The organism is Corynebacterium sp. UMB4614, assembly GCF_030217065.1.
GTDB lineage: Bacteria > Actinomycetota > Actinomycetes > Mycobacteriales > Mycobacteriaceae > Corynebacterium.
The window spans coordinates 1-57,671 of record NZ_JASONC010000009.1 but is presented as its reverse complement, the minus strand read 5'-3'; the positions used below and the strand labels follow the sequence as shown (position 1 = coordinate 57,671).

48 protein-coding genes and 1 pseudogene (1 of these 49 running past the window's edge) are annotated in these 57,671 nt (G+C 65.3%); 13 read left to right on the top strand and 36 right to left on the bottom strand.

Going from position 1 to position 57,671, the window contains the following annotated elements:
* The 8 genes from dnaJ to QP413_RS05505 form a co-directional block, all read right to left on the bottom strand.
* Positions 1–860 carry the 5' portion of a molecular chaperone DnaJ gene (dnaJ, locus tag QP413_RS05540; RefSeq protein ID WP_012360583.1) on the bottom strand. The gene continues 283 nt to the left of window position 1, outside the view, so 860 of the gene's 1,143 nt are visible here — the first part of the coding sequence; it begins with the start codon at positions 858–860; the stop codon falls past the left edge of the window.
* A 46-nt stretch (positions 861–906) separates the two neighbouring features.
* Positions 907–1,977, bottom strand: coding sequence for a heat-inducible transcriptional repressor HrcA (gene hrcA, locus QP413_RS05535; RefSeq protein WP_187440787.1), 1,071 nt, complete (start codon positions 1,975–1,977; stop codon positions 907–909).
* A gap of 50 nt (positions 1,978–2,027) precedes the next feature.
* Complete coding sequence (gene hemW, locus QP413_RS05530) at positions 2,028–3,293, bottom strand: radical SAM family heme chaperone HemW (protein WP_284781017.1); 1,266 nt, start codon at positions 3,291–3,293, stop codon at positions 2,028–2,030.
* Between the two features lie 6 nt (positions 3,294–3,299).
* Positions 3,300–4,046, bottom strand: coding sequence for a hypothetical protein (locus tag QP413_RS05525; protein WP_284781016.1), 747 nt, complete (start codon positions 4,044–4,046; stop codon positions 3,300–3,302).
* Positions 4,047–4,217: 171 nt separating this feature from the next.
* Entirely contained in the window at positions 4,218–6,053 is a 1,836-nt protein-coding gene (locus tag QP413_RS05520; protein WP_284781033.1) for a long-chain fatty acid--CoA ligase, read from the bottom strand.
* A 236-nt stretch (positions 6,054–6,289) separates the two neighbouring features.
* Positions 6,290–6,577: a hypothetical protein gene (locus QP413_RS05515; RefSeq protein ID WP_012360588.1), complete on the bottom strand. Its 288-nt coding sequence runs from the start codon at positions 6,575–6,577 to the stop codon at positions 6,290–6,292.
* Positions 6,578–6,612: 35 nt separating this feature from the next.
* A complete protein-coding gene (locus tag QP413_RS05510; protein ID WP_284781014.1) occupies positions 6,613–8,775 on the bottom strand; it encodes a M3 family metallopeptidase in 2,163 nt (720 codons plus the stop codon).
* Positions 8,776–8,842: 67 nt separating this feature from the next.
* The gene (locus QP413_RS05505; protein ID WP_284781012.1) at positions 8,843–9,811 is read right to left on the bottom strand and encodes an ABC transporter substrate-binding protein; all 969 of its coding nucleotides are present in this window, start codon (positions 9,809–9,811) and stop codon (positions 8,843–8,845) included.
* Between the two features lie 175 nt (positions 9,812–9,986).
* On the opposite strand from QP413_RS05505, the gene QP413_RS05500 reads away from it, so the two are divergent.
* Entirely contained in the window at positions 9,987–11,270 is a 1,284-nt protein-coding gene (locus tag QP413_RS05500) for a MalY/PatB family protein (RefSeq protein WP_284781011.1), read from the top strand.
* 71 nt (positions 11,271–11,341) lie between these two features.
* Positions 11,342–13,237 (top strand): ABC transporter ATP-binding protein, encoded by a 1,896-nt coding sequence (locus QP413_RS05495; RefSeq protein WP_284781010.1) that lies wholly within the window; start codon positions 11,342–11,344, stop codon positions 13,235–13,237.
* A gap of 136 nt (positions 13,238–13,373) precedes the next feature.
* Here the strand turns inward: QP413_RS05495 and QP413_RS05490 are convergent, their stop codons facing one another.
* The gene (locus QP413_RS05490) at positions 13,374–13,547 is read right to left on the bottom strand and encodes a CsbD family protein (RefSeq protein WP_012360593.1); all 174 of its coding nucleotides are present in this window, start codon (positions 13,545–13,547) and stop codon (positions 13,374–13,376) included.
* Between the two features lie 77 nt (positions 13,548–13,624).
* On the bottom strand, positions 13,625–14,476 hold the full coding sequence (locus QP413_RS05485; protein WP_070757628.1) for a 3-hydroxybutyryl-CoA dehydrogenase: 852 nt from the start codon (positions 14,474–14,476) through the stop codon (positions 13,625–13,627).
* Positions 14,477–14,625: 149 nt separating this feature from the next.
* Between QP413_RS05485 and QP413_RS05480 the strand changes: the two genes are divergently transcribed.
* Positions 14,626–17,217, top strand: a complete 2,592-nt coding sequence (locus tag QP413_RS05480) for a DEAD/DEAH box helicase (protein ID WP_284781007.1) — start codon at positions 14,626–14,628, stop codon at positions 17,215–17,217.
* Positions 17,218–17,295: 78 nt separating this feature from the next.
* Here the strand turns inward: QP413_RS05480 and QP413_RS05475 are convergent, their stop codons facing one another.
* The 3 genes from QP413_RS05475 to QP413_RS05465 all read right to left on the bottom strand — a co-directional run bounded on the left by QP413_RS05475 (position 17,296) and on the right by QP413_RS05465 (position 19,810).
* Entirely contained in the window at positions 17,296–18,192 is an 897-nt protein-coding gene (locus QP413_RS05475; RefSeq protein WP_284781005.1) for a hypothetical protein, read from the bottom strand.
* Between the two features lie 65 nt (positions 18,193–18,257).
* The gene (locus QP413_RS05470) at positions 18,258–19,028 is read right to left on the bottom strand and encodes a hypothetical protein (RefSeq protein WP_284781003.1); all 771 of its coding nucleotides are present in this window, start codon (positions 19,026–19,028) and stop codon (positions 18,258–18,260) included.
* A 152-nt stretch (positions 19,029–19,180) separates the two neighbouring features.
* Complete coding sequence (locus QP413_RS05465; protein WP_284781002.1) at positions 19,181–19,810, bottom strand: phosphoprotein phosphatase; 630 nt, start codon at positions 19,808–19,810, stop codon at positions 19,181–19,183.
* Between the two features lie 148 nt (positions 19,811–19,958).
* Between QP413_RS05465 and QP413_RS05460 the strand changes: the two genes are divergently transcribed.
* The 3 genes and pseudogenes from QP413_RS05460 (at position 19,959) to QP413_RS05450 (ending at position 22,227) form a co-directional block, all read left to right on the top strand.
* Positions 19,959–20,996, top strand: a complete 1,038-nt coding sequence (locus QP413_RS05460) for a bile acid:sodium symporter family protein (protein ID WP_284781000.1) — start codon at positions 19,959–19,961, stop codon at positions 20,994–20,996.
* Positions 20,997–21,120: 124 nt separating this feature from the next.
* Positions 21,121–21,276: pseudogene (locus QP413_RS05455) on the top strand (bile acid:sodium symporter family protein); the annotation flags it as partial.
* A gap of 21 nt (positions 21,277–21,297) precedes the next feature.
* Entirely contained in the window at positions 21,298–22,227 is a 930-nt protein-coding gene (locus QP413_RS05450; RefSeq protein WP_246817964.1) for an NADP-dependent oxidoreductase, read from the top strand.
* Positions 22,228–22,554: 327 nt separating this feature from the next.
* On the opposite strand, the gene lepA is transcribed toward QP413_RS05450, so the two are convergent.
* The gene (gene lepA, locus QP413_RS05445; protein ID WP_284780998.1) at positions 22,555–24,408 is read right to left on the bottom strand and encodes a translation elongation factor 4; all 1,854 of its coding nucleotides are present in this window, start codon (positions 24,406–24,408) and stop codon (positions 22,555–22,557) included.
* A gap of 152 nt (positions 24,409–24,560) precedes the next feature.
* Here lepA and QP413_RS05440 point away from each other — a divergent pair, with 152 nt between their 5' ends.
* The 3 genes from QP413_RS05440 to QP413_RS05430 all read left to right on the top strand — a co-directional run bounded on the left by QP413_RS05440 (position 24,561) and on the right by QP413_RS05430 (position 26,756).
* Positions 24,561–25,130, top strand: a complete 570-nt coding sequence (locus QP413_RS05440) for a type II toxin-antitoxin system PemK/MazF family toxin (protein WP_284780997.1) — start codon at positions 24,561–24,563, stop codon at positions 25,128–25,130.
* 176 nt (positions 25,131–25,306) lie between these two features.
* A complete protein-coding gene (gene rpsT / locus QP413_RS05435) occupies positions 25,307–25,570 on the top strand; it encodes a 30S ribosomal protein S20 (RefSeq protein WP_012360603.1) in 264 nt (87 codons plus the stop codon).
* A gap of 157 nt (positions 25,571–25,727) precedes the next feature.
* Positions 25,728–26,756 carry an ADP-ribosylglycohydrolase family protein gene (locus QP413_RS05430; protein WP_284780995.1) on the top strand — a complete coding sequence of 343 codons (1,029 nt, stop codon included), beginning with the start codon at positions 25,728–25,730 and terminating at the stop codon, positions 26,754–26,756.
* Positions 26,757–26,817: 61 nt separating this feature from the next.
* On the opposite strand, the gene holA is transcribed toward QP413_RS05430, so the two are convergent.
* The 13 genes from holA to QP413_RS05365 form a co-directional block, all read right to left on the bottom strand.
* Positions 26,818–27,822 (bottom strand): DNA polymerase III subunit delta, encoded by a 1,005-nt coding sequence (holA, locus tag QP413_RS05425; RefSeq protein ID WP_284780993.1) that lies wholly within the window; start codon positions 27,820–27,822, stop codon positions 26,818–26,820.
* 6 nt (positions 27,823–27,828) lie between these two features.
* Entirely contained in the window at positions 27,829–30,036 is a 2,208-nt protein-coding gene (locus tag QP413_RS05420; RefSeq protein WP_284780991.1) for a ComEC/Rec2 family competence protein, read from the bottom strand.
* A complete protein-coding gene (locus tag QP413_RS05415; protein ID WP_284780989.1) occupies positions 30,033–31,004 on the bottom strand; it encodes a ComEA family DNA-binding protein in 972 nt (323 codons plus the stop codon). The genes QP413_RS05420 and QP413_RS05415 overlap by 4 nt, the downstream gene beginning before the upstream one ends.
* A gap of 50 nt (positions 31,005–31,054) precedes the next feature.
* Positions 31,055–32,029 carry a DegV family protein gene (locus QP413_RS05410; protein WP_284780988.1) on the bottom strand — a complete coding sequence of 325 codons (975 nt, stop codon included), beginning with the start codon at positions 32,027–32,029 and terminating at the stop codon, positions 31,055–31,057.
* Positions 32,026–32,799: a histidine phosphatase family protein gene (locus QP413_RS05405; RefSeq protein ID WP_284780987.1), complete on the bottom strand. Its 774-nt coding sequence runs from the start codon at positions 32,797–32,799 to the stop codon at positions 32,026–32,028. The genes QP413_RS05410 and QP413_RS05405 overlap by 4 nt, the downstream gene beginning before the upstream one ends.
* Positions 32,800–32,839: 40 nt before the next feature.
* The gene (gene rsfS, locus QP413_RS05400; RefSeq protein ID WP_070761587.1) at positions 32,840–33,313 is read right to left on the bottom strand and encodes a ribosome silencing factor; all 474 of its coding nucleotides are present in this window, start codon (positions 33,311–33,313) and stop codon (positions 32,840–32,842) included.
* 116 nt (positions 33,314–33,429) lie between these two features.
* A complete protein-coding gene (gene nadD, locus QP413_RS05395) occupies positions 33,430–34,080 on the bottom strand; it encodes a nicotinate-nucleotide adenylyltransferase (protein ID WP_070757599.1) in 651 nt (216 codons plus the stop codon).
* Positions 34,081–34,131: 51 nt separating this feature from the next.
* Positions 34,132–35,421 (bottom strand): glutamate-5-semialdehyde dehydrogenase, encoded by a 1,290-nt coding sequence (locus QP413_RS05390; RefSeq protein WP_284780985.1) that lies wholly within the window; start codon positions 35,419–35,421, stop codon positions 34,132–34,134.
* Positions 35,422–35,484: 63 nt separating this feature from the next.
* Positions 35,485–36,633, bottom strand: a complete 1,149-nt coding sequence (gene proB / locus QP413_RS05385; protein ID WP_336620845.1) for a glutamate 5-kinase — start codon at positions 36,631–36,633, stop codon at positions 35,485–35,487.
* Positions 36,634–36,773: 140 nt separating this feature from the next.
* Positions 36,774–38,288: a GTPase ObgE gene (gene obgE, locus QP413_RS05380; protein WP_284780983.1), complete on the bottom strand. Its 1,515-nt coding sequence runs from the start codon at positions 38,286–38,288 to the stop codon at positions 36,774–36,776.
* A gap of 125 nt (positions 38,289–38,413) precedes the next feature.
* Entirely contained in the window at positions 38,414–38,680 is a 267-nt protein-coding gene (gene rpmA / locus QP413_RS05375) for a 50S ribosomal protein L27 (RefSeq protein WP_012360615.1), read from the bottom strand.
* A 63-nt stretch (positions 38,681–38,743) separates the two neighbouring features.
* Positions 38,744–39,046 (bottom strand): 50S ribosomal protein L21, encoded by a 303-nt coding sequence (rplU, locus tag QP413_RS05370; protein ID WP_012360616.1) that lies wholly within the window; start codon positions 39,044–39,046, stop codon positions 38,744–38,746.
* Positions 39,047–39,418: 372 nt separating this feature from the next.
* The gene (locus tag QP413_RS05365; RefSeq protein WP_284780982.1) at positions 39,419–42,811 is read right to left on the bottom strand and encodes a translation initiation factor IF-2 N-terminal domain-containing protein; all 3,393 of its coding nucleotides are present in this window, start codon (positions 42,809–42,811) and stop codon (positions 39,419–39,421) included.
* A 327-nt stretch (positions 42,812–43,138) separates the two neighbouring features.
* Between QP413_RS05365 and QP413_RS05360 the strand changes: the two genes are divergently transcribed.
* Positions 43,139–43,924, top strand: coding sequence for a hypothetical protein (locus tag QP413_RS05360; RefSeq protein ID WP_284757978.1), 786 nt, complete (start codon positions 43,139–43,141; stop codon positions 43,922–43,924).
* Between the two features lie 80 nt (positions 43,925–44,004).
* Here QP413_RS05360 and ndk read toward each other — a convergent pair whose 3' ends face one another.
* Positions 44,005–44,415 carry a nucleoside-diphosphate kinase gene (ndk, locus tag QP413_RS05355; RefSeq protein WP_070757592.1) on the bottom strand — a complete coding sequence of 137 codons (411 nt, stop codon included), beginning with the start codon at positions 44,413–44,415 and terminating at the stop codon, positions 44,005–44,007.
* A gap of 128 nt (positions 44,416–44,543) precedes the next feature.
* On the opposite strand from ndk, the gene QP413_RS05350 reads away from it, so the two are divergent.
* Both QP413_RS05350 and QP413_RS05345 read left to right on the top strand, forming a co-directional pair.
* Entirely contained in the window at positions 44,544–45,140 is a 597-nt protein-coding gene (locus QP413_RS05350; RefSeq protein ID WP_284780981.1) for an AMP-binding protein, read from the top strand.
* A complete protein-coding gene (locus QP413_RS05345) occupies positions 45,022–45,672 on the top strand; it encodes an AMP-binding protein (protein WP_284780980.1) in 651 nt (216 codons plus the stop codon). The genes QP413_RS05350 and QP413_RS05345 overlap by 119 nt, the downstream gene beginning before the upstream one ends.
* Positions 45,673–45,775: 103 nt before the next feature.
* Here the strand turns inward: QP413_RS05345 and QP413_RS05340 are convergent, their stop codons facing one another.
* From QP413_RS05340 to QP413_RS05325, 4 genes are all read right to left on the bottom strand, one after another.
* The gene (locus QP413_RS05340; RefSeq protein ID WP_070757584.1) at positions 45,776–46,204 is read right to left on the bottom strand and encodes a DUF4233 domain-containing protein; all 429 of its coding nucleotides are present in this window, start codon (positions 46,202–46,204) and stop codon (positions 45,776–45,778) included.
* Positions 46,205–46,236: 32 nt separating this feature from the next.
* Positions 46,237–47,874 (bottom strand): folylpolyglutamate synthase/dihydrofolate synthase family protein, encoded by a 1,638-nt coding sequence (locus tag QP413_RS05335; RefSeq protein ID WP_284780979.1) that lies wholly within the window; start codon positions 47,872–47,874, stop codon positions 46,237–46,239.
* On the bottom strand, positions 47,871–50,657 hold the full coding sequence (locus tag QP413_RS05330) for a valine--tRNA ligase (protein WP_284780978.1): 2,787 nt from the start codon (positions 50,655–50,657) through the stop codon (positions 47,871–47,873). Before QP413_RS05330 ends, QP413_RS05335 begins: the two co-directional genes overlap by 4 nt.
* Before the next feature lie 123 nt (positions 50,658–50,780).
* Positions 50,781–51,785, bottom strand: a complete 1,005-nt coding sequence (locus QP413_RS05325; protein WP_284780977.1) for a malate dehydrogenase — start codon at positions 51,783–51,785, stop codon at positions 50,781–50,783.
* A 132-nt stretch (positions 51,786–51,917) separates the two neighbouring features.
* Here QP413_RS05325 and QP413_RS05320 point away from each other — a divergent pair, with 132 nt between their 5' ends.
* Positions 51,918–52,688, top strand: a complete 771-nt coding sequence (locus tag QP413_RS05320; RefSeq protein WP_284780976.1) for a hypothetical protein — start codon at positions 51,918–51,920, stop codon at positions 52,686–52,688.
* A gap of 107 nt (positions 52,689–52,795) precedes the next feature.
* Here QP413_RS05320 and clpX read toward each other — a convergent pair whose 3' ends face one another.
* The 4 genes from clpX to tig all read right to left on the bottom strand — a co-directional run bounded on the left by clpX (position 52,796) and on the right by tig (position 57,272).
* Positions 52,796–54,070 (bottom strand): ATP-dependent Clp protease ATP-binding subunit ClpX, encoded by a 1,275-nt coding sequence (gene clpX, locus QP413_RS05315; protein WP_284780975.1) that lies wholly within the window; start codon positions 54,068–54,070, stop codon positions 52,796–52,798.
* 168 nt (positions 54,071–54,238) lie between these two features.
* Positions 54,239–54,859, bottom strand: coding sequence for an ATP-dependent Clp protease proteolytic subunit (locus QP413_RS05310; protein ID WP_284780974.1), 621 nt, complete (start codon positions 54,857–54,859; stop codon positions 54,239–54,241).
* Between the two features lie 3 nt (positions 54,860–54,862).
* On the bottom strand, positions 54,863–55,435 hold the full coding sequence (locus QP413_RS05305; protein WP_187441097.1) for an ATP-dependent Clp protease proteolytic subunit: 573 nt from the start codon (positions 55,433–55,435) through the stop codon (positions 54,863–54,865).
* 262 nt (positions 55,436–55,697) lie between these two features.
* Positions 55,698–57,272 (bottom strand): trigger factor, encoded by a 1,575-nt coding sequence (gene tig / locus QP413_RS05300; protein ID WP_284780973.1) that lies wholly within the window; start codon positions 57,270–57,272, stop codon positions 55,698–55,700.
* Positions 57,273–57,671 lie beyond the last annotated feature (399 nt).

Sequence of the window (57,671 nt, the reverse complement as noted above, 5' to 3'; positions counted from 1 at the left end):
TCCAGCGAGGTCTTCGTCCCCAGCGCGGCGTCCACTGCCGGGACGGAGATGGTGACGTGCAGGTTATCGCCCTCGCGGATAAACATCGGGTGCTCCTCGGCCTGGACCTCGATGTAGAGGTCACCGGCCGGGCCGCCGCCCGGGCCGACCTCGCCCTCACCGGTCATGCGGATGCGCATGCCGTCGGAAATACCGGCCGGGATATTCACCGCGATGTCCCGGCGAGCGCGCACCCGGCCATCGCCCTGGCAGTTCTCGCACGGATCCTCAATAATCTCGCCGGTACCGCCGCAGCGGTGGCACGGGCGGGCGACCTGCACGCGGCCCAAGATGGAGTTCTGAACCTCCATGACCTGGCCCTGCCCGTGACAGGTGGGGCAGCCCACCGCCTCGGACTTGGACTGAGACCCCGTCCCCTCGCAGGGCTCGCACAGCACTGCGGTGTCCACGGTGACCTCGTGCTTGATGCCGGAGTAGATCTCCTCCAGGCTCAGCGAGATGCGCAGCAGCGCATCGTTGCCGCGGCGCACACGGGGGACGCGCTGGCCCGCTCCCCCGCCGCCACCGCCGAAGAAGGCGTCGAAGATATCGCCCAGTCCGCCGGTGCCGAATCCACCGCCGCCGCCCGGCTGGCCGAAGCCCGGCTCCTCTGGGTCGCCACCGGCGTCCACAATCTGGCGCTTCTGCGGGTCAAGGAGAACCTCTTGGGCAAGGGTTGCCTCCCGGAACTTCTCCGCCGCGTCCTCGGACGGGTTGACGTCCGGGTGGTACTTGCGGGCGACCTTGCGATAAGCCTTCTTGATCTCCGAATCGGTGGCGTTATGGTCCACGCCAAGAATGCCGTAATAGTCACGGGCCACGGTGAGTTTTATCCCCTTTGCTCGCTATCGAAACCAAACTTGCAGTCTACTCCCCGGCCAGAATCCGGGATACATAGTGCGCCACTGCGGTCACCTTAGACATCGTGCCGGGGTAGTCCAAGTGGGTTGGGCCCAGCACACCGAGCCCGCCCATGACCGCGTTTTCCGCGCCGTAACCGGTGGAGATCACCGAGGCGCTGCGCAGCTCTTCGTCCTCGTTTTCCTCGCCGATGCTGACCTGGATACCCATGTCGCGGACCCCAGAGAGGAGTTTGAGAACGACGACCTGTTCTTCCAACGCTTCGAGCACCGGGGTTAATTCCCCCACCCGGGCGATATTCGGGGTCCCAGCGAGGATGAGCCGGTCGTTGGGGCGCTCCACCATGGTCTCCATCAGCACGGTCGCCACCGCGATCAGGGCCGGCCGCAGCTCCGCGGGCACCGTCTTCGACCGGGCCTCCTGGGCTAGGGAGGCGATCTTCGCGCAGGCCTCCTCCAGGGTCAGCCCGACGACGCTGTGGTTCACCAAGTCGCGGACGCGCGGCAGGTCGGACTCGGCGAGCGGTTCCGCGAGGTCGACGTTGCGCTGGTCGACCCGCCCGGTGTCTGTGATGAGGACGACGAGCAGGCGGTGGGTGGAAAGGTGCACGAGCTCGCAGTGCTTCACCCGGCCGATGCGCATATCCGGCAGCTGGACGACCGCCACCTGGCGGGTCAGCTGAGCCAGCAACTGAACGCTGCGGCGCAGGACGTCCTCGAGGTCCACCCCGTGCTCCAGGAAGTCCAGGATCGCCCGACGCTCCGGCATGCTCATCGGCTTGACCGCGTGGATGCCGTCCACGAAGTGGCGGTAGCCCTTCGCGGTGGGGATGCGCCCAGAGCTGGCATGCTGCTGGGTGATGTAGCCATCCTGCTCGAGGGCGGCCATGTCGTTGCGGATCGTCGCCGAAGACACGCCCAGCTGGTGCCGGTCGAGGAGCATCTTGGAACCCACCGGCTCCTGCAGGGAGATGTAGTCCGATACGATGGCGCGCAACACCTCGCTGCGGCGTTGCTGGGTCGACAGCGACGCACGGTTCTTCGGCACGCGATTAGTCACGGAAAAGCTCACCACCATCTGTTCTGCTTCTCCCCCAGCCTAGGCGAAAGGCTGGGTTCACTCCATGATCACTCCATGGCGAGCAGTAGGTCGGTCACGATGCCGTCCACCAGGTAGCGGCCCTGCTCCGTGACCCGCAGACGTTGTGCGCGCGCATCGACCTCGAGCAGGCCCAGGTGCTGGTAGCGCTCGATTTCCGCCTCGGTTCCCGCCAGCCCAGCAAGTGCGACCCCCTCTCGCAGTCGCAGGCCCAGCATCAGGTGCTCGGTAGTCAGGTCTGCTTGACTCAGTGGTTCGAAGGTCACCGCGGGCAGGTCATGGCGCTGAATGAGGGCCTCCCAGTAGCGCGCAGGGTACTTGGCGTTGACCAGGCGCGTGATGCCAGAGAAATCCTCCGCGCCCGTGCGCTCCGCTGCTTCAACCGGTAGGTACTGCGCCGCCGCATCCTCACGCAGCCGCACGCAACCGTGGGCCCCTGGGCCCGCGCCCCACCACTGACCATCCCGCCAGTAGATGAGGTTGTGCTCGCACTCCCCGCCCGGCTTGGCCCAGTTGGAGACCTCATACCACTGGAAACCCGCCTCGACGAGACGCTCGTCAATCATGCGGTAACGGTCGGCGTAGACGTCCTCATCGGGTGCCGGCAGCTCCCCGCGCCGGACCTTGCGGGCCATCGCGGTGCCGTCCTCGACGATGAGGGAATAAGCGGAAACATGGTCCACGTCCGCCTCGATGACGGCATCCAAGCTGCGGGCCAGATCCTCGTCGCGCTCGGTGGGCGTGCCGTAGATCAGGTCCAGGTTCACGTGCTCAAAGCCCGCGGCCTTGGCTTCCGCCACCGCCTGTTCCGGGCGGCCAGGCGTGTGCTGGCGCTCCAGGAGCTTCAGGACGTGTCCAGCCGCCGACTGCATGCCAAGGGAGATCCGGTTGAAGCCTGCCTCGCGGAGGCGGGTGAAAAATTCCGGGCTCGTGGACTCCGGGTTGGCCTCTGTGGTGACCTCCGCGTCCGGGGCCAGGCCAACGGTGCGGCGCACCGCGTTGAGGGCGCGCACCAGCCCCTCAGCACCCAGCATGGAAGGGGTGCCGCCGCCGAAGAAGACGGTGCTCACCCCGGGGTCGGATTCCCCCTCGTAGAGCCCCCGCCGGTCCCAGGCCGCTGCCGCCAGCTCGAGTTCCACCTCGAGCGCGTCGAGATAGCCGGCCGGGGTGCGCCCCTGCGCGGACCCCATGCTGGCGGGATCGGCGGCCAGCTCCGCGGGGGTATAGGTGTTGAAGTCGCAATAACCGCAGCGCGAAGCGCAGAACGGCACGTGGATATACAGCCCGCTGGTCATGCCCAGCTACACTACCCGGCCGCGCCGCTTCGTCAGCTTTGCGATGAGCTGCTCGATGCGAGCCCGCTCGGCGAGGAACTGCGGTGGGGCCTCCCCGCGCATGGCTTGTGCCACGGCTGGCTGCTTGGCCACACCCTCCTGCCAGTGCGCCACGATCCCCCGGGTGCGCTTCTCGGCCTCGTTGAAGACCTGCGGCAGGAGAACGGCCTGCGCGTTGATGGCCAGGTCGGTCTGCTGGACGACCCACTCGGAGAGCTCCGCCAGCTCGCCGATGATTTCCTCGTTGCGCTCGCGCAGCCACAGCCGCCAGCGGGCGGTCGTTGCCATCTGCGGCCGGGCTCCGTCGTCAGCGCCCTGCGATGAGGACGTCACCCCCGTCGCGGCCTGATTGCTCTCGTGCGGCGGTGTGGGTGCGCCTTTGCGCAGGAAGGACAGGGTGCGTCCGGGGTGGTGGAAAGTATTGGACATCTCTCCGCTGCGCACTCCGGATACGAACGCCTGGCGTAGGCCGTTGAGCTCCGCGAGCCCCGGGCGGACCTCCTTGCGGCCCTGGCGGACGACAGAGGTGAATTCAAGCAAGCAGTCCTCGACCAGCTCGCCGTCCCAATCCGCGATGGCCTGGGCGATGTGCTCGATGTGCTCGGCGATTTCATCGCCGATGTCGTAGATATTCTGGGTGAGGTCGCGCACGCGCAGCGACGCATCGTAGTGCACGTGACCTCCCTTTTTTACTTCGTCCACGACATCCGACACTTCGCCTTCCCAGCTTCCGTTTCCCTGTAGGGCGGCGCATAAAAGGCTGTACCCGCATCACATTATGTGAGTGATGCGGGTACGTCCGGGAGGCTTGGCCGTGTCCGGGGATTTATGTGAGCTTTCGGCCCCTGGCGCCACCCAGTGGGACGGCGTCACGGGGACGGGCAGCTACTTCTCGGAGTAGATCCAGGCAATATCGTCGGCGAAATTCTTCTCCACCATGAAACGCTTGAGCTTCATTGACGGAGTCACCTCGCCACGCTCCTCCTCGAAGTCGCGGTGGACGATGCGGAACTTCTTGATGCCCTCCGCGTGGGAGACCGACTGATTGGCCTCGTTGATCGCGTCCTGAATCTCGCCGCGCAGGTTCGGGTTCTTCGCCAGATCACGGATCGAGGTGCCGGCGGAGATGCCGTTGCGGGCCTTCCAGCTCTCCACTGCGGCCTCATCCAGGGAGATCAGGGCGCCGATGAACTTCTGATCATCACCCACGACCATGGCCTGGGAGATCAGCGGGGCGGAACGCAGGATGTCCTCCAGCGGACCCGGGGAGACATTCTTACCGCCAGCGGTGACGAGGATTTCCTTCTTGCGGCCGGTGATGCGCAGGTGGCCGGTCGGCAGCAGGGCGCCCAGGTCACCGGTGGCGTAGAAACCATCCTCGTCGAAGGCCTCCTTGGTGGCCTCCTCGTTGTTCCAGTAGCCGCCGAAGATGACGTCGCCCTTGAGCAGGATCTCACCGTCCTCGGCGATGCGGACGGTGTTACCGCCAACGGGGCGGCCCACGGTGCCGATGATGTTATCCGGCTCGAAGTTCACGGTGATGGCGGCGGTGGATTCGGTCAGCCCGTAGCCCTCGTAGATGTACACGCCGACGCCGCGGAAGAAGTGCATGAGCTCCGTGTTGAGTGCCGAGCCGCCAGAGATGGCGTACTCCAGCTCCCCACCCATGGCCTCACGAACCTTGGAGTAGATCAGCTTGTCGAAGATGGCGTGGCTGGTCTTCAGGGCAAGGTTCGGGCCCTGTGGGGTGTCCAGCGCCTTGGAGTACTCCACGGCGATCTTCTCGGCGCGCTCGAAGAGCTTCTCGCCGATCTTGGATCCATCGGAGGCCTTAGCACGCACACCCGCGTGGACCTTCTCGAAGACGCGTGGCACGCCCAGGACCATGTTCGGATTGGAGCGCTGGAACTCGGTGACCAGAGTGCCGAAGTCCGACCAGTGGGTCTGGGTGCAGCCGGTCGTGAGCAGCAGGTAGGACACCGCGCGGGAGAGCACGTGCGCCAGCGGAAGGAAGGTCACCGCACTCTTGCCCGGCATACCCAGGCGGCCGATCGGGTGGGTTGCCAGGCCGCGGGCCTCGCTGAGCCAGTTGGAGTGCAGCACCTTGCAGCCCTTCGGTCGGCCGGTGGTGCCGGAGGTGTAGACGATGGAGCAGACATCGGAGGTACGCACGTCGGCGATGCGGGCCTCAACCTCGTCCTGGGAGATCTTCTTGTCGCGACCGTCGTTGATGAGGATGTCGACGGCGCCGCGGTTGATGCCCAGCACGCGGGTCAGCGGTTCCTTCTCGGTAACAGTGCCGTCCTCGGGGATGAAGTTTTCGAGACGCTCGCAGTGTTCTTGGGTCTCGCCTACGGCGAAGCTGGCGCCGGAGTCCTGCACGATCCAGGCGCACTGGGAGGTCGAGGAGGACGGGTAGATCGGCACGGAGATCGCGCCCGCCGCCTGGATCGCCAGGTCAAGCAGCGACCACTCGTAGCGGGTTTCCGACATGATGACGACGCGGTCCTTAGCCTTCACCCCATTGGCGATGAGGCCGCGGGCGACGGCATAGACCTCGTCGAGGAACTGAGTGGTGGTGACATCCTCCCAGTCGAAGTTCTTCGGACGACTGAAGACGACCACGCTCGGGTGATCTTTCTGCAGGTCACGCAGCGCGGTCAGAATCGTCTCGTTCTCGCCGATGGTATACAGCGGTTCTGAGGTGTATTCCGTCCTCATCATTCTCCTTTATGGACCGTAGCTCAGTAATAGATTTCGCTACAGCTATAAAAACACACATAAGTGGTGCAGGTCACTAAAACGCAGATTTCCCCGAGTCGCGCATCGTTGCGGGCCTCCCCCACCACCGAGGGGCAAAGACCTTAGAGGACGTTAGCCGCGAGCCACGCCACGAGAAGGAGCACGAGCAGCAGGGCAAGGGCCTGCCGAACCTTCGAATGGTGCTTCATGGTTTCCTAAACACTCTCCTGTTCACCGCAGCGCCCGGCATCTGCACCGGCGCCACGCTCTGGCTGAGAACCCGAGGACCGTTGGGCACGCCCCGGGGTCGCAGGTTTTTCAACCTGTGCTGCCAGCAGCTTCACGCTCTCTGGCCCCAGCACCTCCGCCTCCTCGGCGCTTCGGGGAATGATCCCCCAGAGCACCTTATTGAGCAGCCAGGATACGCCCCCGGCGAAGGCGAGCAGGAACGCCACCACCACCGGAGCCTGGATCCATACCGAGGCGTTGATCAGCCAATTCATGTTCTCACTACCGCGAATCTACTCGTTGCGCGCGCTTAGCCGGTAACCGCGCCGGCCAGACCACGGCGGCGCAGCAGCGGTTCGACGCTGCGCTGACGGCCACGGAACATCCAGAATGCATCCTCGTAGTCGATGGTCGCACCGCGCGAGAGGATCATGCGGCGGAAGCGCTCCCCAGCGAAGCGGACGTCGTCCAGATCGATCTCTTCAGCTTCGGCACCGCCGGTCTTCGCCGCATCGTCAGCATCCAACGACGCCTCCCGGGCGGCTCCGGTGTCAACGAAGGCCTGGAAACCATCGGCGTCCAGGACCTCAGCCCAGAGGTAAGACCAGTAGTCCGCCGAATAGCCACCAGCGAAGATGTGGTTGAAGTAGGCGGAGCGGTAGCGGGGGGCGATCTTATCCGCGATATCGATGCCAGCCTCCTCGAGCGCGTGGCGCTCGAAGGCGGCGATGTCCGTCACCTGGGCCGCTTCGTCCTCGGTGAGTTGGTGCCAGGCCAGGTCCACCACGCAGGCGGCGACGTACTCGGTGGTAGCGAAACCTTCGCCCCACTGCGCCTGCTTCTGGACGGCGGCGACCAGCTCGGCGGGCAGCACCTCGCCGGTATCCACGTGCTTGGCGTAGTTAGCCAGGATCTCCGGCTGCAGTGCCCAGTTCTCATTGATCTGGGAGGGGAACTCCACGAAGTCGCGTGGTACGGAGGTGCCGGACAGGCTCGGGTAGCGAACCTCGGAGAGCAACCCGTGCAGGGCGTGGCCGAACTCATGGAAGACCGTGGCCACCTCATCGAGGCTGAGCAGCGCTCGTCCCACCTCGCCCGGCGCGAGCTCGGCCGGCTTGGCGATATTGAGGACGTTGACGACCACCGGCTTGGTGCCCAGCAGATCGGACTGATCCACAAAGCTGCTCATCCACGCACCTCCCCGCTTGGTCGGGCGGGCGTACATATCGGTGATTATCAGCCCGATGCCCTCCCCAGGGGCCACTCCCGGGTAGCTGCTGTCCGCACCCTCGCGGACCTCCCAGACCAGGGCTTCCGGGTGGTAGCCCTCGAGGTCCTCGCGGCGGACAACCTCGATGCCATAGAGGCGCTGGGCGGCGTAAAAGGCGCCGTCGATGAGCACCTGGTCCAGGGGGAAGTAGCTGCGCAGCTCCTCCTCGTCCACCGAGAGCTCTTCCTGCTTGAGCTGGGCGGACCAGTAGGCCCAATCCGCGCCCGTGAGCTCTGGATTTTCCTCGCCAGCGGAGACGGCCTGCTTGTCCAGCAGTCGCTTGTACTCACCGTGGGCATTGCCCACCGCGGCGGGAATGACCTGGTTCAGCAGCCCCTTGACGGCATCGACGGAGCCGGCGGTTTCCTCCTCTGCCACGAAGTCCGCGTGGGAGGCGTAGCCCAGAAGCGCTGCGCGGCGGGCGCGCAGGCGGGCGATCTCCTTGAGGGTCTCATCATTGGCAGTACCGGCCCGTTGTAGGGAGGCCTCGTAGACCCGGCGGCGAACCTCCGGGTTTTCGAGGGACTCCAGGATGGGTTGCACGCTGGGCAGGCCGAGCCGGATGAGCCAGCCCTGCTTGCCGGCTTCCTTCGCATCGGTGGCCAGCACCTCGCGGGTGGCCTCGCTGAGACCGGCGAGCTCCGCCTCCTCGGTAATCAGCACGGCGGAGGCCTCGGTCTGCTCCTGTAGGACACGGCCGAAGCGGGTGGATAGCTCGGCGAGGCGCTCGTCGATCTGCTTGAGCTCGTCTCGCTGTTCCGGGGCGAGTTCTGCCCCGCCCCGGCGGAACTTGCGGCGCCAGTAGGCCATGAGCGCGGCCTCCTCGCTGCCCTCCTCGATCTGAGTGTTTTCATCGACCCGCTTGATGCGCTCCCACAGTGCCTCGTTGAGGTAGAGCTCGGAGAAGTGCTTCGCCAGTGGCGGGGAGACCGCCTCTTCCACGTCGCGGATCTCCGGGGTGGCCATCGTGCCGGCGTAATTGAAGATCACCGCGAGCACGCGGTCGAGCATCCGCCCAGAGGCCTCGAGGGCCTCCACGGTGTTCTCCCACGTCGGCTCCTCGGGGTTCGCCGCGATGGCCGCGATCTCCGCGGCGTGATCATCCACCGCGGTGAAGAAGGCCGGAACGAGTTCGCTGACCTCGACTTTGGCGAAGTCCGGCAGCTCGTAGGGAAGGCTGGAAGGCGTGTCGAAATCTAACATGCGCTCCAGTGTAGCGACCCGCCCAGACACGGCCGTGGGGCCGGTGGGCAGGCAGCAAGGCTAGGAGCTAGTCGTCCTTGGATACTTCCTTGGCGATGATCTCCAGCGGCTCGAGGGAGCGCACCGACGGGTCCAGGCCAACGCCCGGGACGACGATGAACTTGTTCTCGCGCACCGCCTTCATGTTCTTGGTCGCGGGCTCGCGCTTGAGCTCGTCGATCTTCTCCTGCGCGGTATCCATCGGCAGTCCGCGGCCGGAGATGTCGGCGACGACGATGTAGTCCGGGTCTTTCTCGGCGAAGGCCTCCCAGCTGACTTCGTTGCGGGCCTCCTTGAGGTCCTCGAAGACGTTGGTCGAACCAGTGAGCTTCGCGATGTCGTTGGAGATTCCGTAGCGGCCGTCGACCCACGGGGCGGCGTCGTTGATGTTGAAGAGGAAGGCGAGTGACTTGCCGGACTTCACATCTGCGTTATCGACGGCCTCCTGGGTCCGGTCGATGAGCTTCTTGGCTTCTTCTTCCGCGCCGAGAATTTCGCCCAGTTGCTCGTAGTCCTTTTGGAGATTCTCGAAGCCGGTCGTGCCATCCTCCGGGCAGTCCGTGTTCGAGACGAAGGTGCGCACCCCGTTATCCGCCCAGAACTCACGGGTGCCGGTGAGGCTTTCGACGAAGCTGCCGCGCTGGGTAGCGACGATGAAATCCGGGTCCACGTCGAGCACCTGCTCCGCCGTCGCGACTGTCTTGTTCAGCACGGGAATGTTGTCATAAGCCTCCTGCCATTTCGGCTGGACCTTGTCGCGCAGCGAGCTGGTGCCGACCATCTTGTCCTTCTGGCCCAGCTCGAAGAGGTTTTCGGTGGTGGCCTGGCGCAGGGTGACGATGCGCTCCGGCTTTTCCTCGATCGAGATCTCCATGCCGCAGTTGTCGATCGTGCGCCCACCCTGGGCAGCGGTGTCCTCCTCCGAGCACGCGACAAGGCCTGCCGCCAGGGTCACGCCGACGATGCCTGCGCCGATCCGCAGCGTTTTATTCTTCATGTTGACCTTCCTTCGTCACTCACGGGGGACCTCAGCCGGAGCGCGACAGTCCCATCGACAGCCAACCCGCCTGTCGCTCTGGCGTTCAATCGATACTCGATCCTAGTTAAGCACTCAAAGTCGCAACATAGACAGTGTTGTCTATACCCCCGTCCGGGCGCGTACACTGTTGCCCATGACTAGCCACAACTCCAGCACACTCGAATTGCCCACCCTGGCGGAACTGCGCCGCCGCGGTACGAAGAAGTGGCGCGGCTACCCCGATGACGTCATCCCCATGTGGGTCGCGGAATCTGACTTCCATACCTGCCCCGCCGTCGCCCGCGCCATCCAGGACTGCGTGGACCGCGAATATTTCGGCTACTCCGCCGACGACGTGGAGCTGCGAGAAGCACTCGCTGCATTCTACGAGCGCCGGTTCGGCTGGAGCTTCTCCCCCGACTGGGTTCGTACCGTCCCCGACGTGGTTAAGGGTGTGACGATTGCCGTCGAAGAGCTCACCCCCGCTGGCTCCGCGATCGTGCTGCCAGTTCCCGCCTATAACCCCTTCTTCGAGATCCCCGACGTCACCGGCCGGCCCGCGATCGAAGTGGCTCTGACCCCGGAGGGCAGGTTCGACCTCGCGGCCCTGGAAGAGGTCTTCGCATCCGGCACCGCAAGCACACGCGGGCGCGTCGTCGTCGGAAAGGAAGCGGGAAACAACGGACCGGCGGAAGAAGGAAACCCAGCCGCGCCGGCCGGGTCGCTGATCTTGTGCAGTCCCTATAATCCGCTCGGCCGGGTGTTCAGCGAGGAGGAACTGCGCGACGTCGTCGAGCTGGCGGCGAAGTACAACGTGCGGGTCATCTCCGACGAGATCCACGCCCCCATTATCTATCCGGGACACCAGCACACCCCGGCCGCCTCGATCAGCGAGATCGCGGCGGAGAACACCATCACGGTCACCGCCACGTCGAAGGGGTGGAACACGGCTGGCCTGCGATGCGCCCAGATGATCCTGAGCTCCCCGCGCGACCGCGAGATCATGGCAGGAGTGCACAAGCTGCGCACCGGGGAGGCATCCACCATCGGGATCGCCGCCGCGACCGCCGCCTACAGCGACGAGTCCGGCTGGCTGGAGGAACAGATCGACTACCTCAGCGGCAACCTCGACCTGATCGAACGCCGCCTGCCCGAGGTCCTGCCCGGCGCAACATTCCACCGACCGGAGGGGACCTACCTGCTGTGGGTGGACGTCCGCGACGTCCCCGGGATTTATACGGCGACGGACGGGAACAGCGAAACACCCCCGGACCCAGCGGAGCAGATCTTTAAGCGGGCGAAGGTGGCCTTCAACACCGGAGCCATCTACGGTGCCGGCGGTGACGGGCACGTGCGGATCAATTTTGCGACGTCTCGGGAGATCCTCACCGAGGCGCTGGACCGCATCGCCGCGGCAGGCTTTGGAGAGCGCGCCTAAAGCCTGTCTGCCCTCTTCGCTAGGCTTCTTGGTTGGTAAACCTCTAGCCCAACGAAGGAGCAAGCGAGTACATGATTGCCGCTTTCGGCAGGATCCTGCGATCCACGAAGGAGCTCATGCCCTTCTACGTGATCGTGATGATCTCGAGCATCCTCACCGCCGGCCTGGCGCTGGCCGCACCATTCCTGGTGAAAAACGCCACCGACACGATCGTGGCCTCGGTGCAAGGCGAGCTCTCCCGCGACACCGCGCTGCAGACCGTGATCTGGCTGGCCGTGGCCCTGCTCGGCGTGGAACTGGCCAGTAACCTGGTTCGCAATATCGGCGGCTGGTTCGGTGACGTGATGGCCACCCGGATGCGGCAGATCCTCTCCAACCGCTACTTTGCGAAACTGCTCAGCCTGCCTCAGAGCTACTACGACAAGCAGGTCACGGGCACCATCATCTCGCGATTGGACCGCTCGATCCTGGGGCTCACCCAGTTCCTGCAGTCCTTCGCCAATAACTTCTTCTCCATGCTGCTGACGGTGGCGATGATCCTGGTGATCACCGCGATCTACTACTGGCCACTGGCCCTGCTGCTGGCCGTGATCTTCCCGATGTATCTGTGGCTCACCGCGCTAACGAGCCGAAAGTGGATCGTCTGGGAGAAGGAGAAAAACGAGCACATTGACACCGCCCAGGGCCGGTTCGCCGAGGTCATCGGCCAGGTGAAGGTAGTCAAGTCCTTCGTCACGGAGCTGCGCGAGCTGCGCATCTTCCAGAAGCACTTCGACGAGACCGTGCAGATCACCCGCGTGCAGTCCCGTTACTGGCACATGATGGACACCCTCCGCATGGGCGGGATGAACATCATCTTCTTCGCCATCTACCTCACCCTGTTCTGGCAGACGATCAGCGGGCGCTTCACCATCGGCGACATGGTCCTGCTCCTGCAGCTTGTGGTCATGGCCCGCCAGCCGGCCAGCATGATGAGCTGGCTGGTGGACACCGCCCAGCGCGCCGCCGCCGGTTCCCGCGAATACTTCGAAGCGATGGAGGAGCTGGAGGAGCCAACAACAGCACCCGCCTTGCAGCAAGCCTCTCGCCCAGGCGGCAGCATGCTCGTCGACCAGGAGGATGTGAACGCTGCTCTCGTCCCGCAGCTTTCAGCCCCGCAGTCGGGGCCGGTCTTCGAGTTCCGGGACGTGGATTTCGAGTACCTGCCCGGCGAGCCCGTCATTCACGATGTGAGTTTCAGCGCGCAGCGGGGCCAGACGGTGGCGCTGGTCGGTGAGTCCGGCGGCGGTAAATCCACCCTGGTGAACCTCCTGCTGGGCCTGTACCAGCCCACCGCTGGGACGCTCACCGTCTGCGGTGAGGACGTCTCGACGTTGAGCAGCGCGGAGCTACGTTCCTCGGTGGGCGTGGTCTTCCAGGAGCCGGCGCTGTTCTCCGGCACGATCCGCGAGAACATCGCCTACGCCACCCCGTATGCCAGCCAGGCAGATATCGAGGATGCCGCCAAGCGTGCGAATGCGCACGAGTTCATCGTGGGCTTCACCGACGGCTACGACACGGTCATCGGAGAACGGGGCCTGCGGCTGTCCGGCGGCCAGAAGCAGCGCATCGCGGTAGCCCGAGCGATGCTGAAGGACGCCCCCGTGCTGGTATTGGATGAGGCCACCTCCGCGCTGGATACCAAGGCAGAGCGCGTGGTCCAGGCGGGCCTGGAACAACTGATGGAAGGGCGCACCACACTCGTGATTGCCCACCGGCTGTCGACGATCGCAAACGTGGACACCATCGTCACCCTGGACGAGGGCCGCGTCGACGAGGTTGGCTCCCCCTCGGAGCTGGCGACCTCCGGGGGTATCTACTCCGAACTGCTGAAGCTCACGGGCTCGACCTCGGCTGCTGACCGCGAGCGGTTGAAGCGCTTCGGTTTCTGGGAGGGCGAGCCGGAGGAGGAGCCCGCGGAGGGCTAAGCCCCCGGGCTGGCCGAGGAACTCAGGCAACGTGGCAACAAGAAAGGCTCCCACCGGAAAACCGGCTGGGAGCCTCAAAAATTTTCAGCCTAAGCGCCGGGGCTTATGCCCAGGGGCTTAAACGAGGGATAATTCTTTACTTGTCGGTCGCGTCGTTGAAGACCTCAGCAGCCTTGTCCTTGACCTCGTTAGCCTTGTCCTGCAGATCGGACTTAGCCTGATCGATCTTGCCCTCAGCCTTGGTGGACTCGTCGCCCGTTGCGTCGCCGAAAGCTTCCTTTGCCTTGCCCTTGATGTCGTCGATAGACATGTGCTTCCTCCTAGAAGTTGGAATGTTCCGTTGCCCCTCCCACGATACAGAAAAACCGCGGGCGGCGGAGATAGTTTTTAGTACTCGTAGAAGCCCTTGCCGGACTTGCGGCCGAAGTGGCCGGCCTGCACCATGCGGCGCAGCAGCGGCGGGCAGGAGTAGGTCGGGTCGCCGAACTCCTCGAACATGACGTCCGCGATGAAGGCACAAGTGTCGAGACCAACCATGTCGGCCAGGGTCAGCGGGCCCATCGGGTGCGCGGCGCCCAGCTTCATGCCGGTGTCGATGTCTTCTGCGGTGGCCACGCCCTGCTCCACCATGCGGATCGCGGAGAGCATGTACGGCACCAGCAGGAAGTTCACGATGAAGCCGGAACGGTCCTTCGCACGGATGGCGGTCTTGCCCATCTTCTCGGTCGCGAAGGTCTGCGCCTTCTCCACGGCTTCCTCAGAGGTGGTCAGCGCCGGGATGACCTCCACGAGAGGCAGAACCGGAACCGGGTTGAAGAAGTGCAGGCCGAGCACGCGCTCCGGGTTCTTCGTCGCCGAGGCGATGGTTTGGATCGGCAGCGACGAGGTGTTGGAGCACAGCGGGGCGGTCTTGTCTTCGACGATCTCGTCGAGCTGCGCGAAGACGTCCTTCTTGATCTTCTCGTTCTCGACGATGGCCTCCATGACCATCTCGCGGTCCGCGAAGTCCTCCAGGTTGGTGGTGTAGCTCAGACGGGACAGGGTGGCGTCCCGGTCCTCTGCGGAGAGCTTCCCGCGCTCCACCGCCTTATCCAGGGACTTCTCGATGCGCGCCTGGCCGGCGTCGACGGCCTCCTGCTTCAGCTCCCAGACGAGGACGTCCGCGCCAGACTTCGCAGCAACCTCTGCGATTCCAGCTCCCATGAGCCCTGCTCCGACGATGCCTACTCGCTGCACCATGTGAAACCTCCGTTTTGTCGGTAGATAGTTATATTTTCCAGCATAGTGACGCAGGCTACATTTCGCCGTCATTTTCCCCCTCTCCGTCGCCACTCCCCTCGCCTCATTTCGCCCGGTCTGCCGACACGGGCGTTGATAGGATGTTCGGCGTGAATATCGACGGCCAAGAAGTCACGGTCCAACGCATCGATTCGCTCATCGACGGGCTCATCGACGTGCGTTTCCACTGGGAGGCCACCACGCAGCGGGTCAACCGGCTCCGCGAGGGCGGCCCCGCCCCCACTCTTTGTTCCGAGAACTCCGCCCGCCTCTTCGGCTTTGGCCAGAATCTCAGCACGGCCGCCTTCCTGCGAACCCTCGCACCAGGCCAAGCCCCGAGCATTCCCTGGAACGAGCTCAACTCCTCGCTGCAGACCGTCGGCGCGATCCCGAGCCGCGACGAGCTTGAAGCGCAGCGTCCTGAGCTGAAGAAGCTCGCCGAGTACCGGGGCCTGCGCCGCCTGTTCCGTTCCCGTCCGCAGGCTCAGATCGACACGTACCACATGTACGCTGCCATCGACAGCGCCACGGTGCACTCCGTGCTAACCGGTGTGGATGCTGCCCTGGGTTCCACGGATCGCGGCCAGTTCTTGGGTATCGATCTCGCGACAATGCGCCCGGCGATCACCTCCGAACTGGAAAAGCTCACCGGATGGGAGGTGCACTGGCACCAGCCCGAGGATATCGATGTCCACCGGCAAGCACTCGCGCGGCTGGCGGAAGTCGACGCCACCGAGAAATCACTGTTGGCCGAAGTCGAGAGCCAGCAGCGATCCCTGAAGACCAAGCTCGCGGACGCGGAGCTAAGGCAGACCGACATCCAGATCCTCGACCAACTCACGCCATCGACGTCCCTGCGCTTAGGCCCCCTGCAACACCTGAATCTGCTGGACATCGAGGCCGCCACCGTCAGTGACCTCACCCGATACGACGGCGTGGGGGAACAGACCGCTCGGCAGGCCATCGCCGCGGCGAAGCGCTACGCCGCCGAAATGCGTGCGGACCAGCCCGCGGTGATCGACTACCGGGATAAGGGCCCCTCCACCGCCTACGTCCGGGCACTGGCTGAGCTGCTCCAGTTCCGCGAGCAGCGACGCGAAACCCAGCTCGAAGGACCATTCCTGGCACTGCCGGAAGGCTTCGATGCCTACGCGCAGGGCGTCAGCGAATTCGCGCTGGCCCGCCCGGCCGATGGTCCGCGCCTGATCACGCAGGCAGAGCTGACGAGGATTCCGGCCAGAGGCACCCCGCTGTCTGCAGAGCAGGCGTGGAATCTCTACGCCATCCGCGCGGCGGAGTTCCACGCCTTCGGCGACGACAAATCCGCCACCGCCGTGCCGGAGGACATCGCCAAGTCCATCGAGGAGATCACTCTCCGTGGCGTGCTGCACGCGAGCCTGCGCGGCTACCAGGACTTCGGGGCGAGGTACGCGCTTGCCCAGCGCAAGGTCCTGATCGGCGATGAGATGGGCCTGGGCAAAACCATGCAGGCTCTTGCGGTGTTCGCCCACCTCGCCACCCGCGGCGAGAAGCACTTTGTGGTGATCTGCCCACCCAGCCTGCGCATCAACTGGGAACGAGAGATCAAAAAGTTCACGGATCTTGAACCCCACCTCATCGCCGGGCCTTACAAAGATGCCACCTACGAGACCTTCAGCAACCGGGGCGGGGTCGCCATCGTGGGGTTCCCCGAGGTGCGCGGGGACTCCACAATCATGACCGGAGACCTTAAATTCGGCGCGCTCGTCGTCGACGAGGCGCACCGGGCAAAGAACCCCAAGTCCAAGCAAGCCCAGGGAGTGCAGCAACTCACCGCACGGACGGACGTCGTTACCTACCTTTCCGGCACCCCGCTGGAAAACCGGGTGTCGGAGATGGAGACGCTGCTGGGCTACCTCGACCCAGAGCTCGAGCCCAAGCTCGAAAAGGCACGCAGGAGCGCTCGTGAGTTCCGCAAGGTCGTCGCGCGCCGCTACCTGCGCCGCAACCAGAGCGACGTCCTCGCCGAGCTGCCCCCGCTGACCGAAACGGAGGAATGGATCGAGGCGCGGGAGTCGGACCGCGAGAAGTACAACGAGGCCGTCGAAGCGGGCAACTTCATGCAGATGCGGCAGAGCTTCAGCGGGCCGGGGTCGGCGAAGATGGAACGCTTCGCCGAGCTGCTCACCGATGGTCTGGACGACGATAAGACGATCGTGTTCACGTACTTCCGCGGCGTGCTCGATCACCTCATGGGTAGCCTCGGCGACCGGGCATTCGGCCCGATCGCGGGCGGGGTGAGCCACCAGGAACGCCAGCAGGCAGTGGATGATTTCACGGCAGCTGAGCCTGGCGCGGTGCTCGTCGCTCAGATCAATGCCGCCAGCGAAGGGCTCAATATCCAGGCGGCGAACCACGTGGTTCTCATCGAGCCGCAGCTCAATCCGGCGGTCGAGGCGCAGGCCATCGCACGCGCCCACCGCATGGGCCAGATCAACCCCGTGGAGGTACACCGGCTGCTCACTCCGGATTCCGTGGAGGAGCAACTGCATCTGCTGCTGGCAACTAAGCGGGAACTGTTCGATTCCTATGCCCGGGACTCGGTGGCCGCCCAGCAGAATCCGGAGGCCATGGATATCACTGACCAGCAGGTCATGAGCGAGGTGCTCGCCGCCGAGAAGGAGCGGATCAAGGAACTCCGGGGTGAAACCCCGACCCTCTAGGTCGCCCTAGGCCTGGTTCAACTTCTCAAGCCTGCGTCGGCGGGCGCACAGCAACAGCCCGCGGGCTGGCGCTGGGTGTTAGCCCAGCTGGTTGATCAGCTCGTCGGCGCGATTGCGCAGGTCCTGTTCGAGCTGGTCGGTGTCGGGCAGCTGAATGCCGCCAGTGCCATTGCCCGGGTTATTCCCCTCCGGTGCTGGGTTAGGATCCCCGCCCGGCTGCTGCGTACCCGAGTCCTGGTTGTCGCGGCCGCCGAGGCGATTGCGCAGATCATCCAGGCTGGGGCCGCGACTCGGCTCCTGCGTCTCCGGCGCTTCGGTGCTCGGCTCGGTGGTGACGGTGGTGGTTGTGGTCGTCGAGCTCGAGGTCTTGTCGTCCGCCGACTCGTCGGAGCGGTTATTCCACCACATGAACCCGCCGATCAGCAGGGCGATGACCAGCAGGATTCCCAGGATGGTCCCCACTGGGGTGCGCCGCTTGCCCTGGCCATTCTGCCCTTGGGCTCCGCCGCTGAACTGGGGGTTGCCGTGCTGCTGTGGCTGGCGCGGCGGGTAGCCATTCGGCGGCTGCTGATAGCCCTGCTGTGGGCCTGGCCCTTGCGGTCCGGGGTAGCCGGCACCGTAGCCCGGTGGTGGGCCCTGCTGGTACTGCGGCTGATTGTGGCGATACTGAGGAGGCTGCCCGTTCTGGTAGTCCGGCTGCCCTGCCGCCCCGTGCGGCGGGTACTGCGCGGCCCCATAGCCCGAGGTGCCCGCTGCCCCGTCCGGAAGGTATTGAGTGTCGAACTGCCCCGTCGCGTCCTGATCCGCCCCACCCTGTGGGCGAATAATGCGCGTTGCATCATCGTTTCCGTCGAAACCGTCGCCGGCCTGGTCAAAGCCCCCGTCATTGACGCGGGGGAAGAATGAGGTCTCGGCGTCGTCGTCCTCAAAATCCCAATTGGGACGGCCGTTTCCGTTGTCGCGGTTATTGCTCACAGTCTGTTTCCTCCTTCAAGGGAAGAACCCTTTTCTTGAGGAACCAGTCTAGGTGACTTAAGCGACTACCAGGAGTGTGGGCGGGCGGACTTCACATCTTCCGTCTGCTTGGCAGGCCCACCCCAGGTGAAGGCGGCGGCGGTGTAATTCGCGCCGTAGCTGGCGGAGCTCACCGCGGTCTGGCCATAATCGGACCAGCCCCACTTGGTGCCTTCGGCGCCCGGCAGCTGCGCGGTACCCCAGTTTTGGCGGGTGCCGTCGCTGGCCACGGGGGCCGCCGTGCCCATCCAGAACAACACCGGGGAGTTGGGGGTGTGCTTGCGCAGATTATCGAGGAAGACCGCGGCGTCCGTCGCGCTCGTCAGCGAGGTGCCCCACTTATCCCCCGCCACGGTGCTCCACAGGCCATAGCGCTGGGCGGTTTTGGTGATGGCCTCCGGGTACTTCTTATAGAGCTGATTAGCGGCATCGTCGTCGGAGATGCGCAGCATCTTCTGCGTGAGGTACCAGTCCCGGCCGGACTTATCCCCGGACTTCAGGACGTAGTCCGCGATATACATCTTCATCACGGACAGGCCGGGGCGCGGTTCGTCGGCGTTGCCGGTCTTCGCGATCCCCTTCGGGGTGACGACGGCCATCGTCGTCTCGGCTGGCACGTTGGTGATGTACTTGCCCAGATCTTCGGACGTCGCTGGCCATGCAGCGAGCGCTTCCTGCTTCGCCGCGTTCGTTGCACTAACCGGGCCCGCGACGGCCGAGACAGTGAGGCCCGCACCGAGGAGTACGGCAGCGAGCGAGCGTGCCGGTGTCGCGGCAGTGCGGATATTGAACTTCACTGTCTTCCCACCTTTCAACGTCCAGGGGTGCCCGAAGCAGCAGAAATGCAGCTGAGGGCACGAGGTTTTCGGATTAACCCTACCTTAGAGCCCTCTCAGAGCAACGCAGCCCAGCCAATTTTGTTCAGCACAGGGCTTGGAAATCTCGGCACTTAGGCCCGCCCGGAGGCCATGAGGGTTTCCATGAGCTCCTCCTTGACCACCGGCTTCAGCCCCCAGGGGTCCACGCCCACATCGACCTGGCCGGCCCCGGTGATGGGGGTCGGCGAGTGAAGGTGGCCGTGCAGCATCCAGGGCACGTCCAGGCGCAGCTCATCGTGGCGGGAACCACCCGGGATATGGTCCTGACCGGGGCGCGGGAAATGGTTGAGCCACACCGTGTGTCCCTCCCAGAGGAGGTTTTGCATCGACTGCACGGAGTCGAAGACCTCCAGGAAGCGGGGCTGGCGCAGGTAGGCGTGCGTGTGCAGCGGATGGGTCGAGTCGTGGTTTCCGCTCACCAGGTGGAGGTAGACCCGCGGCATGTCATCCGCCTTCAGTGCCGCCTGGATCTTGTCGAGTGCTGCCTCTTCTTGCGGTTCCCAGCCGCTGGAGATATCCCCGAGGATCCACAGGTGGTCCCCCTCTTGCAGGGCTTCGCGAAGGTTGCCTAGCAGTGTGGCGTCGTGCCGGGCGACACCGGCCTCGTCCTCGCCGAAACCCCTAATGCCGGACACCAAGGGGTGCCCAAGATGCAGATCGCTCGTGAACCAGGTCGTGGATGCTTCTCCGCCGGTCAACATCGCGCACACCTCCCATAATCCTCACGCGCGCTGCGCCCGCCGGGCTGACGGCCGCGCTCTGTTGAACACTTTCGCTCCAGCTTAGCCATACTCAGCACAAAACCACTCCGTTTCACACTTTGGGAACTTAATCCCATATAGTGGGTTTATGACACAGCACGACAACCCCACGAACACCACCACCGTGGACGCCGAAGAGCGCTCGGCACGTATCGCCGTCTTCGCTTTCCCGGCGTTCATCTTGGCTGGCTCTGCCCTGGCCTTCTTCTCCCCGGGCACCTTCACCCCGCTGGCCCCGCACGTCTCCACGATGATCGCCATCATCATGCTGTGCATGGGGCTCACGCTGACCCTGCCGGACTTCAAGGAGATCCTGCGCCGCCCCTGGCCGATCTTCATCGGCGTCGTCGCCCAGTTCATCATCATGCCGCTGGGCGCGGTCGCGGTCGCCAAGCTGCTGGGGCTCAACCCGATGCTCGCCATCGGCCTGCTGATGCTGGGCTCCGTCCCCGGCGGCACCACCTCCAACGTGGTCGCCTACCTCGCGAAGGGCGACGTCGCCCTCTCCGTCGCCATGACTTCCGTGTCGACGATCCTGTCCCCCATCGCCACCCCGATCATCATGCTGCTGCTCGCCGGTGAGGAGACCCCGGTCGACGGCGCGAACATGGCCTGGTCCCTGGTCCAGACGGTGCTGCTGCCCGTCGTCGGCGGCCTGGTCATCCGCGTGATCTTCGACCGCTTCGTCACCGCGCTGCTGCCGATCCTGCCGTGGCTGTCCATCATCGCCATCGGTGGAGTGGTCTTCCCCGCTGTCGCGAAGTCCTCCGACACCCTCGCCCAGGTCGGCCTGCTCACCCTCATCGCGGTGATCCTGCACAACGCCATCGGCTACGGCCTGGGCTTCCTGGCAGCCAAGGTCTTCGGTTACCCACAGGCCGTCGCCCGCACCACCTCCATCGAGGTCGCCACCCAGTCCGCAGGCCTGTCCTCCGCGATGGCGGGCAAGTACTGGAGCCCCGAGGCTGCTATCCCGGGCGCGATCGCCGCGGTCTGGCACAACATCTCCGGTGCGATCTTCGCCTTCCTGGCCCGCCGCATCGACGCCAAGCGCGCCGCACAGCCCGCCCACCAGGAAACCAAGCAGGCAAACCCAGAGGAGGTCCCGACCCCGGTCGCGGACTAAAAGCTCACAGAGCTTGCTCACCCTCCCGGCGCGTGAGCCCACGGGTTCACGCGCACAACCCAGAGACAGCTTCAATACACAACGATCCGGCGAAGCCAAGTTTGGCGGCCGGGTCGTCGTCATAATCGAGGTCGCCACCCAATCCGCAGGCCTGTCCTCCGCGATGGCGGGCAAGTACTGGAGCCCCGAGGCTGCTATCCCGGGCGCGATCGCCGCGGTCTGGCACAACATCTCCGGGGCTCTGTTCGCTTTCCCCATGCGCCGCTTCGCCAAGAACTAGCGGACCCCTACCATGGGGTTCATGCGCATCTTCGGCTTTGAATCCTTCGGCGGCCCCGATGTCACCCGCTTCCTCGACGTCGCCGACCTCACCTGGCAGCCCGGCAGCGTGCTGATCCGCCCCACGGCGATCAGCTTGAACCCCGGCGACATTAAAGTGCGGAATGGCCAGCGCCAGGGTTCCTTCCCGGTCTCTTTCCCCATGGCCATGGGCCGCGAGGCCGCCGGCACCGTCGTGCAGGCCGACCCTTCTACCGGTTTCTCACCAGGTGATCGCGTCTTCGGCTCGGCTTTCTCCGGCACTGGTGCTGCGAGCGATGCTCTTGTTCTTTTGGACGCCACCTCGACCGCAGCTATCCCCAGCGGTGTAGAGGCCACGGATGCCACCTGCCTCCCCGCGGCTGCCGGGACCGCCTACGACGCTTTGGCAGAACTGCACGACCTGGAGACTTGGCCGGATGAGGGCGCCCGTCTGCTGGTGATCGGCGCAGGTGGCGGTGTGGGCACGCATGCCCTGCAGTTAGCGCGGCATTTCGACATTGAGGTCATCGGCATTGCCAGTGCTCGCAAGAAGGCGCTGGTAGAGCGCCTGGGGGCGCGGTTTATGGACACCGCGGAGCTAGGCAAGACCGGTTCCCACGTCACCGTTCCACCAGTGGACGGCATCCTGGATCTAGTCGGCGGCGAGGTCTTGGAGGGGCTGGCGCACCTTGCACCAGAGGGCGCGATCCGCAGCGCCGCAGACAAGCAGCTGGCCGCCCGCCTGGGTGGCAGTGGCATCACTCGAATCCGCACCCAAGAGCGTTTCGCGGAGCTCGCCCGCTTGGTCGCGGACGGCGCGATGCGCCCGGTGATCGGCAGAGAGCTACCTTTCAGCGCCGCCGCCGAGGGCTACCAGGAGGTCGAGTCGGGCCACGCGCTGGGGAAGGTTGTTCTCACTGTGAATGACTAGCGGAAGCGCTAGGCTTCTTCATTAATACGACTCTTTGCTTTGCTTAAGGGCATTTTCATGAAGCGCATGCCTGCCCTAGTCCTACTCACCGTCGCCGCGATGGGATTAAGCGCCTGCGGATCTGAAGATTCCAACGATGCCGCCGACTCAGGCAGTGCCGCCAACGCCTCTGCACAGCAGGATTCGGCAGCTAAGGATCACAAAGCCCGCTTGCCCTCCCGGCGCGTGAGCCCACGGGTTCATGCGCACAACCCAGAGCAGCTGAAATACACAACGACCCGGCGACGCCAAGTTTGGCGGCCGGGTCGTCGTCATAAAGGAAGGAAGTTAGTCCTCGCCCCCGGTGGACAGGGCGGCGACGAAGGCCTCCTGCGGCACCGAGACGGTACCGATGTTCTTCATGCGCTTCTTACCTTCCTTCTGCTTCTCCAGCAGCTTGCGCTTACGCGAGATGTCACCGCCGTAACACTTGGCGAGGACGTCCTTGCGCAACGCGCGGATGTTCTCACGCGCAATGATCTTCGAACCGATGGCAGCCTGGATCGGCACCTCAAACTGCTGGCGCGGGATCAGGTCCTTGAGCTTCACGGCCATCTTATTGCCGTAGTAGTGCGCATTCTCGCGGTGCACGATCGCGCTGAACGCATCCACCGGCTCGCCCTGCAGCAGGATATCCACCTTCACCAGATCAGCCTGCTCCTCGCCGGCCTCCTCGTAGTTCAGGGAGGCGTAGCCCTTGGTGCGAGACTTCAGGGAATCGAAGAAATCGAAGATGATCTCGCCCAGCGGGATGCGGTAGCGCAGCTCCACGCGATCCTGGGAGAGGAAGTCCATGTTCTTCATCTGGCCGCGCTTGGACTGGCACAGCTCCATGGTCCCGCCCAGGAAAGCCTCCGGCACGATGATCGTCATATCCACCATCGGCTCGTAAACCGCCTGCAGCTTGCCACCCGGCCAGTCGGACGGGTTGCGCACGAAGGTTTCGGTACCGTCCTCCTGGATCACGCGGTAGACCACGGACGGGGCAGTGGAGATCAGGTCCAGGCCGAACTCCCGCTCCAGGCGGGTGCGGGTGATCTCCATGTGCAGCAGGCCCAGGAAGCCGCAGCGGAAACCGAAGCCCAGGGCGACGGAGGTCTCCGGCTCGAAGCTCAGGGAGGCGTCGTTGAGCTGCAGCTTCTCGATGGCCTCGCGCAGCTCCGGGTACTGGTCCGCGGAGATCGGGAACAGACCCGAGTAGACCATCGGCTTCGGCTCCGCGTAGCCCTGCAGCGGCTCGGTCGCGCCGTTGTGCGCCAGGGTGACGGTATCGCCGACCTTGGACTGGCGGACGTCCTTCACACCGGTGATGAGGTAGCCCACCTCGCCGACGCTAAGCCCCTTGGTCTTCGTCGGACCCGGGGAGACGACACCGATCTCGAGGGTGTCGTGCTCCGTACCGGTGGACATCATCTTGTTCTTCTCGCGGTCGTTCAGGCGACCGTCCATCATGCGGACGTAGGTCACCACACCGCGGTAGGTGTCGTACACCGAGTCGAAGATCAGCGCGCGGGCCGGGGCATCCGGGTCACCCACCGGGTGCGGAACGAGCTCGCAAACCCGGTCCAGCAGCTCCGGCACGCCCTCGCCCGTCTTGCCCGAGACGCGCAGGACTTCATCCGGCTCGCAGCCGATGATGTTGGCCAGCTCCTGGGAGTACTTGTCCGGGTCGGCGGCCGGGAGGTCGATCTTGTTCAGGACCGGGATGATCTCCAGGTCCTTATCCATCGCGAGGTAAAGATTCGCCAGCGTCTGGGCCTCAATACCCTGGGCGGCGTCGACCAGCAGGATCGCGCCTTCACACGCCTCGAGGGCGCGGGAGACCTCGTAAGTAAAGTCCACGTGGCCCGGGGTATCAATGAGCTGGAGGACCAGCTTCTCCCCCTCGTGTGCGCCGGACTGCGGCACCCACGGGATGCGAACGTTCTGCGCCTTAATGGTGATGCCGCGCTCCCGCTCCAACTCCATGTTGTCCAGGTAGCGGTCGCGCATATCGCGGTGTTCGATGACGCCGGAGAGGTCGAGGATGCGGTCCGCCAGCGTCGACTTCCCGTGGTCGATGTGCGCGATGATGCAGAAGTTTCGGATCCGCTCGGGCTCCGTAAACGTCTCGATGGCGTAGTTCTTCTGCTTGGCGCTCATGCCGTACTCCTCGACTCTCCTTCAAGCCACTTCTCCCCAGCACGGTGCGGGGGTAAATCGCTATCCAAACCCTACTATGTTCCGCGAATTGTGCACTATCGTCGCGCCTCGTTCCTAACGCCCCGCCAGCCGGGCGCGATAAGATCAGCGCTATGCCCCTTTTCGACCGAACGCCACCGCAACCGAAGCAGCAGGACCGGCCTGGCCGGATCACCCGACTGCTCAACCGGCACTTCCGGCACTACGGGAACCTGGCCGAGGGGCTCGAGCTACTGAACTCCGAGCTGGGGCTCACGGAATCCGCCAACGTGAGGTACGTGCCACCCGAACCCACCGTCAAGACCCCGACGCGCGTTCATGCGCGCGCCACGATTTATGCGCCAGACATGGACGGCCAGGCGGACCCCGGTGAGGTGGTGTGGGCGGATATCCGCCCCAACCGTGGGGCCGAGATCCAGCGACGGGCCGTCCTCATCGTCGGACGCAACCACCACACGCTGCTGACCCTGCTGATCTCGTCGAACGAAGAGCACCGCAACCACGACAATTGGGCTGCGATTGGGCCGGGCGCGTGGGACATGAACCGCAGCGAGAGCTGGGTACGCCTCGACAAGATCCTCGAGATCCCTGAGGCGCAGATCCTCCGGCGCGGACTGCATATGCCGGAGCGGCGCTACGACCGCATCGCTCAGCGGCTCCGCGAGGACTACGGCTGGCACTAGGCCGGTTAGGTTTCGCGCCTAGCAGCTGCTAAAATCCCTCGAGTTCCCCATGGGGGATTCGGGCCACCGACCGCACGGCGCAGGACCTTGGGCATCGTGTGAGAGAACGTCGTTGGACACACTCGGCCACCATGGTTGTCACGAACACTGATTTTTAAGGAAGAGGTAGCCAGCACATGGCAAACATCAAGCAGACCAAGAAGCGCGTTCTCACCAACGAGATCGCACGTCAGCGCAACAAGGCAGTCCGCTCCCGCCTGCGCACCGAGTCCCGCAAGTTCCACGCACTCGTGGAGGCCGGCGACAAGGATGCAGCCGAGAAGCAGATGCGCGTTGCTGCTCGTCTGTACGACAAGGCCGTCACCAAGGGCGTTCTGCACCGCAACAACGCGGCGAACAAGAAGTCCCGCATGGCCGCACACCTGAACGGCATGAAGTAAAGTACGCCGTTTCAGGGGGACCGCGCAGCGCGGGGGTTTCTCCGCCGCGGGGTTCCACTAGAGTACGAAGGGATCGGTTCTCCGGTCCCTTTTTGCTTTCCTGCGAAACCGCAATTTCGCACTCCTCTTTTTGAGAATCCAAGGAGCCACAAGTTCTATGAAGGAACGCTTCCGTTCGGCACTGTTCGGCACCGCGTTGGGGGACGCATGGGGCTTTCCTTATAACGCCGAGCCCCAGTCGGACAGCACCCCGCTGCCGGATCAGCTGAAGATCAGCGACGACACGCAGATGACGCTGGCGCTGACCGCCGCGATGCGGGCGATCGACGAGGGCGACATGGACCGCGACGAGGGCATGGAGACCATCGCCAGCCAGTTCATCGCGTACCGCCGGGACCCGGACTACCAGCGCTACCCGGGCGCGTCGAACACCGAGTCCCTGGATCGCCTGCTCGAACACGGCCCCAAGGAGTGGGACAAAGTATCCACCCACTCCCCTGGGTCGGGCGCAGTGCTGCGCTCCTCGGCCTCCGCGTTCCTCGGCCAGGGCGGCACCGGCGTGGGTTGGAGCGTGCTGCAGACCACGCTGACCCACGACTCCTGCCCGGCACGTGCGGCGGCAGCGGTCGTGGCGTGCGCGCTGCTCGCGGACCCAGGTTCGGACCTGCTCGACGTGGCCTCCGGGCTGGCGGGCGACCGGCACTTCGATGAGGACACGATCCTCACCGACCAGGAGAAGTCGGACATCATCGAGGACCTGGAGAACGCGCTCATCACGGACCTGCCGGGACCGGATGTGCCACTCGTCGAGCTGGTGAACCGCGTGATCGAGGTACGCAAGGTGATCAGCCCCATGCTGGCCAGCGGGGATTTCGAGGAGCTCTACCGCGATAGCCACAAGTTCCTGAAGATTCTGGGACGTGGCTGGGGCGCGGGTTCCGCTACCGCCTCCGCGCTGCTCCTGGCACAGCTGTATCTGGACAATGCTGAGCGCTACGCCCCGCAGGACTTCCTGCACGTCGCCGTGAGCTGGGAGGGTAACCGAAACTCCCGCGCCGCACTGACGGGCGCGCTGATCGGCGCGCACCTGGGGGATAATCGCTGGGAGGCGACCCGCGATTATGACTTCGGGTCCCGTTACGATCAGGCGATCCACTCCGGGGTCTGGGCCGGGTTCGGCGCCTAGTTCCCCGGTCGGGGGAGGCTATGGGGTGGTCGCCGGATTACACCGCCACCAGGCGACAGCACTAACGGCGGGCGATGAGCCCCGCGAGCTGTCGCACCGTGTCCTCCACCGCATATTCCGGGGCGGGCAGCTGCCCCTTCACCCCGGCATCCAGCTGCGCGACCAGCTGCACGCCCCGGGACACCGCCGCCGGGGGCCACTGCCTGGCCACCCGCAGCGTCTTCTCTAGCTTCCAGGGCGCCATCCCGAAGGCCGACGCATCCCTCCGTGGATCGATCCGTCCAGCACCGGCCACGCGCGCCACGTCTCGCATCGCGGTAGACAGCGCCGAGGCGATGAGCACCAGTGGCACCCCCAGCTGAATCGCCCGACGCGCCGCGGCCACGGCCTCCCCCTGGCGGCCGGCCAGCACCAGGTCCGCGATATCGAAACCGGTGACCTCCGCCTGCCCCTGGTAGTAGCGCTGCACGGCATCCGGGGTGACGTTCGCATCGGTGTCGGCGACCAGCTGGCTCACCGCACTCGCCAGCTCGCGCAGATCGGAGCCCACCGAGTCGAGCATGCGGTCCACGACCTCCGGGCCTACGCTCACCCCATAGGAGCGGAACTCCTGCTCCACGAAGGATCGCCGCTCCCGGGGCCGGAGTGGCTCCGCTGGGAAGATCCGTACCCCGAGCTTCTGCCACTCGTTGACCAGCCGCTTATTGCGGCCCTTCCCGCTGTGCAGCAGGATCAGCACCACGCCATCAGCCGGGGTTTCGATGGCGGACTTCAGCAGCGCCACCGTCTCCTTCCCGCAGTCCGCGACCCCGGAGATCACCACGATCCGGTCCTCTGCGAACAGCGAGGGGCTCAGCAGCTCGATGAGCTGCGGCTCGCTCAGGTTGGTGGCCTTGTGCAGCTCCACGGGTAGGTCTGGATTGCCCGCGTTCTTGCGAGCCGCGTGGACGATGGCGAAGCGTTGCCGCTCGGCGAGGAATTCCTCCGCGCCCACGATCATGTTGACCGCGGAGATCGCCGGGGGTTTCTTGCTCGCCTGTTCGCCACGTGCCATGCCCAAAATCATGCCAGATCATCGCGGGCCACCGGAAACAACCAGCCCCTTCGGTGTGAGCAGCCCCGCCCCATCGGCACAGGGATAGTGCACGGGCACCCCACCCGGCGTCTGGCTTGGCCGCCCGTGGCTGCGCCTCCCCGTGCCCTCGGCGGGCCCTTCGCAGTCCAGCACGACGATGAGCGCTGCCTCCCGGACGCTTAAGGCCTGCGCATCGCTGTTCACCGTCACTACCTTCGGCTCTCCGGCCGCTGTCTGCTCCCCTTTCTTTTCGACGACGCCGCCCGCTTGCAGTGTGAGCTTCCCCCGCGGCGTCTGGCAGGGCTGGCGCGTGGCGGTGGGATAGCGAAGCTGCCAACCGCTTGTTTCGCCGTCCCGACCGCAGACCGCGACGGCCCAGTGTGGCTCGGCACCGAGGTCGCTGCCCCAGCCCGGCGCGGGTGCCGCTGCCTCGTAGGGCCCGAGCTGCCAGGTGCCGATGCGTACGAGAAGCATCGCGCAGGCGATGAGCACGGGGATGGTCTGCCACCACAGCATCCCCATTGCTGCCAGGATCATCGCCCCGAGCATCGCTGCCCAGGCCAGCGCCCAGCCGGGTCCGCCGGGGGTGTGGAGCACCCAGGTGCGGGAGCATCGCTCGGCCACGGTGTGGATCCACCATGCCGCGGGGGCTGCAGGAACGAGAAGCCAGGCGGCCAGACCCACGGGCATACCGAGGAGCAAGGCAGCGCTGCCGACGAGGCAGGCAACAAGCGCCAGCACCATCAGCGGGGCGACCGCCCATCCCACCGCGAGGTTGGCGGGCACGGCCGCGGGCGAGACGATGCCCGTCATCATGACGATCGCCGGCTGGGTCGCCACATCGGCGACGAAGGAGACCGCGAGAGCGCGCAGGAGCATCCCTTCGACCACCCGTGGCTCGCGAGCCCAGCGGCGCTGGGTGAACCGGCCCCAGACCAGGATGAGCCAGCGGCCAATCCGGGGGCCGGCGGTCACGATCGCCACGGTCGCCAGCACCGAGAGCAGCAGGCCGTACTCCACTGCCATGCCAGGCCGGATCAGCACCAGGGCCAGAACCGCCCCACCAAGGGCTGCCAGCGAGTCGCTCCACCGGGAGCTCAACACCGCCACCGCCCCGACGAGCCCCATAAACCCGGCGCGCAGGATACTCGGCAGCGGCCCCACCACCATCGTGAAAGCCACGAGGGTGCCCATGACGATGACCCACCTACCCCGCCGGGACACCCCGCACGCGGTGGCGGCGATGGTCACCGCGCTGATGAGCACGGCGACATGCAGCCCGGAGACGGCGGTCAGGTGGGAAAGCCCGCTGACGATGTAGTGCTGCCGAATGTCCTGGGGCATCTGTGAGATATCCCCGATGAGCATGCCCGGGATCAGCGCCTCCGCACCGGAAAACCAGGCCTGGTTGGCCAACGTAGCCATCGGCCCGGTGCTGGCCAGCTCGTTGATGTTCCGGCGCAGCCGTGCGGAGATCCCCATAACGCCCCGTGGCTCTGCCGTGATGCTGGGCTGCCTGGTCGCGGAGAGCCTGGCGGGCACCAGCCCAGGGCGCTCATCGGCCCGCACGGTCGCCGCGAGTTCGAGGGTGGTGCCGGGCTGAGCAGAAAGCAGCTCCGGGCTGCGGTGGCGGTCGTTCACAAACAGTGGCAGCTCGCCCAGCCCAGTGATCCGTACCGGGATCTTCAGGCTGCCGCCGTTGAGCACCCGTGCCCCACCGGCGATGGTGACCTCTCCCCGGTAGTGGCCCCGCGCCCCCTCCTCGTTTTTCTCACCTTGCTGGCCTGTCGATTCGCTGGAGCTGAGTTCGCGCATGATCGGGTGACTATCCACCCGGTGAACCTGCAGGGCTGTGCCCGCTGCGGCCAGGCTGGCGATCGCCGCCGCGACCACAAGGTTCCACCCGGCAGCCCGAAGCAACCCGCGCCAGCGCAGGTAGCTGCGCACCCGTGATGAGACCAGCACCGCTGCCACAACAACCGCAAGGCCCACCGCAGCGACCGCCACCCACGGGCCCCGCAGCAGGATCGTCATTGCCGTTGCGGCCCACGCGGCCGCGGCGGGAAGCAGCAGCCTGAGGTCCGGTCCACGGCGGGCGCGCTGCGCATCGGGTGAGCGCGGATCTCGAGCCGCCTCCGGGGGCCTGCGGCCCGCCACCGAGTCCACGGGCTGGTTCTGCTCACCCGGGTGCTGCCGCACGCTCACAAGCTGACCCCGTCCTTCATCGCCGCGAGTTTGCCCGGCCCGATGCCGCGGACCTCCATGAGCTGCTCCACGGAGCGGAATGGCCCGTTGGCCTCCCGCCATTCGACGATCGCCTTGGCCGTCGCAGGCCCCACCCCGTCCAGCGTCTCCAGCTGCGTGGCATCCGCGGAGTTGATGTTGACCTTCCCGCCAGCTGCACCTCCCCTGGCCTCGCTACCACCAGCCCCGCCAGCCGACGTACCACCAGCAGTACCGCCCGACGAGCCACCAGCACCAGCCGGCCCGGCCTCTCCTGGCCGCAGCACATAGGAACCGTGCTGGTCCACAACGATCTGCAGGCCGTCGGAAACCTTCTCTGCCAAGTTCACGTTATTGAGATTCGCGCCGGGTAACGCCCCGCCAGCCTTATTGATGGCATCGCCCAGCCGCTGCTTTCCGGTCATCTCCAGCAGCCCCGGGGTGCGCACCTTGCCCTGCACAGATACGACGACCGCCGCGGCGTCGTCCTGCTTGCCGTCACCCGCCGCCGCACCGGAGCCACCGCCCTGGCTGGTGGCGTCGGCTCCAGCGTCCCCGTCACCGGCAGCACCGTCCTTCGCCGCCGCACCGCCAGCCCCGTCCCCACCCGCCGAAAGCACCCTCTCGGCATCCTCGCTATGAACGTTCCTGCCCGCCGGGTTGATGACGTCCTCTGCCTCGTCACCTGTCCGGGTGAGCAATCCGATGCCACCCACCGCGATCACCACAGCGGCGACGATCCCCACCAGCACTTTCGCCGACGCAGCACTCAACCAGGAGCGCTTCTCGAAGTCCACAAGCGCTGTCTCGTGCCCCGGCATCGGCTGGGTCAGCGCGGCGATCCGTTCCTGGAGCGCGCTGTGATCCTGCTTGCGTTGAAAACTGCCTCCCATGCCGCCCAGCGAATCACGGTTGCCGGGCACTCCCACCGAAGCAGAAGGTAACCCCACGCCAAAAACCCTGGGGCCTGTGGACAACCCCGACCTGTGGATGGGGCAGGTTAGTCGCAGACCACGGCCACACCGATCGCACCCGGACCCGTGTGAACCGCGATTCCTTCGGAGACCTCGTAGAGCTCGACGTCGACCTCGGGCAGAGTCGGCGGCGTCGGCTCGGCCGAAGCACCCCCATCGGCAGTCTCCGCCGCGGCATCCTGCGCAGCCTTCGCCGCCTTGTCGGCTTTATCAGCCTTCTCGGACTTCTTCGACTTTTCCGGCTTCAGGGCCCGTTCCACCAGCTGCGCTGGGAGCTCAGCCAACTGTTCCTCGAGCATCTGCTTCAGGTGCTTGGCGGGCTCCACCGCCTCCGACTGCATAATCCCGATCTTCATGCGCCGGGGCTTGCGCCCCTCCTCGGCCGCGGCATCAGCCTCGGCGACGACGACCTCGCTGGCCATCTCCACCAGCTTCGCCATCGCCTTGGCCTGGGTGCGGGTCTTCGCCGCCAGCTGCAGCTCCCCGTCCGCAAGCTTGAGGATCGGCTTGATCGCCAGAGCGGTAGTCAGCAGCGTGCGCGCGGTGGACAGGCGCCCACCCCGGCGCAGGCTATCGATCTTGTGCACATACAGCCACAGGGTCGCGGTGCTCAGCACCCGGTCCGCGGCGTCGGCCACCTCGTCGAGGCTGCCGCCAGCGCGAGCCACCCGGGCGGCCTCCAGCGCAGCGTAACCGAGCGTCATGCCCGCCGTGTTCGTGTCCACGACGCGCACTTTGCCCTCCAACACCCCGGCTGCGGTCACCGCGTTGGACCAGGTGGAGGACAGCTCCTTGGATAGATGCAGTGCGACCACGCCATCGTCCCCACTGCGTTCCAGCAGGCGGGCATAATTAGCGGTCAGCTCCAACGCCCCCAGCCCGGCGGTGGTCTTCTCTGCCCCCTGCCCCGAGGTGTACAGATCCACCACCGTCACGCCCGCAGCGTCGGCGAGATCGCGGGGCAGGCAGCTCGAGGAGTCCGTGATCACATGAACGGTCACCGTGCTGCGCCCCCTTCATCCGGGTTGTCCAGCTGCTGGCCCGGAACCTCTACTCCGACGTTCCAGCCCTCCAGGTACCAGCGCGGGTTGCGCCACCACTCGGCCGCGGCCTCCGGCACTTCAGGAACGGTCGAACCGTCCACCGCGGGCGCGGTCTGCGGCCCGTCCCCCTGCCCAGACACCGGGAAGTGCGGGCGCGCCACCAGCTCGGCCCAGCGCGCGTTGCCGAGCCGGGCGAATACCGGGTAGTGCTCCGCCGGGACATCCAGCAAGCGCGAGGTCAGCGCCGCAATCGACCCACCATGCGCCACCACCAGCACGGTGCCATCGAAGGCATCGGAGGCCATGAGGTCCGCGATCCCGGCCGCGGTGCGTTCGGCCACATCCAGCCGGGTCTCCCCACGGGGCGGTGACCAGCGCGGATCGTGGCGCCAATACGCCCGCTGGCCGGGGTATTGCTCGTCGATCTCGGTGTGGGATCCGCCCTGCCAGTCCCCCAGGTGCGTTTCCCGGAACCGGGGGTCGATCTCGACGTCCAGCCCCCAGGCCTCGGCGACGATACTCGCCGTCTCCACCGCGCGCTCCAGGTCGGAGGCGACCACCTTGGTGACGTTCCAGTCGCGGGCCACCGCGGCGACGTCGCGGGCTTGCTGCCGGCCAACCTCCGATAGCGGGGTGTCCAGCTGGCCCTGCATGCGCCCTGCGGAGTTGTACTCCGTCTCTCCGTGGCGCATCAGGATGAGCCTGCGCTGGCTCGCGTTAGCAGTCATGGCGGTGTTCTTCTTAGTGTTGTTTTATCGTGGCTGGGTTTTAGAGCTCGTCGGCGTCGGGCTCTGGGCCAGCCAGCGGCAGATCGTCGATGGTCTGGACGTCGAGGACATCCACCTCGGCATCCGGGTCCCAGTTGGCGCCGCGATCGACCTGCTCCACGCCCTCGACCTCGATCTGCGGGGCGTCGAGGAAGAGACGGTCTAGCGCATAGTACTCGCGCTCCGCGCGGCGCTGCACGTGGACGACAACGTCGCCGTAGTCCAGCAGCACCCACAGCCCCTCGCCGCGCCCCTCGCGGCGCAGGGGCTTCGTGCCATTTTCGGCCAGGTGATCCTCGACTTCGTCAACGATGGACTGCACGTGGCGTTCGTTATCGCCGGTGACGATCACAAAACAGTCGATGATGGCCAGGCGGTTGGAGACGTCGATGACGAGGATGTCTTCGCCCTTCTTCTCATCTGCCGCCTGGGCAGCGAGACTGGCGAGGGCGATGGATTCTGGTTGTGCGGTCAAGCGAAACCTTTCTCAAGAAGTATGCTCTAGCCCCATGATAGCGGGGCATCCGCGAGGGCTCCGCCTGTTCCCGGCGCGTCGGGCAGTGCGGGGCGCCGTAGGTTGCTGAATGTCGCCTAATCGGCGTACATGCGGTGCTTGGCGATGTACTGCACCACCCCGTCGGGGACGAGGTACCAGACTGGCCGGCCGCTCATCGCGCGCTCCCGGCAGTCCGTGGAGGAGATCGCCATCGCGGGGATCTCCACCAGGCTCAACCTCCCGGCTTCCACTTCCCGGGCCAACGGGGAGTCCAGCATCGAGAGCTCGTAACCAGGCCGGGTCACCCCGACGAAGTTCGCCAAGTCGAACATGGATTCCCAGTCCCGCCAGGTGATGATCTGGTTCAACGCGTCCGCGCCGGTGATGAAGAACAGCTCCGCGTCCGGGTAGATCTTGCGCATATCCGCCAGCGTGTCGACCGTGTAGGTGTTTCCCCCACGGTCGATGTCCACCCGGGAGACTCGGAAACTCGGGTTCGCGGCGGTCGCAATGACGGTCATCAGGTAGCGGTCTTCCGCCGGGGAGACCCGCTTACCCTTCTTTTGCCAGGGTTGCCCGGTGGGGACGAAGACGACAACGTCCAGGTCGAAACGGTCCGCAACCTCACTCGCGGCGACCAGGTGGCCATTGTGGATGGGGTCGAAGGTCCCACCCATGACGCCGACGCGGCGCGGCGAGTCGGGGTTCGCGGGAGCCTCCGTGGCCGGGGACGGGGTGTTAGTCATGCTGCTTAGGCTAGCGCACCGGAGTCGCGGGGCCGGTGCGCGCTGTGTCGCCTAGGGGCGGGTCTGACCCTCGCCAGTGAGCACCCACTTGGTGCTCGTGAGCTCCGGAAGGCCCATCGGCCCGCGGGCGTGCAGCTTCTGGGTGGAGATGCCGATCTCCGCGCCGAAGCCGAACTCCTCGCCGTCCGTCCAGGCGGTGGAGGTATTCAGGGAGAGCGCGGCGGCATCCACGTGCTTCTCGAAGTAGCGCAGCACCTCGTAGTCCCGTGCGGAGATCCCCTCGGTGTGGCCAGAACTGTAGGTGGTGATGTGCTCCACCGCGCCGCGCACCCCATCGACGATCGCGGCGGCGATATCGAAGCTCAGGTACTCGTCGGTCCAGTCCTCCGCGGTGGCCTCCACCACGTCCTCGGCCAGGCTATCCAGTTCGGCCTTCACGCCGTGGACGCGCACGCCGGCAGCAGCCAGTTCTGCGAAGACACGCTTCTTGGCGTCATCAGAAAGAGCCGCATCCAGCAGGACGGTCTCGGTCGCATTGCACACCGAGCAGCGGCGGGTCTTGCCGTTGAGCAGTAGCTGGATCGCCTCGTCCAGGTCGGCGGAGGCGTCGATGTAGAAGTGGCACTTGCCCGTACCCGTCTCGATCGCGGGAACGGTCGCGTTCAGAACAACCGCCTCGATCAGTCGCGCCCCACCGCGCGGGATGACGACGTCGACCAGGCCACGAGCGGTGACCAAGTCCTGGACGGAGTCGTGGCTATCGCACGGCAGCAGCTGGACAATGTCGCGGGTAAGGCCCTGCTCGGCGGCGACGTCCTGCAGCAGCTCCACCAGCTTCTCGTTGGTCTGGCGGGCGGAGCGGGAGCCGCGCAGCAACGGGACGTTGCCGGATTTGATGGCCAGGCCGAAGGCGTCGACGGTGACGTTCGGGCGGGCCTCGTAGACCATGCCCATCACGCCGAGCGGAGTGCGGACCTGCTTGAGGTCGATGCCGTTCGGGCGGGTGTGGCCTCGGACGACCTCTCCCACCGGATCCGGCAGGCCGACGATCTGGCGCAGACCGCCGGCGATGCCCTCGATGCGACCGGCGTCCAGGGCGAGGCGGTCGATCAGGGCGTCGTCGAAACCGGCCTCGCGGCCCGCGGCGACGTCCTTGGCATTGGCCTCGAGGATCGCGTCGGTGTTGGAGATCAGCGCGTCGGCGGCGGCGAGCAGTAGGTCATTCTTCTGCTGGGTGGTGAGCACGACCCGGCTGGCCTGCTTCGCCTTGGCGGCCTTGGCGAGCACTTCTTCGCGCTCGGCTTGACGCTGTGGGGAAAGGTTATCGTTCTTTTCGCTCATCATGCCTCTTTCATCGCTGGGAAAATTTAGGATTGCCCCTGGTGGGGCTCGGAAATCTTGTGCCTAACTAAGCAGCTGCTGGCGGCGGGGCGGCTGCCGGTTGGCGTAATAAGAGAGGTAATCGGTGTGGATCACAGGGCGCTGCGCGTCGCCCGGAAGCTCCGATGTGTGGCGTCCCAGCATCGGGACCAGGTCGGTGGCGTCGTAGTTCACCTCGCCGCGGCCGAAGATCTTTCCGTCGCTGCCCACGAGGTCCACGATGTCGCCGCGGTTGAAGTCACCCATGACCTGGGTGACGCCGACTGCGAGGAGGGACTTGTTGCCGTCGACCACGGCCTCCTTCGCGCCGTCGTCGAGCTGCAGTGCGCCGCGGGACTCGGCGGCGTAGAGCACCCAGAACTTCCACGCGGAGAGGCGATCTTCCTCGGGCCAGAAGCAGGTGCCCACGGACGCGCTTTCCAGGGCTGGGGCGATGTTCTCGGTGGAGGTCAGCAGCACCGGAACGCCTGCTCGGGAGGCCAGGCGGGCAGCGGTGACCTTCGCGGCCATGCCGCCGGTGCCCAGTCGGCCGCCGTCGCCGGCGGCAACCCCCGAGAGGTCATTGCTGCTACGCACCTCGGAAACAAACTGTGCATCCGGCTCGTTCGGGTTGCGGTCGTAGAGACCATCCACGTCGGAGAGCAAGACGAGGGCGTCCGCGAAGACGAGGTGGGAGACGATGGCGGCGAGGCGGTCGTTATCGCCGAAGCGCATCTCGGAGGTCGCGACCGTATCGTTTTCGTTGACGATCGGCACGGCGGAGAGCTGGCGCAGGCGGTCGATAGTGCGCTGCGCGTTGCGGGCGCGGTCGCGGCGGCCGGCGTCGGCGGCGGTCAGAAGCACCTGGCCGATGGTGCGGCCATAGCGGGCGAAGCTCCTCCCCCACTCCTGGGCGAGCAGCACCTGGCCCACCGAGGCGGCCGCCTGCTTGGTGGCCAGGTCGCTGGGGCGCTGGCGCAGGCCCAGCGGGTCCATGCCCGAGGCCACTGCACCGGAGGAGACGACGATGAGGTCCGTGTCATCCGACATGCGGGCTTCCAGAGCATCGGCGATGGTGTCGATGCGGGCGGGGTCCACGCGGCCGGACTCGTCGGTGAGGGACGAGGATCCGATTTTCACCACCAGCCGCTTGGCATTGGCGATGCGGTGACGCACGGTGCCGGGTTCCGGCATCGTGGTGGCATCTAGCTGCTGTGTGGGCATTGAATTTTCGTTGCTCGCTGCAGACATGCCCACCAGTATGCCAAATTACTTATGAATTCTGAGGCTTTTGAGTTATCTAAACGTTATCTAATTCGCTACTCAACGTCGCGCTAACCCTGCCAGCGCTCGGTGTCCGCGACCTCGCCGTCGCCGTAATCATATTCGTCGATCAGGCCGCGTCGTGCCTGGGAGGCACGCTTACGCTGCTCTGCGGTCACGCGGTCCGTCTGCTCCAGTCGGCGGTCCTTGCCGCGGCCGTACGCTGGGGTCTGGTCCACGCCCGCCACGGTCTGCGGATCCCACCCGAAGGTGATCCCACCGATGGTGACCTCGGAACCGTCCACAGCACCGGCCTGCCACAGGGCTTCCTCGACGCCGGCCTTGGCCAGGCGGTCGGCGAGGAAGCCGATGGCCTCGTCGTTCTCGAAGTCGGTCTGCAGGATCCAGCGGTCGATCTTGTGCCCGGTGACGATGAACGCGCCTGGGTTCTGCTTATCCTCGTGGACCTCGAAGTCCGCGAAGCGGCCCTTGCGCTTCGGCCCCACCGACTGCGGGCGGATGACCTGCTGCGGCGCTGGGGTGTCCTCGACCTTCTTGCGGTGCTCCCGGACGATGTCCATCAGGGCAAACCGCAGCTCGTTGAGCCCGGTGCGCGCGACCGTGGAGATGCGGAAGATCGGCCAGCCGAACTTCTTCAGCTCCTCTTCCTGCAGGTCCGCCATGTCCTCGGCGTCCGGGACGTCCATCTTGTTCAGGATGATGACGCGGGGACGTTCCCGGAGGTCGCCCAGGCCCGCATCGGCGCTGAACTCACTCTGGTAGCTGTCCAGCTCGTGCTCGAGGGCGCGGATATCGTCCAGCGGGTTGCGCTCGGATTCCAGCGCGGCTGCGTCCACGACATGCGCTAGGACGGCGGTGCGCTCGATGTGGCGGAGGAAGTCCAGGCCGAGGCCGCGGCCTTCGCTGGCGCCGGGGATGAGGCCCGGGACGTCGGCAATGGTGAAGGTATCGTGATCCACGCTGACCACGCCGAGGTTCGGTGCGAGCGTGGTGAAGGGGTAGTCCGCGATCTTGGGCTTGGCCGCGGAGAGCACGGAAATCAGGGAGGACTTACCCGCCGAGGGGAAGCCCACGAGGCCGACGTCGGCCATGGACTTCAGCTCGAGGGTGACATCCTTCTGCTCGCCGGGCTCACCGAGCAGCGCGAAGCCCGGAGCCTTGCGCGTCTTGGAGGCCAGGGAGGCGTTGCCCAACCCACCGAAGCCGCCCTGGGCGACGATGACCTTCTGCCCGGGGCTGACGAGGTCGGCGAGGACCTCGCCATCTTCGTCGATGACGACGGTTCCCTGCGGGACGTGGAGGGTCAGGTCCTTACCACGAGCGCCGTGCCGGTCGTCGCCGGCGCCGTTGTTGCCACGCTCGGCCCGCACGTGCGGGGAGAAGCGGAAGTCCAGGAGGGTGTGCACCTGGGGGTCAACTTCGAGGATGATGTCTCCGCCGTGGCCGCCGTTGCCCCCGTCCGGCCCGCCCAGGGGCATGAACTTCTCGCGGCGCACGGAGTTACAGCCATTGCCGCCATCGCCGGCTTTGAGGTGCAGAACGACCCGGTCAACGAATTGCGACATGGATGTAAGTCCTTCCTTCGATCGGATTCAAATTTTAGCGAATAATGCAAAGAAGCTCCCGCCCTCGCCCCGGTGGGGCGGAAAGTGCGGGAGCTTCGTGCTCGTGGGTTTGAAAACCGCGGGCTTTAAGCCTCGACGGCCTCGTCCTCCACGATGTTCACCAGGCGGCGGTTGCGCTTGGTGGAGAACTGGACGGCGCCAGCCTTCAGTGCGAACAGCGTGTCATCGCCGCCGCGACCAACGTTCACACCTGGGTGGAACTTGGTGCCGCGCTGACGGATGAGGATCTCGCCCGCCTTGACCTGCTGGCCGCCGAAGCGCTTAACACCGAGACGCTTTGCCTCGGAGTCGCGACCGTTACTGGAGCTAGAAGCACCCTTCTTAGTTGCCATGAGTCTCCCTCCTCGGGAAGAAGTAAGAGCACCCGCGCACTCAGCACGGACGCGTCTCGGTTATTACTTGATGCCGGTGATCTTCAGCACGGTCAGGGCCTGACGGTGGCCCCAGCGGCGCTTGTAACCGGTCTTGTTCTTGTAGTGCATTCCGCGGATCTTCGGGCCACGAACGTGCTCGACGATCTCTGCGTTCACGGCGACGTTTTCCAGCTTGTCGCCGGAGGTCAGATCCGCGCCATCGACGACGAGAACCGGGGTGAGAGCCACGGCGGAACCTGGCTCACCCTCGATCTTCTCGACCTTGACGAGGTCACCTTCGGCAACCTTGTACTGCTTGCCGCCGGTCTTGACGATCGCGTACATGGTAGGGCTACCCCTTATAAATCTCTTCGACTCAGGCAGCTCTCGACGACGATCCCACGTGCGACGCGAGCATCCTGACTGGACAATATGCAAAATTAAGTGTGTTCATTTCGGCATAACAAGCCGGGCCCGGTTAGGGGCAATGAACAGCGACTGCTCAATACTACCCAGCAGGGGCTGGAAAACCAAAATCTTTTTCCAGCCCATCGCAGGTAGCGCCCGGCGAAACCGCCAGGCCGTGAAGGGTGGGGCTGATGTGGCGAGACAGGATCGCTCCCCTCCCTTCCCTGCCCGCGGCCGAACGCGCAACGGTGGCTCAGGCATGACCGCGGGCTGAGCGCCCACCCGTGAAGGGAGAGCGCTGCCCTGGGGCTAGCGCCGCGGGTTGCTGCGCACCACCCGGCGGCGACGGCCCCGCGCCCTGCCCTGGGATCCACCCTTCGCCGACTGCTCGGACTTCCCGGCGCCCCGGCCCTCCCGCTTGGGTTCGTCCTTGGCCTGGCCAGCCTCGGCTTTCTGGCCGAAGTCCTCCGGCTGCGGACGGCGATCCGACACGGAATTGCCGCGGGTGCGGCGGCGACGGCGTGGCGAGTTCTCGAACTCTGTTACCGCCTCCTCGTAGGTGTTGGCGCCGTATTTCCCAGCACCCCGGGTCCCAGAGCGTCGCGCCCCGGCGTTGCGGCGATCGCCTTCGGAGCCTCGCTTCTGCCCGGAACGCTGCTGCTCGCCCTGCTCCCCGTGGGACTTGGGCGAACCAGCCTGACCCGCACCCGACTGGCGAGCACGCGGCGTCGAGCGCACCACCCGGCGGCCCCGGCGTCGCGCCCCCTGGGAACCCCGCTCGGACTTCTTCTGCTCATCCCGCTGCTCAGAGCAACGGCCCTCGCGGGAGGAAATCTTCAGCTCCGGGGCATCCGCATTCGCCGCAGACTTGCGCGGGCCAGAGCCATCACGCTGCTGGCTAGGTGCCGTGCGCCGCACGATGCGGCGACGAACCACCCGACGCGGAGCGCGCCCCTGGCTGGCCTGGGACTCATCGCCCGATCGGTCGGCCGGCTGCTTCTTCTCCGCGGACCCCTGCTCGGCGCGGCCGGTGGCGTCCTTGACTGCGGAGTTGGCGCGACGCTGAACGGAACGGCGACCGCCCCGGCGCGACGTCCTCGTCTCCTGCTTCTGCTCCCCGCCGCGCTCGGCAGCGGACTCAGAACCGGAGCGGCGTTCCTGCCCCTCGGAGTTACGGTGGTCCTGGGAGTCCTCGCGGCCCTTGCCGTGGGAGGCCTTGGACTTGGAGCCCTTGTCCGCGTGGCGCTTCACATTCTCACGGCGCTGGTCGCCCTGCTCGTCACGGCCGTGGTTCTTGGACCCCTGGCCTCCGCGTCCGTCCTGACGCTGCTGCGCGCCCTGGCTGTTGCGCTGCTCCTTCGAGCCTTGTTCGTCACGGCCGCGACCATTGCCGCGGGAGGAACGGCGGCGACGCTCCGGCTCCTCGTTGAAGTCCTGCTCGACTGGGTCCGGATGCACGATCACGCCACGGCCGTCGCAGCACTCACAGGTGGTGGAGAAAGTCTCCAGCAGGCCGGCGCCCAGGCGCTTGCGGGTGATCTGCACCAGGCCCAGCGAGGTGACCTCGCTGACCTTGTGGTGGGTGCGGTCCCGACCCAAGTACTCGATGAGGCGGCGCAGCACCAGGTCCTGGTTCTCCTCCAGCACCATGTCGATGAAGTCGACGACGATCATGCCGCCGATGTCGCGCAGCCGCATCTGGCGCACGATCTCCTCGGCCGCCTCGAGGTTATTCTCGGTGACCGTTTCCTCGAGGTTGCCGCCGGAGCCCACGAAGGAGCCGGTGTTGACGTCGATGACGGTCATCGCCTCGGTGTGGTCAATGACCAGGTGACCACCGGAGGGCAGCCAGACCTTCCTGCTCAGCGCCTTGGCGAGCTGGTCATCGAGGCGGTGCGCGGCGAAGACGTCCTCGTCGGCGTGCTGCTCGGGGTGCCACTTGTGCACCCGGTCCATCAGCTCCGGGGCCATGCGGCCCATGTAGTCGCGGACCATACGCCAGGACTTATCGCCCTCGATGAGCAGCTCGGAGAAGTCCTCGTTGAACAGGTCGCGGATGACCGTGATCAGCATGTTCGGCTCTTCGTAGAGCGTGACGGGCTTCGCGCCCTTAGACTTGCGCTCCTTAGCCTCAGTCTTCTCGATGTTCAGCCACTGCTTGTGGAGGCGGTTGACGTCCTCCTCGATGAGCTCTTCGGCGACGTTTTCTGCGGCGGTGCGGATGATCGCTCCGCCCTGCCCCGGCACGACGCGCTGCAGAATCTCCTTCAGGCGCTTGCGTTCGGCCTCCGGCAGCTTGCGGGAGATACCCGCGGTGGTGCCGCCCGGGAAGTACACGAGGTAGCGACCCGCGAAGCTGATGCGGTTGGTCAGGCGGGCGCCCTTGTGGCCGACCGGGTCCTTGATGACCTGGACCATCACCTGGTCGCCGGAGCGCAGAGCCTGGTCGATGCGACGGGACTTGGAGTGCAGGTGTGGGGAGTGCCAGTTGACCTCGCTGGCGTAGAGCACCGCGTTGCGGCCGGTGCCGATATCGATGAAAGCCGCCTCCATCGAGGCCAGGACGTTCTGCACCCGGCCCAGGTAGATATTGCCGATCATCGACTGCTGGGTGTCGCTGGTGACGAAGTGCTCCACCAGCTGGCCATCTTCGACGACGCCCACCTGGGTCGTCAGGCCGGTGTGGTCGTGTCGCTCGGCGTCGCGCACCATCATCTGGCGGTGCACGGACTCCCGGCGCGCGAGGAACTCGGAGCGGCTGATGGCCTTGTGGCGGCCGCGCTCGCGGTTCTCCTCACGCCAGCGGCGCTTGGATTCCAGGCGGGTGGAGCCCTTCAGGCGCACCGGCTCGTCGACGATGTCCGCTTCCTCGCGCTCGCCCGGGTGCAGCTGGTCGGCCGGGGTCTCCTCCTCGGCCGCGGGCTGAAGCTCGGCGGGGCGCTGCTCGGCCTTCTGTTCCTTCTTCTTGGGCTCAGCCTTCTTCGGCTCGGCCTTCTTCGGCTGCTCCTGCTTCTCGGCCATCCCCTCGGACGAGGGCTCCGCCTTTTTCGCTGCGGTGTCCTGCTGGATGGCGCGGCTGCCCACGCGGCGCACGATTCGGCGCACGCGGCGGCGAGCGGGCTGTGGAGCCTCCTCGCTTGTAGAAGCCTGCTGCTCCGGGGTCGTGGACGCCGCTTCTTCAGCCTGGGATTGTGGCGCCTCAGCGGCCTGGTGCTGCTGTGCGTTCTCCGCCTCGGCGTTCTTGGCTTCCGCCTTCTTGCTGGCTGTGCGCTTGGTCGTCTTCTTCGCGGCGGCCTTCTTGGCGCTCTTCTTGGCCGCAGCCTTCTTAGCCGTGGACTTCTTCACGCTCTTCTTGGCAGCGGTCTTCCTGGCTCCCGCCTTCTTGGCTGCACTCTCCTTGGCCCCGGCCTTGTCGGCAGCGGGCTCGGCGGCGGCCGCCTCGTCCTTCGCCGCTGGCTGCTCAGACTGGGTTAGCCCTCCCCCGCCAGCCAGGCGAGAGACCACGTCGGTGGCCTCCTCATTCGACAGCGTCGAGGACGGCACCTTGCCGGTGATCCCGTACTCCCCCAGCACGGCGATGAACTCCTTGCTGGTGATCCCCAGTTCCTTGGCCACCGAGTGCACGCGCACCCTGCGACCGAAGCTTTCAGTATTAATTTTTCCGGCCGATTCAATCAGCGCTGGTTCCGGCGTAAAAGCCACGTTTCTCCTTGAAAGTTTTTCTCGCGCTAGCTGGCGGCGTCCTAAAGAAAAAGATCGAGAACAGCAGCGGACCTGTGGAAACGACGGCCGCTGCGCCAGCCAGGCGCCAGAGCGACACCGGGGCCGGGCGCCTCAAAGGAGGCCTGGCGATGGAGGTGTGCTCGCAAACGATGTTTAAGTGTGATGGATTGCCCTTGCCGAACCGCATCGTCGTTGTGGGTACGGGTGTAAGGAAAATCCTGTCCCCCATCTTGTCATAACTTCCCCCGCCGGGAGGTAGCCAGCGTCCCGAGAAATCGTGTCTACACCGGTTGCTAACCTGATGGAATGTTCCAGATCAGCGAGAAGCAGCTTCAAGGCCACTACGCGAAGCATCAACCTTCCACGGTGCTTGGTTGGGCCCTCGGCGTTGTGTGGACGCTCGTCGTCATCGCCTGTTCTGCCCTGCCAGAAGTGTGGATGGGTTTCGTGGCGATTGCTTTTCTGCTGGGGCTGATGGTCTTCGGCTATATGAAGTTCTTCAACCGGCATGGCTACCGCATGAACGACTACGATCCGCTCAAGCCGGATGCGAAGCTGCAGCGGACCGAGTTCAACTGGCGCGAAGTGCTGCGCTTCGTTGTCCCCTACTCCGCAGCCTATGTGGCACTGAACCTCGCGCAGTCCGCGGCGCCGTGGGTGGTCGTCATTCCGGCAGCGATCGCCACCGGGTTGGGGATGGTGTGGTACTTCACCTCCGGGGCGCACCACCCAACGCATTATGCGGCGCCACCACAACTCTTCGGCGACGCGGGCGATGACTCCGCGCCACGTGGGACTGGCCAGGTGTTCGAGGGTCCGGATGCCATCGTGGCCTTCATGCATGCCGATGAGCTCGTGCCCGGCATTTATCAGCGTTTGGAAAGCGAGCTCGTGGCGGAGCTGGTCGCGCACGGGGCCGTCGAGCACGAGGTCAAGGCTGCCCTCAACGGGGCCGATGCGCACGGGCAGGTGGTGCGGATCCGCGAGATGCGACACCGCGGTAGCACCGACCAGTGGTTGACGCTGACTGAAGAAGCTAGCCAGGAGTACCAGGACAGCGTCCGCGCCACCCGTGGTCTAGCAAGCAAGTAACGGCACCGCTCCCCGCAGCATAAGAAAACGTCCCGGCGAGCCTATGTGGGCTTGCCGGGACGTTGTGCGTTGAGCAGTTTTTAGAGGTTCGGGAACCAGATAGCGATCTCGCGCTCAGCGGACTCCGGGGAGTCGGAGCCGTGAACGACGTTCTCGCCGACGGTCAGTGCGAAGTCGCCGCGGATGGTGCCCGGGGTGGCGGCCTCGACCGGGTGGGTGCCACCGGCCAGCTGACGCCAGGCAGCGATGGCGGACTCGCCCTCGACGATGCCCGCGACCAGCGGTGCGGAGGTGATGAAGTCCACGAGCTCGCCGAAGAACGGCTTGTCCTTGTGCTCCTCGTAGTGCTTCTCTGCGGTTGCGCGGTCTGCGGTGCGCAGATCCATCTCGACGAGCTTCAGGCCCTTGCGCTCGATGCGGGAGATGATCTCGCCGACGTGGCCGTTAGCGACACCGTCCGGCTTAATGAGGATGAGAGTGCGTTCAGTCATGGTTCCTAAGGATAGCGAATTCTTAAAGCCCTCGCCCCTTGGGCTTCCCCTTTGCCCCCATGTGTTCTGGTCTCTTCGCTGACGCAATGGAAATAGCGAAATAATTTTTATAACAGACACTATTATTTATGAGACATAGATCACACAACACTGAACTGGCATCTCGAGGCATCGGCGAGGGCGACGTGGTCACCCTCCAGGTACCCAATTCCATCAACTTCGCCGCCAGCCTGCTCGGTATCCTGCGAGCCGGGGCCATCGTCAACCCGATCGGCATGCTCATGAACCAGGCAGACGTGGAGCACATCGTAGAAGCTGCCGGAGCCAAGTTGTTCATCGGCCCGACCAATATGGAGCAGCTCCCACAGATTTTCTCCATGGAACTGGCTTCCCTACAGGGCAATCCGAAACCCGCTCCAGAGGTCGATATCGACCCTGACTCGGTTGCCGCTGTCCCCTTCTCTTCCGGCACCACCGGATTGCCGAAGGGCGTGCAGCTGACTCACCGCAATCTCACCAGCAACTTGATGCAGGTACGGGAGATGATTGAGCGCTCCGGCTTCGAAGCTCATGGTTTCCTCCGCAGCACCGATCGACGCTCCAATTATGCGCGCGGTCGAAGAACGCCTCGACACGAAGGTTGTGCAGGGGTGGGGCATGACGGAGGCCTCCCCGTTGGTCGCCCTCAACCTTCACGGCGACGCCGATCATGCCAGCGTCGGTAAGCCGGTGGCAGACACGGAAATCCGCCTCGTTGATATCGACACCCTGGAAGATGTTCCCGAGGGCGAGGCCGGCGAGGTTCTCGTGCGCGGTCCACAAGTGATGAAGGGCTACCTGAACAACGACGAGGCCAACGCCGAAACGCTCATCGAGGACGGTTGGCTGCGTACCGGTGACATCGCCCACTTCGGAGAGGATGGCGGGCTGCGCATCGTTGACCGCGCCAAGGAGGTCATCAAGTACAAGGGCTATCAAGTCGCACCGGCCGAATTGGAGAGCCTGCTGCTTTCCCACCCGGACATCGCCGACGTCGGCGTCGTCGGCGCGGAGCGCGACGGCCTGGAGATCCCGCGCGCGTTCGTCGTCAAGCGTGAGGGCTCGGAGCTGGGGGCACAGGAGCTCATGGGCTGGGTCGCCGACCGCGTGACGCCGTACAAGAAGGTTCGCGCGGTGAAGTTCGTTGATGCCATCCCGAAGAACGCCACCGGCAAGATCCTGCGCCGCGAGCTGGCGAAGGTGCCTTTCGAGGGCTAGCAGCCCCAACCCGCGAGAAGCCCTAAAAGCCTCAGCCTCCCCGACCCGCCCGAAAGTTGGGCTGGTGGGGAGGCTTCGCGCTCACTGGCGCTCGCGGAGAACGCTAGACGTGCTGGCTCGGCAGCAGGCCGCGCTTCATGCGCTCCTGGACCACCTTGCGCAGGTGGTAGATGTACCACCACACGCCGATGAAGATCAGGGCCATCACGCCGATCACCAGGTTGGCGAATACCCCGATCAGGGCCAGGATCTGCAGGCCCCAGTTGATCTTGTCCGCAGAGTCAGCCTTCTGCATGAAGGCCGCTGCGAACATCAGCACCGCCACGGCCAGCACGTAGCCGAACTGCAGCCAGACCGGCCCCAGTCCCGAATCCACGCGGCCGACCACAGTCAGCCCCAGCAACATGACGATCCCCTCCAGGATCAGGGTGCCCGCCATGACCCCGCGAATGCCCTTCATCGGGTCATTGGCTGGGGCGTGCCCTGGGCCGAGTGGCCCCATCTCCAGTTCTTCAGCCGGCTTGCGCGCCATCTGCTTCCAATCCTCCTGTGTACTCGAGCGTTCTACTCGGGCTTCTTGGCGAACAGCGTTCGCGCCTCACCTGCGGTCACCACGGAGCCGGTGACCAGCACCCCGGCCCCGGCCAGCATGCCATCGCTATCGTCCTCAGCCAACTGGATGGCGGTCTCCACCGCGGTCGGCAGTTGCTCGGCGACGTGGACCCGCTCTTCCCCGAAGGCATCCCGGGCATACTCGGCGAGCACATCCACCGGCAGGGCGCGCGGGGACTGCACCTCCGTGACGACGACGTCGTCGAGAACCGGCTCGAGCGCGGCGAGGATGCCGCGAGCATCCTTGTCCCCCAGTACCCCGATCACGCCGATGAGGCGGCGGAAATCGAAGTCCCGGTCCACGGCCTTCGCCAAAGCGGCCGCGCCGTGCGGGTTGTGGGAGGCGTCGATGAACACGCTCGGGGTGGCGCGCACGCGCTCCAGCCGACCGGGGGATGCCACAGTGGCGAAGCCCTCGCGCACCTTGTCGACGTCCAGCTGGCGGTCGCCGCCCGCCCCAAAGAAGGCCTCCACGGCAGCCAGGGCGGTCGCAGCGTTGCGAGCCTGGTGCTCCCCGGACAGCGGCAGGAAAATGTCGTCGTAGGTCCCGGCGAGCCCCTTGATGGTCAGACGCTGACCACCGACCGCGACGGTGGATTCCACGGCACCGAACTCCACTCCGGCGCGAGCGACCGCGGCGTCGACCTCGACAGCACGCTCCAGCAGCACGCGCATCGCCTCGGGCTCTTGCTCCGAGATGATCGCGATATTCTCCGGCGGCGTGAGCAAATCCTCACGGTCCCAACGGGACTTGATGATGCCTGCCTTTTCACCGGCGATCTCGGTGAGGGTATCGCCGAGAAAGTCCGTGTGATCCATGCCGATGGGCGTGATCACGGAGACATCGGAGTTCACGACGTTGGTCGCGTCCCAGGTTCCGCCCATGCCGGTTTCGATGACGGCGACGTCCACCGGGGCGTCCGCGAAGGCGCTGTACGCGAGGGCGACCAACACCTCGAACTTGCTCATCTGCGGGCCACCCTCGGCCGTGGACTTCGCATCCACCATCTCCACCATCGGCTGGATCTCCCGCCACAAGCGGATGTAGTCCTGCGGATGGATCGGCTCGCCGTCGACGGCGATGCGCTCGGTGACCAGCTGCAGGTGCGGGGAGGTCGTGCGGCCCGTGCGGCGGTGGAATGCCCGCAGCAGGGACTCGATCATCCGCACCACGGAGGTCTTGCCGTTGGTACCGGCGACCTGGATGGTGGCAAAGGAGCGCTCCGGGTTACCCAACAGATCCATGAGCATCTCGATGCGTTCCAGGGAGGGGTCGATCTTCGTCTCCGGCCAGCGCTGGTTCAGCTCGGCTTCGACCGCGGCGAGATCCGCCAGATCCTCCTCCGTGATGGGCCGAGGCGGCAGCGCGTCGTCGCCGCTCAGCTGACCATCCTCCTCACCGGGCTTCGCGCCGGCGGCATCGATGGGCAGCGCCAAGCCGTGCTCGTCGAGGCGCACTCCCCCGACGGCGGACGCGGCAACGGACGCCTCCTGGCCGGTCAGTTCAGGCGCACCGGCATCCTCGGCCTCGCCGTGGCCGGGGTCCTCGGCCGACGTGGTGTTCAGATCACGATCCGTGGAATCGGTCATTTCTTTGGCAGCCCCTCCAGACGGCGGGTGATGCGGTCGAACTCCTCCTGAGCCACGACCTGACGCTCCTTGATATCCGCCACGACGTGCTCCGGGGCCTTGTTCAGGAAGTTCTCATTGCTGAGCTTCTTCGCCGCGTTATCCAGCTCCTTCTGGGCGTTGGCGAGATCCTTCTCCAGGCGCTTGCGCTCAGCCTCAATATCCACCGCGTCGGAGGTGTCCAGCTCCACGGTGATCGTGGCCTGGCTGAGGCGCAGCTCGATGGAGGCGGTGGTCTCCCAATCATCCCCCGGTTCCTCGAGGCGTGCCAAGGAGCGGATGGCTGCCTCTTCCTCCTCGAGGTCCACGGCGGCGAAGTCCAGGCGACCCGGGACGCGCTGCTTCGGCTTGACACCCTGGTCGGCGCGGAAGCGGCGCAGCTCGGTGACCAGCTTCTCCAGGTCCGCCATGCGGCGAGCAGCCAGCTCGTCTGGCTCGGCACCGTTATTGGTCATGGACTGGTCCGGCCACTCGGCGATGACCAGGGACTCCGGGTAGCCCTCGACGTCCTTGGTCAGGGCGGTCCACAGGGTCTCCGTGACGAAAGGCATCGCCGGGTGCAGCAGGCGCAGCACCGCGTCGAGGACGCGGCCGAGCACCACCTGGGTATTCACGCCACGGACGTACTCTTCTTCGGTGGCGGAGTCCCAGTCACGCGGGATCTGTACCTTCGCGATCTCGAGGTACCAATCGCAGAACTCGCCCCAGGCGAACTTGTAGAGGTTCTCATTAGCCAGGGAGAACTCGTAGCGCTCCAGGGCATCGTCGACGAGGGCGCGGGTGGCCTCCAGCCGGTCGAGAATCCAGCGGTCCGCGTCGGTCAGCTCCTCGCGCGGTGGCAGCTCGCCGATCTGAGCGCCGTTCATGAGCGCGAACTTGGTGGCGTTGTATAGCTTCGTCGCGAAGTTACGGGAAGACTGCGCGGAGTGTTCGCCAACCGGCAGGTCCGCACCAGGGTTGGCACCACGAGCCAGGGTGAAGCGCAGCGCGTCAGCGCCGTAGTCGCGCACCCAGTCCATCGGATCGATGCCGTTGCCCAGGGACTTGGACATCTTGCGGCCGTGCTCGTCACGGACGAGGCCGTGGAGGAAGACATCCTTGAACGGCACCTGCGGGCGGCCATCGCGAGCGGCCTGGTCCTCGCCATTGGCCTTGCCGTGCAGCGGGGAGCCCTCGAGAGTGTCCGCGAAGGTGGCGAACATCATCATGCGGGCGACCCAGAAGAACAGAATGTCGTAGCCGGTGACCAGCACAGAGGTCGGGTAGAACTTCTGCAGGTCCGGGGTGTTCTCCGGCCAGCCCATCGTGGAGAACGGCCACAAAGCGGAGCTGAACCAGGTGTCCAGCACGTCCTCGTCCTGGCGCCAGCCCTCGCCTGTCGGCGGCGCATCATCCGGGCCGCAGCACACGACCTCGCCATCCGGCCCGTACCAGATTGGGATGCGGTGGCCCCACCACAGCTGGCGGGAGATGGTCCAGTCGTGCATGTTGTCCACCCAGTCGAACCAGCGCGGTTCCTGGGAGGCCGGGTAGATGGTCGTATCGCCCTCACGGACGGCGTCGCCGGACATCTTCGCCAGCTTCTTCACATCCACCCACCACTGCAGGGAAAGCCGCGGCTCGATCGGCTCGCCGGAACGCTCGGAGTGGCCGACGGAGTGCACGTAGGGGTGCTTGCGGGCCACAACACGGCCCTGCTCCTCGAGGGCCAAGCGGATCTTCTCGCGGGCCTCGAAGCGGTCCATGCCGTCGAACTGCGTGCCGGTGCCGGACACGTGGCCGGTCTCGTCGAGCACCACCGGCATCGGCAGGTCGTGGCGCTGCCCCATCGCGAAGTCGTTCGGGTCGTGCGCCGGGGTGATCTTCACCGCACCGGTACCGAACTCCGGGTCCACGTAGTCATCCGCGATGATGACCATCTCGCGGTCCGGCAGGAATGGGTGCGGCAGCGTGGTGCCGACGAGGTCGGCGTAGCGCTCGTCCTCCGGGTGCACCGCGACGGCCACGTCACCCAGCATCGTTTCCACACGGGTGGTCGCGACGATGACGTGGGGCTCGTCGTCGTTGAGGGAACCGTAACGGAGGCTGACCAGCTCGCCCTCGACGTCCTCGTAGTTGACCTCGATGTCGGAGATGGCGGTCTGCAGCACCGGCGACCAGTTGACCATCCGGTTGGCCTGGTAGATCATGCCCTGGTCGAACAGGGCCTTGAAGATGGTCTGGACGGCGCGGGACAGCCCCTCGTCCAGGGTGAAGCGCTCGCGGGACCAGTCCACCGAGTCGCCGATGGCGCGCATCTGCTGCTGGATCAGGCCACCGTATTCGTCCTTCCACTCCCAGACGCGCTCGACGAACTCCTCGCGGCCGTAATCAAAGCGGTCCTTAGATTCGCGCTTCTTCAGGTCGGATTCCACGCGGGTCTGGGTGGCGATGCCTGCGTGGTCGGAGCCCGGCAGCCACAGGACCTCGTAGCCCTGCATGCGACGGCGGCGGGACATCGCGTCGATCAGAGTGTGATCCAGCGCGTGGCCCATGTGCAGCCGACCGGTGACGTTCGGGGGCGGCAGGACGATGGAGAACGGTGGCTTATCGCTAGCCGCGTCGGCCTTGAAGTAGCCGGCCGAAACCCAGCCTTCGTAGAGCTCCGATTCCACATCGGATGGGTTCCACTGATTGGGCAGCAGCTGCGAACGATCCTCGCCGCGCTGGACACCCTGGGACGTTGCAGGAGTATTGCTGGTCATCGCACCCTGATCACTTACTCGGGGACAAATTCTGTTGAACTCATCCCAGTGTAGTAGACGGGGTGGACACGGCTGGCAGCTCGTCGGCTAACCCGAGCCACCAGCCGGAACAGCGGTGTGTGGCTAGTCGATGAAGCCGGCCTCGCGCACCGCGGCCAGCTCCTCTTCCAGCTCTTGCTGGGTGCGCGCGATGCGCTGCTTCTGCTCCTCACCCAGCTCCAAGCCCTGGACGATCTCCCACTCGCCGTTCACGCTACGGCACGGGAAGCCGAAGACCAGTCCCTCCGGAACACCGTAGGAACCGTCGGAAGGCAGCGCGACGGAGACCCACTCATCGCCCTCGGTGCCGAGCAGCCAATCCCGCATGTGGTCGATGGCAGCGGACGCCGCGGAAGCTGCAGAGGAGTGGCCACGAACCTCGATGATCTCAGCGCCACGCTTGGCCACGCGCGGGATGAATTCCTCGCTGACCCACTCCGCACCCAGCTTCTCGAAGACAGGCTGGCCGCCCGCGCGCAGGGCGGTGGCATCCGGGAACTGGGAAGCCGAGTGGTTGCCCCACACAACCATGCCGGATAGCTCGGACACCGGGACGTCCAGGCGGTCGGCGGCCTGGGACAGCGCGCGGTTGTGATCCAGGCGCATCATTGCGGTGATGCGGTTCGGCGCGACGGACTTGGCGTGGGCGGCGAGGATAGCGGCATTGGTGTTCGCCGGGTTGCCGACCACCAGCACGCGGGCGTTCGGGGCGACCTCACCCAGCGCCTCACCCTGCGGGCCGAAGATCGCACCGTTTGCAGCGAGCAGATCCGCGCGTTCCTGCCCCTTCTGGCGCGGCTTCGCACCGACCAGGAAGACGACGTCGGCGTCCTGGAAGCCCTCCCTGGCGTCGGTGTGGACGGTGACGTCCCCGAGCAGCGGGAACGCGGCGTCCTTCAGCTCCATGGTCACGCCCTCCGCGGCGCGCTTGGCGGGCTCGATCTCGATGAGGCGGAGGTTCACCTTCCGCCCCGGGGAGATCTCGCCTGCCGCCAGACGGAACAGCAGGGAGTACGCGATCTGCCCTGCTGCGCCGGTGACCGCCACGTTCAAGGCATCGGAGGTGTTCTGCGAAGTGTTATCAACCATGAGTGAAACCGCCTTTAATCAGGATCGGGGGCACCAACCGGGGGCGATATCCCCCAATTGATCTTTCCGACCCCAGCCTACCCGCGAACAGTCATTACGATGAGGAGAGAAAGTTTTGACTGGAGAGGAACAATGACCGACGACTCAGCTCGCCATCTTCCTCACTCGGCGCACCGGTACGACCTCGACCCGGTCGACTACGCCCGAGCGATGGAGTGCGCCCTGCCGATCGCCGTGGAATACGGGACGGATATCCCGAAGGCCCAGCTGGTGGCGATCCAACGCGCCGGTAACCTCCCCGCCAAGCACGCCCTGCTGAGCAATAACCAAGAGCTCTACGAGGAGGCCCTGCGCTACGCACTGGCGACCCTGTGGCCGGCCGAGCCGAAGAAGTTCGAGGACGACATCGCCAGCCTCACCCCGGTGCAGGCAGTGCGGCGCCTCGTGCGCGAAACGCTCGCCCGGGCGCAGCGCAATCCGGACTCCATGCGCCTGATCGCCGCGGAGAACCTCTACAACCGGGCCGACGTGCCAAACCGTATCGACGTGCTCGAGCAGTCCCCCGTCATTCTCCAGATCGACCGTGCTCTCCTGCGCGGCCACGACCTCGGCGCCTTCCGCACCGGGGTGTCCGCGGAGGACGTCTACATCCTCATCCTGGGGCTATCCGGTTTCGCCACACTGCACCGCAACACCTTCTACGCGCTCTACGGGATGGACGTCCGCGAGGCGCACAACGAGTCCGGTGTCACCGAACTTGCCTGCGACGCCGTCGTCGCCTTCCTCACCACGCCGATGCGGACCAGGCAGGATAATTCCTATACCCACTCCTCCCCCTCCGAGATTGTGGGCGAGTCGGTTGCCGCGAGCCTCTACGACTCTGAGGAGTTCTGGCAGGAGTAACCCTCCGCCAACCGACCTCCCGCCCCACGCGGTGCACAGGGTGGGGCGCGGTTCACTGCCCCCTAGTGGACCGCGCTCCCCTCGTCGCCTTGCCCCTTGCGCCCCACCTAAGCGGAGCGCTTATCCCGCTCGGCGACCTCCTCGTGGGTCAGGCGGGTCGGCTCGGATTCACCCTTCGCGGCAACCTCGGTGATCAACACCTCGGCGATATCCTCCTCTTCAGGGATGGAGTACATGATCGGCAGCAGGATCCGCTCCATGATGGAGCGCAGCCCGCGCGCACCAGTCTCCCGCGCGAGCGCCTGGCGGGCCACCTCGCGCAGCGCACCATCCTCGAAGGCCAGCTGCACGTTATCCATCTCAAACAGCCGCTGGTACTGGCGCACCAGGGCGTTCTTCGGCTCGGTGAGCACCTGCACCAGCGCGTCCTCGTCCAGGTGACCGACGTGGGTGACCACCGGCAGGCGGCCGATGACCTCCGGGATCAACCCGAACTTCACCAGATCCTCCGGCTCCACGTACTGGAACGGGTCCTTGACCTGGTCGTTCTTGGAGGTGACCTCCGCGCCGAAGCCCAGGCCCTTCTTTCCGCGGCGATCCTCGATAACCTTCTCCAGGCCTGCGAACGCACCTGCGACGATGAAGAGCACGTTCTTCGTGTCGAACTGGATGAATTCCTGGTTCGGGTGCTTGCGCCCACCCTGAGGCGGGACGGCAGCGACCGTGCCCTCCAGGATCTTCAGCAGTGCCTGCTGCACGCCCTCACCGGAGACGTCGCGCGTGATGGACGGGTTCTCGGACTTACGGCCGATCTTGTCCACCTCGTCGATGTAGATGATCCCGCGCTGCGCCTTCTCGACGTCGAAGTCGGCGCTCTGCAGCAGCTTGAGCAGGATGTTCTCGACGTCCTCGCCCACGTAACCGGCCTCGGTCAGCGAGGTCGCGTCCGCGATGGCGAAGGGGACGTCCAACATGCGTGCCAGGGACTGCGCCAGGTACGTCTTACCTGAGCCGGTGGGCCCCAGCATGAGAATATTGGACTTCGAGAGCTCGACCTCGTCGTCGTTGCGGCGGGCCAGCGCATTGGCCTCCTCGACCTGGATGCGCTTGTAGTGGTTGTAGACAGCCACCGCGAGGGTGCGCTTCGCTTCATCCTGGCCGATGACGTACTTGTCCAGGAAAGCGGAAATCTCGGACGGGGTTGGCAGCTTGCCCTGCGGCTCCTGCGCGCTGGTGGCTACCAGCTCTTCCTCGATGATCTCGTTGCAGAGTTCAATGCATTCATCGCAGATGTAGACCCCGGGGCCGGCGATGAGTTTGCGGACTTGTTTTTGGCTCTTGCCGCAAAACGAGCACTTCAGCAGCTCTGCGCTTTCTTGCATCTGTGAGAACCAGTCTTTCTGAGAAATTGGTGGTGCTACGGCGGGTATCCAACACTACCCAAAAACCCCGCTGCGCTGACTGAGCAACACTGCGGGGCTTGAGGGGCTGGGTTCGCCAACCCCGGTTGCGAGAACCGTGAGGCCACGCCCCACGGAAACTATCGACCGCTACTCCTGAGCGGAGAGCTTCCGGTACTCGAAGACCTGGTCGATGATGCCGTATTCCTTGGCGGCCTCGGCGTCCAGGATCTTGTCGCGGTCGGTGTCGATGCGGATCTGCTCCTCGGACTTACCGGTGTGGCGCGCCAGGGTGGACTCCATGAGCTTGCGCATGCGCTCGATCTCGTTGGCCTGGATCTCCAGGTCCGAGACCTGGCCCTGCACGCCGCCGGAGGCTGGCTGGTGGATCAGCACGCGGGCATTCGGCAGCGCGGCGCGCTTGCCCGGGGTACCCGCGGCGAGCAGCACGGCGGCAGCAGAGGCCGCCTGGCCGAGGCATACGGTCTGCACGTCCGGGCGGACGTACTGCATCGTGTCGTAGATGGCCATCAGGCTGGTGAAGGAACCACCAGGCGAGTTGATGTACATCGTGATGTCGCGGTCCGGGTCGAGGCCCTCCAGGACGAGCAGCTGGGCCATGATGTCGTTGGCCGCGGCGTCGTCCACCTGGGTGCCCAGGAAGATGATCCGCTCTTCGAAGAGCTTGTTGTACGGGTTGGATTCCTTCGCCCCGTAGCTGGAGTGCTCAACGAAGGATGGCAGGATGTAGCGCGATTCTGGCATCTTCATTCTTTACTTCTCCTTCGCAGAGCTGATGACGTGATCGACGAAGCCGTAGTCCTTGGCCTGCTGGGCGGTGAACCAGCGGTCGCGGTCGGAGTCCTTCGTAATCTGCTCGACGGTCTGGCCGGTGAAGCCGGCGATCAGCTCCGCCATCTCACGCTTGGTGTGTGCGAACTGCTCTGCCTGGATGGCGATGTCGGCCGCAGTACCGCCCACGCCAGCGGAAGGCTGGTGCATCATGATGCGAGCGTGCGGCAGAGCGTAGCGCTTGCCCTTGGTGCCTGCGGAGAGCAGGAACTGGCCCATGGACGCGGCCAGGCCCATGCCGTAGGTGGCGATGTCGCAGGGCGCGTACTGCATGGTGTCGAAGATGGCCATACCCGCGGTGACGGAGCCACCTGGCGAGTTGATGTACAGGGAGATGTCCTTCTCCGGGTCCTCGGCTGCCAGCAGCAGGATCTGAGCGCAGAGCTTGTTCGCGATTTCGTCGTCGACCTGGCTACCCAGGAAGATGATGCGCTCGCGCAGCAGACGCTCGAAGACCGAGTCGTTGAGGTTCATCCCAGCCGTGTCGGCGGACATGAGGCTGCTCGAAAGACTGCTCATTGTGCCCCTTTTCGTTCATTGGTTTATTCTTTGTGGCTTCCACAGTAGCGACTAACCCTCGGGTCGTGCCCGATGAAAAGCCCCTGTTCGCTTTAAGCGCACAGCACCCCCGGAGTATTCCTCCAGGGGTGCTGGGTCAAAGCGGTCGGTCAAAGCCGTTGCTTTAGTGTCACGACGCCACCGGCGCTCACCGAACCGAGTCAGGCGAGGCAGGCCGGGTGGCTAGCGTGCGCGAGGTTTACTTATCCTCGCTCTTCTTGGCTGCAGCCTTCTTCGTGGTCTTCTTCGCTGCGGCCTTCTTGGTCGTCTTCTTGGCGGTCGACTTCTTGGTGGTCTTCTTCGCCGTGGACTTCTTGGCGGTCGACTTCTTGGTCGTCTTCTTCGCCGTGGACTTCTTAGCAGCCTTCTTGGTGGTCTTCTTCGCGGAAGACTTCTTAGCGGCCTTCTTCGGCTTCTCGTCCTTCTTGGCCTCCTCGGCCTTCTCGGACTCCTCCTCGGTGCCGAAGAACTGCTTTGGATCAATCTCGTTGCCCTCGGAGTCCTTCACGGAGCTCTTGGAGATGTTGATCGCCAGAGCCTTGCCGCGGCGGACGTCAGCGAACAGGCTGCCGATCTGGCCGGCCTGCTGCAGCTGCATGATGAACTGGTTCGGGTCCATGCCGTACTGGGCAGCGGTGAAGCCGATGTGATCCATCAGCTCCTCCTGCGAGACCTCCGGCTGCTCGACGTCAGCCAGGGCGTCCAGGAACAGCTGGGTGCGGACGGAGCCCTCAGCGGCCTCGCGAGCATCTTCCTCGAACTGCTCGCGAGTGATGTCCTGAGCTGCGAGCATCTGCTCGAAGACCTTCTCGTCACCACCGAACTGGCTGATGAGCTGCTGGATCTGGCCCTGCACCTGCTCGTCAACCACGGACTGCGGCAGCGGTACCTCGACCTTTTCCAGCGCGGCCTCGAGGACCTTATCGCGGATCTGGCCGGCCTGGCCGTTCTTCAGCTGCTCCTCGACCTGGGTCGCCAGGGAGTCCTTGAGCTCATCCAGGGTGTCGAACTCGGATGCCAGCTGTGCGAAGTCGTCGTCCAGCTCCGGCAGCTCGCGCTCCTTGACGGAATCAACCTTGACGGTAACCTCTGCCTCTTCGTCGGCGTGCTCGCCGGCAACCAGCTTGGAGGTGAAGGTGGACTCCTCGCCGGCCTTCATGCCGACCAGGGCGTCGTCCAGGCCCTCGATGAGGGAGTCGTTGCCGACCTCGTGGGACAGGCCCTCGGTGGTGGCCTCGTCCACGGTCTCGCCGTCAACGGTGGCGGACAGGTCGATGGAGACGAAGTCGCCCTTCTTGACCTTGCGGTCGACGGACTTCAGGGTGCCGAAGCGAGCCTGCAGGTTCTTCAGCTCGCCCTCAACGGCCTCGTCGTCGGCCTTGATGGCGTCGACCTCAACGGAGATGTCGGAGAAGTCTGGGACCTCGATCTCCGGACGGACGTCAACCTCGGCGGTGAAGGTGACGGACTCGCCGTCCTTCAGCTCGGTGATGTCGATCTCCGGCTGGCCGAGAGCCTTGACGTCGTGCTCCTCGACAGCCTGGCTGTAGCGGGACGGCAGCATTTCGTTGATCACCTGGTCGAGGACCACGCCGCGGCCGAGACGGGTCTCGATGATCTTCGCCGGGACCTTGCCCTTGCGGAAGCCGGGGATGCTGACCTGCTGGCTCAGGGAGGCATACGCCTTGTCGAACTCCGGCTTGAGCTCGTCGAAGGGTACCTCGACGGTGATCTTGGTGCGGGTAGCGCTGAGCTTTTCAACAGAGCTCTTCACGAGTGCACTCTCCTGTGTATTCATGGTTGCTGACGGCCTGTGTCGCCAGTCAGCGTTGGACATCGACCAAGTTTATAGGGTCTTGATTTTCCGTGTCACCACACCCCCACCTAGTTTTGGCCAAGGTCGCCCCACCAGGCGAGTTTCGGCCAAGCGGAAATCACGCAATTTCGGTTCACCCGTCCGATCATGCAGTGGCGATGAGGTGTCCTCTCCTCCGCGCCAAGTCGTGCCAGGTTCGTGCCAACTGTGGGGGCTTGAGTCCCCCATTTATCCGCTTAGCGTGTCAGGGCGATAGGCGCTTGAGGGTTAAACGACAAAAGGGGATGCGGACGGGATCTTGGAGGATTCCACTTATGAACCGTTCGTACACAGATCAGCAGCGTCGCAGAGCGATTG

Excerpts from the sequence above, each read along its gene's own strand:
- QP413_RS05350 (WP_284780981.1), top strand. The coding sequence starts at position 44,544 with ATGAGACATAGATCACACAACACTGAACTGGCATCTCGAGGCATCGGC.
- QP413_RS05515 (WP_012360588.1), bottom strand. The coding sequence starts at position 6,577 with ATGAATTGGCTGATCAACGCCTCGGTATGGATCCAGGCTCCGGTGGTG.
- holA (WP_284780993.1), bottom strand. The coding sequence starts at position 27,822 with ATGATTTTGGGCATGGCACGTGGCGAACAGGCGAGCAAGAAACCCCCG.
- QP413_RS05465 (WP_284781002.1), bottom strand. The coding sequence starts at position 19,810 with ATGTTGACCGGCGGAGAAGCATCCACGACCTGGTTCACGAGCGATCTG.
- QP413_RS05325 (WP_284780977.1), bottom strand. The coding sequence starts at position 51,785 with ATGGTTGATAACACTTCGCAGAACACCTCCGATGCCTTGAACGTGGCG.
- QP413_RS05360 (WP_284757978.1), top strand. The coding sequence starts at position 43,139 with ATGTTCCAGATCAGCGAGAAGCAGCTTCAAGGCCACTACGCGAAGCAT.
- QP413_RS05485 (WP_070757628.1), bottom strand. The coding sequence starts at position 14,476 with ATGGTGCAGCGAGTAGGCATCGTCGGAGCAGGGCTCATGGGAGCTGGA.
- hrcA (WP_187440787.1), bottom strand. The coding sequence starts at position 1,977 with ATGGTGGTGAGCTTTTCCGTGACTAATCGCGTGCCGAAGAACCGTGCG.
- obgE (WP_284780983.1), bottom strand. The coding sequence starts at position 38,288 with ATGTCGCAATTCGTTGACCGGGTCGTTCTGCACCTCAAAGCCGGCGAT.
- QP413_RS05320 (WP_284780976.1), top strand. The coding sequence starts at position 51,918 with ATGACCGACGACTCAGCTCGCCATCTTCCTCACTCGGCGCACCGGTAC.
- QP413_RS05310 (WP_284780974.1), bottom strand. The coding sequence starts at position 54,859 with ATGAAGATGCCAGAATCGCGCTACATCCTGCCATCCTTCGTTGAGCAC.
- QP413_RS05440 (WP_284780997.1), top strand. The coding sequence starts at position 24,561 with ATGCCCCTTTTCGACCGAACGCCACCGCAACCGAAGCAGCAGGACCGG.
- QP413_RS05390 (WP_284780985.1), bottom strand. The coding sequence starts at position 35,421 with ATGAGCGAAAAGAACGATAACCTTTCCCCACAGCGTCAAGCCGAGCGC.
- QP413_RS05430 (WP_284780995.1), top strand. The coding sequence starts at position 25,728 with ATGAAGGAACGCTTCCGTTCGGCACTGTTCGGCACCGCGTTGGGGGAC.
- clpX (WP_284780975.1), bottom strand. The coding sequence starts at position 54,070 with ATGCAAGAAAGCGCAGAGCTGCTGAAGTGCTCGTTTTGCGGCAAGAGC.
- QP413_RS05510 (WP_284781014.1), bottom strand. The coding sequence starts at position 8,775 with ATGTTAGATTTCGACACGCCTTCCAGCCTTCCCTACGAGCTGCCGGAC.
- proB (WP_336620845.1), bottom strand. The coding sequence starts at position 36,633 with ATGCCGGAACCCGGCACCGTGCGTCACCGCATCGCCAATGCCAAGCGG.
- QP413_RS05450 (WP_246817964.1), top strand. The coding sequence starts at position 21,298 with ATGCGCATCTTCGGCTTTGAATCCTTCGGCGGCCCCGATGTCACCCGC.
- QP413_RS05500 (WP_284781011.1), top strand. The coding sequence starts at position 9,987 with ATGACTAGCCACAACTCCAGCACACTCGAATTGCCCACCCTGGCGGAA.
- ndk (WP_070757592.1), bottom strand. The coding sequence starts at position 44,415 with ATGACTGAACGCACTCTCATCCTCATTAAGCCGGACGGTGTCGCTAAC.
- rpsT (WP_012360603.1), top strand. The coding sequence starts at position 25,307 with ATGGCAAACATCAAGCAGACCAAGAAGCGCGTTCTCACCAACGAGATC.
- QP413_RS05405 (WP_284780987.1), bottom strand. The coding sequence starts at position 32,799 with ATGACTGCTAACGCGAGCCAGCGCAGGCTCATCCTGATGCGCCACGGA.
- QP413_RS05330 (WP_284780978.1), bottom strand. The coding sequence starts at position 50,657 with ATGACCAGCAATACTCCTGCAACGTCCCAGGGTGTCCAGCGCGGCGAG.
- QP413_RS05335 (WP_284780979.1), bottom strand. The coding sequence starts at position 47,874 with ATGACCGATTCCACGGATCGTGATCTGAACACCACGTCGGCCGAGGAC.
- lepA (WP_284780998.1), bottom strand. The coding sequence starts at position 24,408 with ATGAGCGCCAAGCAGAAGAACTACGCCATCGAGACGTTTACGGAGCCC.
- QP413_RS05340 (WP_070757584.1), bottom strand. The coding sequence starts at position 46,204 with ATGGCGCGCAAGCCGGCTGAAGAACTGGAGATGGGGCCACTCGGCCCA.
- QP413_RS05305 (WP_187441097.1), bottom strand. The coding sequence starts at position 55,435 with ATGTCCGCCGACACGGCTGGGATGAACCTCAACGACTCGGTCTTCGAG.
- QP413_RS05460 (WP_284781000.1), top strand. The coding sequence starts at position 19,959 with ATGACACAGCACGACAACCCCACGAACACCACCACCGTGGACGCCGAA.
- QP413_RS05495 (WP_284781010.1), top strand. The coding sequence starts at position 11,342 with ATGATTGCCGCTTTCGGCAGGATCCTGCGATCCACGAAGGAGCTCATG.
- rplU (WP_012360616.1), bottom strand. The coding sequence starts at position 39,046 with ATGTACGCGATCGTCAAGACCGGCGGCAAGCAGTACAAGGTTGCCGAA.
- QP413_RS05345 (WP_284780980.1), top strand. The coding sequence starts at position 45,022 with ATGCGCGCGGTCGAAGAACGCCTCGACACGAAGGTTGTGCAGGGGTGG.
- nadD (WP_070757599.1), bottom strand. The coding sequence starts at position 34,080 with ATGACTAACACCCCGTCCCCGGCCACGGAGGCTCCCGCGAACCCCGAC.
- QP413_RS05505 (WP_284781012.1), bottom strand. The coding sequence starts at position 9,811 with ATGAAGAATAAAACGCTGCGGATCGGCGCAGGCATCGTCGGCGTGACC.
- rpmA (WP_012360615.1), bottom strand. The coding sequence starts at position 38,680 with ATGGCAACTAAGAAGGGTGCTTCTAGCTCCAGTAACGGTCGCGACTCC.
- hemW (WP_284781017.1), bottom strand. The coding sequence starts at position 3,293 with ATGACCAGCGGGCTGTATATCCACGTGCCGTTCTGCGCTTCGCGCTGC.
- QP413_RS05520 (WP_284781033.1), bottom strand. The coding sequence starts at position 6,053 with ATGAGGACGGAATACACCTCAGAACCGCTGTATACCATCGGCGAGAAC.
- QP413_RS05490 (WP_012360593.1), bottom strand. The coding sequence starts at position 13,547 with ATGTCTATCGACGACATCAAGGGCAAGGCAAAGGAAGCTTTCGGCGAC.